47 protein-coding genes and 2 pseudogenes (1 of these 49 running past the window's edge) are annotated in these 57671 nt (G+C 71.7%); 35 read left to right on the plus strand and 14 right to left on the minus strand.

Features of this window, described 5'->3' with window-relative positions; genetic code table 11:
* The 5 genes from JYK17_RS30155 to JYK17_RS30175 all read left to right on the plus strand — a co-directional run.
* Window positions 1–1192, plus strand: a 1192-nt coding sequence (locus JYK17_RS30155; protein WP_261996306.1) for an NAD(P)H-hydrate dehydratase, incomplete at its 5' end; no start/stop codon positions are given.
* A 67-nt stretch (window positions 1193–1259) separates the two neighbouring features.
* A complete protein-coding gene (gene alr, locus JYK17_RS30160) occupies window positions 1260–2429 on the plus strand; it encodes an alanine racemase (protein WP_108013288.1) in 1170 nt (389 codons plus the stop codon).
* A 115-nt stretch (window positions 2430–2544) separates the two neighbouring features.
* A complete protein-coding gene (locus JYK17_RS30165) occupies window positions 2545–3786 on the plus strand; it encodes an alpha/beta fold hydrolase (RefSeq protein WP_108013287.1) in 1242 nt (413 codons plus the stop codon).
* The gene (tsaE, locus tag JYK17_RS30170) at window positions 3752–4264 is read left to right on the plus strand and encodes a tRNA (adenosine(37)-N6)-threonylcarbamoyltransferase complex ATPase subunit type 1 TsaE (protein ID WP_128802705.1); all 513 of its coding nucleotides are present in this window, start codon (window positions 3752–3754) and stop codon (window positions 4262–4264) included. Before JYK17_RS30165 ends, tsaE begins: the two co-directional genes overlap by 35 nt.
* 167 nt (window positions 4265–4431) lie before the next feature.
* Window positions 4432–4608 carry a hypothetical protein gene (locus JYK17_RS30175; RefSeq protein WP_164932226.1) on the plus strand — a complete coding sequence of 59 codons (177 nt, stop codon included), beginning with the start codon at window positions 4432–4434 and terminating at the stop codon, window positions 4606–4608.
* 8 nt (window positions 4609–4616) lie between these two features.
* On the opposite strand, the gene JYK17_RS30180 is transcribed toward JYK17_RS30175, so the two are convergent.
* Window positions 4617–5171, minus strand: a complete 555-nt coding sequence (locus JYK17_RS30180; protein ID WP_222811600.1) for a hypothetical protein — start codon at window positions 5169–5171, stop codon at window positions 4617–4619.
* A 113-nt stretch (window positions 5172–5284) separates the two neighbouring features.
* Here JYK17_RS30180 and tsaB point away from each other — a divergent pair, with 113 nt between their 5' ends.
* The 4 genes from tsaB to JYK17_RS30200 are packed head-to-tail and all read left to right on the plus strand — an operon-like array spanning window position 5285 to window position 7821.
* Window positions 5285–5941: a tRNA (adenosine(37)-N6)-threonylcarbamoyltransferase complex dimerization subunit type 1 TsaB gene (gene tsaB / locus JYK17_RS30185; protein WP_108013284.1), complete on the plus strand. Its 657-nt coding sequence runs from the start codon at window positions 5285–5287 to the stop codon at window positions 5939–5941.
* Complete coding sequence (rimI, locus tag JYK17_RS30190; RefSeq protein ID WP_128802707.1) at window positions 5938–6483, plus strand: ribosomal protein S18-alanine N-acetyltransferase; 546 nt, start codon at window positions 5938–5940, stop codon at window positions 6481–6483. Before tsaB ends, rimI begins: the two co-directional genes overlap by 4 nt.
* Window positions 6476–7567, plus strand: a complete 1092-nt coding sequence (gene tsaD, locus JYK17_RS30195) for a tRNA (adenosine(37)-N6)-threonylcarbamoyltransferase complex transferase subunit TsaD (RefSeq protein ID WP_108013282.1) — start codon at window positions 6476–6478, stop codon at window positions 7565–7567. The genes rimI and tsaD overlap by 8 nt, the downstream gene beginning before the upstream one ends.
* On the plus strand, window positions 7564–7821 hold the full coding sequence (locus tag JYK17_RS30200; protein WP_108013281.1) for a hypothetical protein: 258 nt from the start codon (window positions 7564–7566) through the stop codon (window positions 7819–7821). The genes tsaD and JYK17_RS30200 overlap by 4 nt, the downstream gene beginning before the upstream one ends.
* On the opposite strand, the gene JYK17_RS30205 is transcribed toward JYK17_RS30200, so the two are convergent.
* Complete coding sequence (locus JYK17_RS30205; RefSeq protein WP_108013280.1) at window positions 7772–8293, minus strand: hypothetical protein; 522 nt, start codon at window positions 8291–8293, stop codon at window positions 7772–7774. The genes JYK17_RS30200 and JYK17_RS30205 overlap by 50 nt on opposite strands.
* A 26-nt stretch (window positions 8294–8319) precedes the next feature.
* A complete protein-coding gene (locus JYK17_RS30210; RefSeq protein WP_108013279.1) occupies window positions 8320–10623 on the minus strand; it encodes a beta-xylosidase/alpha-l-arabinosidase in 2304 nt (767 codons plus the stop codon).
* A gap of 130 nt (window positions 10624–10753) precedes the next feature.
* Here JYK17_RS30210 and JYK17_RS30215 point away from each other — a divergent pair, with 130 nt between their 5' ends.
* The 4 genes from JYK17_RS30215 to JYK17_RS30230 all read left to right on the plus strand — a co-directional run bounded on the left by JYK17_RS30215 (window position 10754) and on the right by JYK17_RS30230 (window position 14860).
* Window positions 10754–11833: a LacI family DNA-binding transcriptional regulator gene (locus tag JYK17_RS30215; RefSeq protein WP_108013278.1), complete on the plus strand. Its 1080-nt coding sequence runs from the start codon at window positions 10754–10756 to the stop codon at window positions 11831–11833.
* Window positions 11834–12018: 185 nt separating this feature from the next.
* On the plus strand, window positions 12019–13011 hold the full coding sequence (locus JYK17_RS30220; protein WP_108013335.1) for an LCP family protein: 993 nt from the start codon (window positions 12019–12021) through the stop codon (window positions 13009–13011).
* Between the two features lie 179 nt (window positions 13012–13190).
* The gene (locus JYK17_RS30225; protein ID WP_108013277.1) at window positions 13191–13547 is read left to right on the plus strand and encodes a YciI family protein; all 357 of its coding nucleotides are present in this window, start codon (window positions 13191–13193) and stop codon (window positions 13545–13547) included.
* Window positions 13548–13594: 47 nt separating this feature from the next.
* Entirely contained in the window at window positions 13595–14860 is a 1266-nt protein-coding gene (locus tag JYK17_RS30230) for an RNA polymerase sigma factor (protein ID WP_372465338.1), read from the plus strand.
* Window positions 14861–15551: 691 nt separating this feature from the next.
* Here JYK17_RS30230 and JYK17_RS30235 read toward each other — a convergent pair.
* Window positions 15552–16712: a THUMP-like domain-containing protein gene (locus tag JYK17_RS30235; protein WP_234547951.1), complete on the minus strand. Its 1161-nt coding sequence runs from the start codon at window positions 16710–16712 to the stop codon at window positions 15552–15554.
* A 135-nt stretch (window positions 16713–16847) separates the two neighbouring features.
* Between JYK17_RS30235 and JYK17_RS30240 the strand changes: the two genes are divergently transcribed.
* The 4 genes from JYK17_RS30240 (at window position 16848) to groL (ending at window position 20743) form a co-directional block, all read left to right on the plus strand.
* On the plus strand, window positions 16848–17732 hold the full coding sequence (locus tag JYK17_RS30240) for a polysaccharide deacetylase family protein (RefSeq protein WP_108013275.1): 885 nt from the start codon (window positions 16848–16850) through the stop codon (window positions 17730–17732).
* A complete protein-coding gene (locus JYK17_RS30245; RefSeq protein ID WP_222811602.1) occupies window positions 17729–18463 on the plus strand; it encodes a polysaccharide deacetylase family protein in 735 nt (244 codons plus the stop codon). The genes JYK17_RS30240 and JYK17_RS30245 overlap by 4 nt, the downstream gene beginning before the upstream one ends.
* A gap of 217 nt (window positions 18464–18680) precedes the next feature.
* Window positions 18681–18989 carry a co-chaperone GroES gene (groES, locus tag JYK17_RS30250; RefSeq protein WP_108013273.1) on the plus strand — a complete coding sequence of 103 codons (309 nt, stop codon included), beginning with the start codon at window positions 18681–18683 and terminating at the stop codon, window positions 18987–18989.
* A gap of 128 nt (window positions 18990–19117) precedes the next feature.
* The gene (groL, locus tag JYK17_RS30255; RefSeq protein WP_108013272.1) at window positions 19118–20743 is read left to right on the plus strand and encodes a chaperonin GroEL; all 1626 of its coding nucleotides are present in this window, start codon (window positions 19118–19120) and stop codon (window positions 20741–20743) included.
* 90 nt (window positions 20744–20833) lie between these two features.
* Here groL and JYK17_RS30260 read toward each other — a convergent pair whose 3' ends face one another.
* Window positions 20834–21607 carry an SDR family NAD(P)-dependent oxidoreductase gene (locus JYK17_RS30260; RefSeq protein ID WP_108013271.1) on the minus strand — a complete coding sequence of 258 codons (774 nt, stop codon included), beginning with the start codon at window positions 21605–21607 and terminating at the stop codon, window positions 20834–20836.
* A 76-nt stretch (window positions 21608–21683) separates the two neighbouring features.
* Window positions 21684–22352, minus strand: a complete 669-nt coding sequence (locus JYK17_RS30265) for an MOSC domain-containing protein (protein ID WP_222811603.1) — start codon at window positions 22350–22352, stop codon at window positions 21684–21686.
* An 81-nt stretch (window positions 22353–22433) separates the two neighbouring features.
* On the opposite strand from JYK17_RS30265, the gene JYK17_RS30270 reads away from it, so the two are divergent.
* Window positions 22434–23339: a LysR family transcriptional regulator gene (locus JYK17_RS30270; protein WP_108013269.1), complete on the plus strand. Its 906-nt coding sequence runs from the start codon at window positions 22434–22436 to the stop codon at window positions 23337–23339.
* Window positions 23326–23505, plus strand: a pseudogene (locus JYK17_RS41390) (LysR family transcriptional regulator); the annotation flags it as partial. The gene JYK17_RS30270 and the pseudogene JYK17_RS41390, both read left to right, overlap by 14 nt.
* Window positions 23506–23732: 227 nt before the next feature.
* On the opposite strand, the gene JYK17_RS30275 reads toward JYK17_RS41390, so the two are convergent.
* Window positions 23733–24059, minus strand: a complete 327-nt coding sequence (locus JYK17_RS30275) for a WhiB family transcriptional regulator (RefSeq protein WP_108013268.1) — start codon at window positions 24057–24059, stop codon at window positions 23733–23735.
* Between the two features lie 379 nt (window positions 24060–24438).
* Between JYK17_RS30275 and JYK17_RS30280 the strand changes: the two genes are divergently transcribed.
* From JYK17_RS30280 to JYK17_RS30295, 4 genes are all read left to right on the plus strand, one after another.
* Window positions 24439–25050 (plus strand): response regulator transcription factor, encoded by a 612-nt coding sequence (locus JYK17_RS30280; protein ID WP_003948568.1) that lies wholly within the window; start codon window positions 24439–24441, stop codon window positions 25048–25050.
* 265 nt (window positions 25051–25315) lie between these two features.
* Window positions 25316–25903, plus strand: a complete 588-nt coding sequence (locus JYK17_RS30285) for a sigma-70 family RNA polymerase sigma factor (protein WP_108013267.1) — start codon at window positions 25316–25318, stop codon at window positions 25901–25903.
* 153 nt (window positions 25904–26056) lie between these two features.
* Window positions 26057–27559 (plus strand): IMP dehydrogenase, encoded by a 1503-nt coding sequence (guaB, locus tag JYK17_RS30290; protein ID WP_108013266.1) that lies wholly within the window; start codon window positions 26057–26059, stop codon window positions 27557–27559.
* A gap of 105 nt (window positions 27560–27664) precedes the next feature.
* Window positions 27665–28789, plus strand: a complete 1125-nt coding sequence (locus JYK17_RS30295; protein WP_108013265.1) for a GuaB3 family IMP dehydrogenase-related protein — start codon at window positions 27665–27667, stop codon at window positions 28787–28789.
* A 951-nt stretch (window positions 28790–29740) separates the two neighbouring features.
* Here JYK17_RS30295 and JYK17_RS30300 read toward each other — a convergent pair.
* Window positions 29741–30949: a nucleotide sugar dehydrogenase gene (locus tag JYK17_RS30300; protein WP_222811604.1), complete on the minus strand. Its 1209-nt coding sequence runs from the start codon at window positions 30947–30949 to the stop codon at window positions 29741–29743.
* Window positions 30950–31221: 272 nt separating this feature from the next.
* Between JYK17_RS30300 and JYK17_RS30305 the strand changes: the two genes are divergently transcribed.
* Window positions 31222–32928 (plus strand): glycerol-3-phosphate dehydrogenase/oxidase, encoded by a 1707-nt coding sequence (locus JYK17_RS30305; protein ID WP_108013263.1) that lies wholly within the window; start codon window positions 31222–31224, stop codon window positions 32926–32928.
* A gap of 125 nt (window positions 32929–33053) precedes the next feature.
* Here JYK17_RS30305 and JYK17_RS30310 read toward each other — a convergent pair whose 3' ends face one another.
* Window positions 33054–34106: a serine hydrolase domain-containing protein gene (locus JYK17_RS30310; RefSeq protein ID WP_108013262.1), complete on the minus strand. Its 1053-nt coding sequence runs from the start codon at window positions 34104–34106 to the stop codon at window positions 33054–33056.
* Between the two features lie 170 nt (window positions 34107–34276).
* On the opposite strand from JYK17_RS30310, the gene JYK17_RS30315 reads away from it, so the two are divergent.
* From JYK17_RS30315 to JYK17_RS30325, 3 genes are all read left to right on the plus strand, one after another.
* Entirely contained in the window at window positions 34277–36532 is a 2256-nt protein-coding gene (locus tag JYK17_RS30315) for a serine/threonine-protein kinase (RefSeq protein ID WP_222811611.1), read from the plus strand.
* 163 nt (window positions 36533–36695) lie between these two features.
* The gene (locus JYK17_RS30320; protein ID WP_234547950.1) at window positions 36696–39608 is read left to right on the plus strand and encodes a serine/threonine kinase C-terminal domain-containing protein; all 2913 of its coding nucleotides are present in this window, start codon (window positions 36696–36698) and stop codon (window positions 39606–39608) included.
* A 162-nt stretch (window positions 39609–39770) separates the two neighbouring features.
* Window positions 39771–41417 (plus strand): serine/threonine-protein kinase, encoded by a 1647-nt coding sequence (locus JYK17_RS30325; RefSeq protein WP_128802713.1) that lies wholly within the window; start codon window positions 39771–39773, stop codon window positions 41415–41417.
* 27 nt (window positions 41418–41444) lie between these two features.
* Here the strand turns inward: JYK17_RS30325 and JYK17_RS30330 are convergent, their stop codons facing one another.
* Window positions 41445–41861 (minus strand): hypothetical protein, encoded by a 417-nt coding sequence (locus JYK17_RS30330; protein ID WP_222811606.1) that lies wholly within the window; start codon window positions 41859–41861, stop codon window positions 41445–41447.
* A 232-nt stretch (window positions 41862–42093) separates the two neighbouring features.
* On the opposite strand from JYK17_RS30330, the gene JYK17_RS30335 reads away from it, so the two are divergent.
* The 5 genes from JYK17_RS30335 to JYK17_RS30355 all read left to right on the plus strand — a co-directional run bounded on the left by JYK17_RS30335 (window position 42094) and on the right by JYK17_RS30355 (window position 50760).
* Complete coding sequence (locus JYK17_RS30335) at window positions 42094–43749, plus strand: serine/threonine-protein kinase (protein WP_222811607.1); 1656 nt, start codon at window positions 42094–42096, stop codon at window positions 43747–43749.
* Window positions 43750–43841: 92 nt separating this feature from the next.
* Complete coding sequence (locus JYK17_RS30340) at window positions 43842–45461, plus strand: serine/threonine-protein kinase (RefSeq protein ID WP_128802715.1); 1620 nt, start codon at window positions 43842–43844, stop codon at window positions 45459–45461.
* 75 nt (window positions 45462–45536) lie between these two features.
* Window positions 45537–47219, plus strand: coding sequence for a serine/threonine-protein kinase (locus JYK17_RS30345; RefSeq protein WP_222811610.1), 1683 nt, complete (start codon window positions 45537–45539; stop codon window positions 47217–47219).
* A gap of 136 nt (window positions 47220–47355) precedes the next feature.
* On the plus strand, window positions 47356–48969 hold the full coding sequence (locus tag JYK17_RS30350) for a succinic semialdehyde dehydrogenase (protein WP_128802716.1): 1614 nt from the start codon (window positions 47356–47358) through the stop codon (window positions 48967–48969).
* Window positions 48970–48981: 12 nt separating this feature from the next.
* Window positions 48982–50760, plus strand: a complete 1779-nt coding sequence (locus JYK17_RS30355; RefSeq protein WP_108013253.1) for a GMC family oxidoreductase N-terminal domain-containing protein — start codon at window positions 48982–48984, stop codon at window positions 50758–50760.
* Between the two features lie 101 nt (window positions 50761–50861).
* On the opposite strand, the gene JYK17_RS30360 is transcribed toward JYK17_RS30355, so the two are convergent.
* Together JYK17_RS30360 and JYK17_RS30365 are read right to left on the minus strand one after the other, a co-directional pair.
* Window positions 50862–51914 (minus strand): LAETG motif-containing sortase-dependent surface protein, encoded by a 1053-nt coding sequence (locus JYK17_RS30360; protein WP_181362508.1) that lies wholly within the window; start codon window positions 51912–51914, stop codon window positions 50862–50864.
* A 730-nt stretch (window positions 51915–52644) separates the two neighbouring features.
* A pseudogene (locus tag JYK17_RS30365) lies at window positions 52645–52941 on the minus strand (chorismate mutase); the annotation flags it as partial.
* Window positions 52942–53252: 311 nt separating this feature from the next.
* Between JYK17_RS30365 and guaA the strand changes: the two are divergent.
* On the plus strand, window positions 53253–54821 hold the full coding sequence (gene guaA, locus JYK17_RS30370) for a glutamine-hydrolyzing GMP synthase (RefSeq protein ID WP_108013249.1): 1569 nt from the start codon (window positions 53253–53255) through the stop codon (window positions 54819–54821).
* A gap of 6 nt (window positions 54822–54827) precedes the next feature.
* On the opposite strand, the gene JYK17_RS30375 is transcribed toward guaA, so the two are convergent.
* Complete coding sequence (locus JYK17_RS30375; RefSeq protein WP_108013248.1) at window positions 54828–55301, minus strand: pyridoxamine 5'-phosphate oxidase family protein; 474 nt, start codon at window positions 55299–55301, stop codon at window positions 54828–54830.
* 138 nt (window positions 55302–55439) lie between these two features.
* Here JYK17_RS30375 and JYK17_RS30380 point away from each other — a divergent pair, with 138 nt between their 5' ends.
* Window positions 55440–56249 carry a class II aldolase/adducin family protein gene (locus JYK17_RS30380; RefSeq protein ID WP_108013247.1) on the plus strand — a complete coding sequence of 270 codons (810 nt, stop codon included), beginning with the start codon at window positions 55440–55442 and terminating at the stop codon, window positions 56247–56249.
* Window positions 56250–56303: 54 nt separating this feature from the next.
* Here JYK17_RS30380 and JYK17_RS30385 read toward each other — a convergent pair whose 3' ends face one another.
* Entirely contained in the window at window positions 56304–57188 is an 885-nt protein-coding gene (locus tag JYK17_RS30385) for a DUF4429 domain-containing protein (protein WP_108013246.1), read from the minus strand.
* Window positions 57189–57370: 182 nt separating this feature from the next.
* On the opposite strand from JYK17_RS30385, the gene JYK17_RS30390 reads away from it, so the two are divergent.
* Window positions 57371–57671: the 5' portion of a hypothetical protein gene (locus JYK17_RS30390; protein WP_108013333.1), read on the plus strand. 983 nt of this gene lie beyond the right edge of the window; the window shows 301 of its 1284 coding nt (coding positions 1–301); the start codon lies at window positions 57371–57373; its stop codon lies beyond the right edge, outside the window.

A 57671-nucleotide genomic window follows, 5' to 3' on the forward strand; every position in this document is an offset into this window, starting at 1 on the left:
CGGCGGGCGCGTCGTCGGCGCGGGTGCCGACACGGTGGGCGCCGCCGCCGCGGCCGGTGTCGGCGCCGTCGAGGAGGCGATCCTGCGGGCCGACCTCGTCGTCGACGGCATCGTGGGCATTGGCGGCAAGGGCGGACTGCGGCCCGACGCCGCGCAGTTGGCGGCCTGTGCCGCCGAGTCCCGCGCCGCCGTCGTCGCCGTCGACCTGCCCAGCGGGGTCGACGCCGACACCGGGGAGGTGCACGGGGACGCCGTACGGGCCGACCTGACCGTCACCTTCGGGACGCACAAGCCGGGGCTGCTGATCGATCCCGCGCGCGAGTACGCAGGGTCCGTGCGGCTCGTCGACATCGGGCTCGGCGGTGAACTGCCCGACGAGGCCGCGCTGGAGGCGCTGCAGCACGCGGACGTGGCCCGGCTGCTGCCGGTGCCGGGCGCCGAGAGCGACAAGTACCGGCGGGGGGTCGTGGGGATCGCCGCCGGGTCCGCCCGCTATCCGGGTGCCGCGGTGCTCTGCGTGTCCGGGGCGCTGCGGGGCGGGGCGGGAGCCGTGCGGTACGTGGGGCCCGCCGGGGACGCGGTGATCTCCCGGTTCCCCGAGACGCTGGTGTCGGACCGGGGGCCGAAACACGCCGGGCGGGTGCAGGCCTGGGTCGTGGGGCCCGGCGCCGGGGACGACGCGTCCACCGTGGCCGAGGTGCTCGCCTGCGACGTACCCGTTCTGGTCGACGCGGACGGGCTGCGCCTCGCCGACCGCGAGGCGGTACGCGCGCGTACCGCGCCGACGCTGATGACCCCTCATGCCGGGGAGGCCGCCGCGCTGCTGGGCGTCGCGCGGGAGACGGTCGAGGGGGCGCGGCTGACCTGGGTGCGCGAACTCGCCTCCCGGTACGGGGCGACGGTGCTTCTGAAGGGGTCCACCACGCTGATCGCCGACGCGCGCGGCGGTGCCGTACGGGTCAACGCCACCGGCACGCCCTGGCTGGCCACGGCCGGCAGCGGGGACGTGCTGTCGGGCCTGGCCGGGTCGTTGCTGGCGTCCGGTCTGTCCGCGCTGGACGCGGGCAGCGCGGCCGCCTATCTGCACGGGCTGGCGGGGCGTTACGCGGCCGACGGCGCACCGGCGGGGGCGCACGACGTGGCGGCGGCGATCCCGGCGGCGTGGCGGGACGTACGGGACACGAGGGGCTGACGGGACACACGCCCCTCGGGGCTGGTGCCTCAGGGGTGTCGGACCCCTCTGAGACACTGGGTGCGCCATGACTGAGACAGCGACTGCCCCGACCGCGCCCCTGCGCGCCCGCGCCGAGATCGACCTGGGCGCCCTGCGCGCCAATGTGCGGGCCCTGCGCGCCCTGGCGCCGGACGCTGCCCTCATGGCCGTGGTCAAGTCCGACGCGTACGGCCACGGGGCCGTGCCCTGCGCCCGCGCGGCCGTGCAGGCGGGGGCCGCCTGGCTGGGGACCGCCACGCCCGAGGAGGCCCTCGCGCTGCGGGCCGCCGGGCTGCCCGGGCGCGTCATGTGCTGGCTGTGGACGCCGGGCGGGCCCTGGCAGGAGGCCATCGAGGCCGACATCGACGTGTCGGTGAGCGGGATGTGGGCCCTGGACGAGGTCACGGACGCGGCCCGCCGCGCAGGGCGGCACGCGCGCGTGCAGCTCAAGGCCGACACGGGCCTCGGGCGCAACGGCTGCCAGCCGGGCGAGGACTGGGCCGAGCTGGTCGGGGCGGCGCTGCGCGCCGAGGCCGACGGCCTCATCCGGATCACCGGCCTGTGGTCGCACTTCGCCTGCGCCGACGAACCGGGCCACCCCTCCATCGCCCTCCAGCTCACCCGCTTCCGGGAGATGCTCGCGTACGCCGAGGGCCGGGGCGTGCGGCCGGAGGTGCGGCACATCGCCAACTCGCCCGCCACGCTCACCCTTCCCGAGGCCCACTTCGACCTCGTACGGACCGGGATCGCGCTCTACGGGATCTCGCCGAGCCCCGAGATCGGCGCCCCGGCCGACTTCGGGCTGCGCCCGGCGATGACCCTGTCCGCGGCCGTCGCGCTGGTGAAGCACGTCCCGGGGGGTCACGGCGTCAGTTACGGGCATCACTACGTCACCCCCGGCGAGACGACCCTCGGACTCGTGCCCGTCGGGTACGCCGACGGCATCCCGCGGCACGCCTCCGGCACCGGCCCGGTGCTGGTCGGCGGGAAGTGGCGGACCGTCGCGGGACGGGTCGCGATGGACCAGTTCGTCGTCGACCTCGGCGGGGACGAGCCCGCGGCCGGTACGGAGGCGGTGCTCTTCGGGCCCGGCGACCGCGGCGAGCCCACCGCCGAGGACTGGGCGCAGGCGGCGGGCACCATCGCCTACGAGATCGTCACACGCATCGGAACACGCGTTCCCCGCGTCTACGTGAACGAGGAACAAAGCGGGTAACCGGCCTGAGGGCGCGCCGGTCCGGCAGCGACGCGCCGGTCCGGCAGAAGTGCAGCATCTGCAAGTCGAGCAACACCCCCGGTGAGAGCGGCAGATCGGCGAAGAGGAGCGGTACGTGAGCGAGAGCAGTGCGGAGGCCGTCGCAGCCGTCGCCTCCGCCACGGGGGCGGCGGGCAACTGGCGCAGGGCCACCGGCCTCGCCGGTGCCGCGATAGGCGTGGTGGCCGCGGGCGCGGCGGCCGGCGTGGCCATCGAGCGGCTGACCGTCGGCCGCGGCATGCGCAAGAAGGCCCGGCTGGCCCTCGACTCGGCGGGACCGTACGGATCGCTGCGTGGCGTGCCCGGCACGGCCACGGCCGAGGACGGCACGGAGCTGTACTACGAGGTCGACGACGTCGACCCCGAGGCCGTGCCCGCGCTCGGACCGCGCCGCCGGCGGCTGTTCGGGCGCAAGGCGCCCGCTCCCGTCACCGTCGTCTTCAGCCACGGCTACTGCCTCAGCCAGGACTCCTGGCACTTCCAGCGCGCGGCCCTGCGGGGCGTCGTACGGACCGTGCACTGGGACCAGCGCAGCCACGGGCGTTCCGGGCGGGGCGTGCAGCAGGTGCGGGACGGCGTGCCGGTCAGCATCGACCAGCTGGGGCGGGACCTGAAGGCCGTCATCGACGCCGCGGTGCCGACGGGCCCGATCGTGCTCGTCGGGCACTCCATGGGCGGGATGACGGTGATGGCGCTGGCCGACCAGTATCCGGAGCTGGTCCGGGACCGGGTCGTCGCGGTCGCCCTCGTCGGTACGTCGTCCGGGCGGCTCGGCGAGGTCAACTTCGGGCTGCCCGTCGCCGGCGTCAACGCGGTGCGCCGCGTCCTGCCCGGAGTGCTGAAGGCGCTGGGACAGCAGGCGGCGCTGGTGGAGAAGGGGCGCCGGGCCACCGCCGACCTGTTCGCCGGGGTGATCAAGCGGTACTCGTTCGCCTCCCGGGACGTCGACCCGGCGGTGGCGCGGTTCGCGGAGCGGATGATCGAGGGCACGCCGATCGACGTGGTCGCCGAGTTCTACCCGGCGTTCACCGACCACGACAAGACCGGGGCCCTGGAGCACTTCGCGCAGCTGCCCGTCCTCGTGCTGGCCGGGATCGGCGATCTCGTCACGCCCAGTGAGCACAGCGAGGCCATCGCCGACCTGCTGCCGGACGCGGAGCTGGTGCTGGTGCCGGACGCCGGGCACCTGGTCATGCTGGAACACCCGGAAGTGGTCACCGACCGGCTGGCGGACCTGCTCACCCGTGCGGGTGCCGTGCCCGCAGGGGCTACCGTGGGTGGCTATGGAAGCACCAGCAGCAGCGCACAACCCGGTTGAGACCGAGCTGACCGTCACCTCCCCCGAGCAGATGCGGGACCTCGGCCGCCGCCTCGCCAAACTGCTGGGCGCCGGCGATCTCGTGATGCTCAACGGCGAGCTCGGCGCGGGCAAGACGACGCTCACGCGCGGGCTCGGCGAGGGGCTCGGCGTCCGGGGCGCGGTGACCTCGCCGACCTTCGTGATCGCCCGGGTGCATCCGTCGCTGGGTGACGGCCCGCCGCTCGTGCACGTCGACGCGTACCGCCTGTCCGGCGGGCTCGACGAGATGGAGGACCTCGACCTCGACGTCTCGCTGTCCGACTCGGTGATCGTCGTGGAGTGGGGCGAGGGGAAGGTCGAGGAGCTGACCGAGGACCGGCTGAACGTCGTCATCCACCGGGCCGTGGGGGACACCACCGACGAGGTGCGCCAGGTGACGGTGACCGGTCTCGGGGAGCGCTGGGCGGCGGTGGACCTGAGCGTGCTCACCGCCTGAGGACCGGTGCGGGTCCGGGGAGACCCGTGCGGACGGGCGAGCCCGTGAACGTTCCGACAAGACGTCGGCAAGCTGTTGCGTTCGACGTGTCGTGCGTGGTCACATGGTACCCAGCTCGTAGTTAGGTCTACCTAACTACGCCCGCCCCCGGTCCCCAGGAGGCGTCCATGCCGGCCACCGAGAGCAACGAGCAGCAGCACCAGCCCTACGCCGTCGCAGCCGGTGTGTCCATGCGCGAACTGCTGGCGTCGTGCGCCGCGGCGCACGCGATCTCCACCCCGCCACGCCTGCCCGACCCCGGCCTGTGCGGCACGTCGGCCGAGCGGCACCAAGAAGCCGCCTGAGACAGGCCCTACGGGATGACGGCGACCTGCGCGCCGATCGTCGCGAACTCCCACATCGCGTTGCCGTCCTCGCGGGACTCGCGGATGCCGCCCGTGCGCACGCCCGGGTCGGTCTCACCGGCCGAGTGGCCGACCTCCGCACTGAAGCCGATGGCCACGCCGTCGACGCTGGCGAAGCGCACCACATGCTCGATGGGTACGCCGTCGGTGCCGATCACGGAGTTGGAGCGGGACGTGACCCGGTAGACGCCGGGGGCCGGGTCGACGGTGCCGGGTGTGGCCCGGAAGCTGCGCGTGACCTCGTTGCGCGTGCCCACCAGCCAGACGCGGTCGCTGCCCACCGAGTACACGACGCGTTCCCCGACCCCGGAACCGGCGGGCGGGACGTTGGGGTCCACTTTGCCGCCGGGCGTTTTGGAGGCGACGGCGGCCGGGGAGGCGCTCGTGTGCGCCCCGGCGAGATCCGCCGGGACGGTCCCGTGGGCCTGGTAACCGAGGAAGCCGACCGCCGCGAGGGCGGCCGCGGTGAGCCCGAACACGAATCCGGAGCTGCTGCTTGGCACCGTCGCCCACCTGACCCATCACGTCGTACGTCCTATTTGCGGCGACCGTAGCAGCCTTCACCCGCCCGACCGGGGCGGCGATACCGCAGGCGCAGGAGCCGTAGGCTGTTTGCGTGCTCTTGCTCGCTCTGGATACCGCAACCCCAGCCGTCACCGTCGCCCTGCACGACGGCTCGGACGTCATCGCCTCCGCCTCACAGGTGGACGCACGCCGGCACGGAGAGCTGCTGCTGCCGGCCGTCGACCGGGTGCTCGCCGAGGCCGGGATCGGGCTCGACGCCGTCACCGCCGTCGTCGTGGGCATCGGGCCCGGCCCCTACACCGGGCTGCGCGTCGGGCTGATGACCGCGGACACCTTCGGCCTCGCGCTCGGTGTCCCCGTGCACGGCGTGTGCACGCTCGACGGCCTGGCGTACGCGTCCGACATCGCCGAAGGCCCGTTCGTCGTCGCGACCGATGCCCGGCGCAAGGAGGTCTACTGGGCGCGCTACGCCGACTCGCGCACGCGTCTGACGGACCCCGCCGTCGACCGGCCCGCCGACATCGCGGACCAGGTGGCCGGGCTGCCGGCCGTCGGCGCGGGCGCGCTGCTGTACCCGGACACCTTCCCCGAGGCGCGCGAGCCCGAGCACGTCTCGGCCGCCGCGCTCGCGGGCCTGGCCGCCGAGCGGCTGGCCGCGGGCGAGGAACTGCCCGCGCCCCGGCCGCTGTACCTGCGCCGACCGGACGCCCAGGTCCCCAAGAACTACAAGGTGGTCACCCCCAAGTGACCGCACCCGTGACCGCTCGACTGCGCGAGATGCGCTGGTGGGACATCGATCCCGTGCTCGAACTGGAGAAGGACCTCTTCCCCGAGGACGCCTGGTCCCGGGGGATGTTCTGGTCCGAGCTGGCCCATGCGCGCGGACCCGGGGCGACGCGTCGCTACGTCGTCGCCGAGAACGCCGAGAACGCCGAGAACGCCGGAAGCACCGAGAACGCCGGCGGCCGCATGGTCGGTTACGCCGGCCTCGCCGCCTCGGGGGACCTCGCCGACATCCAGACCATCGCCGTCGCCCGCGACCACTGGGGCACGGGCCTCGGAGCGACGCTGCTGACCGAGCTGCTGAAGGCCGCGACCGACTTCGAGTGCGCCGAAGTGATGCTGGAGTGCCGGATCGACAACATCCGCGCCCAGAAGCTCTACGAGCGCTTCGGCTTCGAGGCGATCGGGTTCCGGCGCGGCTACTACCAGCCCGGCAACGTGGACGCCCTGGTCATGCGACTGACCGACCCTGCCAACTCCGTACAAGGAACCGAGATCAATGGCTGACGAACCGCTCGTCCTCGGCATCGAGACCTCCTGCGACGAGACCGGCGTCGGCATCGTGCGCGGCACCACCCTGCTCGCCGACGCCATCGCGTCCAGCGTCGACGAGCACGCCCGCTTCGGCGGCGTCGTCCCGGAGGTCGCCTCGCGCGCCCATCTGGAGGCGATGGTGCCGACGATCGACCGCGCGCTGAAGGAGGCGGGGGTGAGCGCGCGCGATCTGGACGGCATCGCGGTCACCGCCGGTCCCGGCCTCGCCGGCGCCCTGCTGGTCGGCGTCTCGGCGGCGAAGGCGTACGCCTACGCGCTCGGCAAGCCGCTGTACGGCGTCAACCACCTGGCCTCCCACATCTGCGTGGACCAGCTGGAGCACGGCGCGCTGCCGGAGCCGACGATGGCGCTACTGGTGTCCGGCGGGCACAGCTCCCTGCTGATGTCGACCGACATCACCTCGGACGTACGGCCGCTGGGCGCGACCATCGACGACGCGGCCGGCGAGGCCTTCGACAAGATCGCGCGCGTGCTGGACCTCGGCTTCCCCGGCGGCCCGGTCATCGACCGGTACGCGCGCGAGGGCGACCCGCGGGCGATCGCGTTCCCGCGCGGTCTGACCGGGCCGCGGGACGCGCCGTACGACTTCTCCTTCTCCGGTCTGAAGACGGCCGTGGCCCGCTGGATCGAGGCCAAGCGGGCGGCGGGGGAGGAGGTGCCGGTGCGTGATGTCGCGGCGTCCTTCCAGGAGGCGGTCGTGGACGTGCTGACCCGCAAGGCCGTACGGGCCTGCAAGGACGAGGGCGTCGGGCATCTGATGATCGGCGGCGGAGTGGCCGCCAACTCGCGGCTGCGGGCGCTGGCGCAGCAGCGGTGCGAGGCGGCCGGTATCCAACTGCGCGTACCGCGGCCGAAGTTGTGCACCGACAACGGCGCGATGGTGGCGGCGCTCGGCGCGGAGATGGTCGCGCGCAACCGGGCGGCGTCGAGCTGGGACCTGTCGGCGGACTCCTCGCTCCCGGTGACGGACACCCATGTGCCCGGGCACGGCCACGACCATGTGCACGAGGTCAGCAAGGAGAACCTCTACTCGTGAGCGTCGCCCTGATGTGGGAGGCGCGGGCGGCCGCGGGCCGCGGCGAGGAGCTGCTGGCCTGGGCGCGGGCGCAGCGGCTCGCCGCCGAGCCGCTGCGCCGGGAGTTCCTCCGCGCCCCGCAGGACCGCGTCCTCGTCATCACCTGGTGGGACGCGCCCTACGACGCCGAGCTGCCCGAACTTCCCGAGCCGGACGGCGAGTTGGTCACTCGGGCAGTGCACCGCTGGCGGTTCGAGTCGCTGGGGACGGACTGACGGCTGTGCAGCGCAGCGCCGACGGGTCCTCGGGGTCGGCGGCCAGCCACAGGTGCCGGCCGTTCATCCGCTCCCAGCCGGCGCCCGCCACCGCCTTGCCGAGCCAGTCGAGGCCCACCGCCAGGGACACCACGACGATGGCGGTGTCCCTGATGACGAACACGCACAGAGCGGGCAGCAGCACCAGACCGAGCATGCGGGGAGTGAAGGCGGAGCGGCGACGACCCCGGTCGTCGTCCGGCAGCAGCGCCGCCGCCTCGAACTGCCGTAGCAGACCGACCCACTTGAGCCCGGACGCCCGTAGCAGCGTCGACAGCACGAGGAAGCCGAGCGCCGAGGCGACCAGCACTCCGAGGTCTCCGCTCGGCACCGGGGGGCTCTGGCCGGCGCCGACCGCCGCCGCCCAGCCGCCGGCGACGCCGGTGAGTATCAGCGCCGCCGCCCACAACTCGTGATGCGTGTGCCGGATCATCGTTCCCCCGATCCTTGGGGCCGGGGTCACCCGGCCCCCGACACCTCCGTCTCGCACCGCAGCCGACGGTCGGCGCCGAGCACCCTGACCGGACCGGTCAGCCGCAGGCGTGCCGTGTGCCGTACGTCCGCGCTGGATGCCGCCAACCGTAGTTCCAGAGCGCCCGGTTCGACCACCCTCGTACCGGTGCGGTCGGTGAAGGCGGACAGGTCGGCGTGGAAGCGGAAGGTGACCCGGGCCGCCTCGCCCGGCTCCAGCTCCAGCCGCCGGTAGCCGATCAGGCGGACGTCCGGGCGGGTCACCGAGGCCACCGGGTCGTGCAGATAGAGCTGGACGACCTCGGCGCCCGCACGGTCACCGGTGTTGCGGACCGTGACGGACAGGTCGCAGGAGCCGTCGGTGCCGATCTCGGTCTCGACCGGCCGCGCCTCCCACGCGAACGTCGTGTACGAGCGCCCGTGCCCGAAGGCGTACAGCGGTGTCGGGTCGAGATTGCTGACGTCGCCCGCGAGACCCAGCGGCGGCTGGAGATACGTCCACGGCTGGCCCCCCGGCAGCCGCGGCACGCTCACCGGCAGCCGGCCCGAGGGGTTCACCCGGCCCGACAGCACCCCCGCCACCGCGGGACCGCCCTCCTCGCCGGGGAAGAACGCCTGCACGACCGCGGCCAGCCGGCCGTGCCAGCGGCCCAGGGCGTAGGGGCGCCCGGTGAGCAGCACCAGGACGACGGGGACACCGGTGGCGACCAGGGCGTCCAGCAGATCGCCCTGCACGCCCGGGAGCCTGAGGTCCGTCACGTCGCAGCCCTCGCCGGAGGTGCCCCGCCCGAACAGGCCCGCCCGATCGCCCAGTACGGCCACGCACACATCCGCCTCGGCGGTGCGGGCCACCGCCTCCTCGAAGCCCGCCGGATCGGGGTCGGACACCCCGCAGCCCTCGGTGAACGTCACCTTGGCGTCCGGGAGTTCGGTGCGCAGGGCCTCCAGCACGGTCGGGATGTCGATGCCCATCGGCACCTCTGGGTGCCGGGGCAGGACATGGGAGGGGAAGGAGTAGCAGCCGAGCATCGCCAGCGCGTCCGCAGCCCGCGGACCGACCACCGCGACACGGGTGTCGGGGGCGAGCGGCAGCACGCCGTCCGGGTTGTCCAGGAGCACCACCGACTCCTCGGCCAGCCGCCGGGCGAGCGCGCGGTTGGCGGCCGAGTCCAGGTCGATCCGTTCGGCCGGTTCCGGGTCCCAGTCCTCGTCCAGCAGCCCCAGTTCGCACTTCTGCAGCAGCACCCGGCGGGCCGCTCGGTCGATCAGCGACTCGGGCACGGTGCCCGCCCGCACCGCTTCGAGCAGCGGTTCGCCGTAGCAGTTCAGGGTCGGCAGCTCCACGTCGATGCCGGCCGCCAGCGCCGCGTGCGCGGCCTCGGCGGGGGAGCCGGCCACCCGGTGCAACGCCTGGAGGAAGGCGACGCCGTAGTAGTCGGAGACGACCGTGCCGGTGAACCCCCACTGCTCGCGCAGCAGTTCGGTGAGCAGCGCGGGGTCCGCGGAGGCGGGGATGCCGTCGGTGTCGTTGTAGGCGGCCATCACCGAGCGGGCGCCGCCCTCGCGCAGCGCCAGCTCGAAGGGCGGCAGGGTGATGTCCGCGAACTCGCGCACCCCCGCCCGCACGGGGGCGAGATTGCGGGCCCCCGCCGAGGAGGCGTACCCGGCGAAGTGCTTGAGGGTGGCCACGATCCCGGCGGACTCCAGGCCCCGCACATAGGCCGCGCCGATGGTGCCGACCAGATACGGGTCCTCGCCGATGGTCTCCTCGACCCGGCCCCAGCGCGGATCGCGTACGACGTCCAGGACGGGGGCGAGCCCCTGGTGGACGCCCGCCGAGCGCAGATCGTCCCCAATGCGGCGGGCCATGTCCTCGACGAGGCCGGGGTCGAAGCTGGCGCCCCAGGCCAGCGGCACCGGATACGCCGTGGCACCCCAGGCGGTGAAGCCGGCCAGGCACTCCTCGTGGGCCACGGCCGGGATGCCGAAGCGGCCCGCGGCGACGATGAGGCGCTGGGCGCGGGCCAGCCCCTGCGCGCCCAGCGCCGGGTCGACGGGCGCGGTGCCGTAGGAACGGGTGAGCTGGCCGAGGCCGCGCGTGATCAGTTCGTCCCAGTCATGGTCGGCGGCCATCTCGGACTGCAGGGGCGCGACTCCGTCGCCGTCCGTGGCGGCGCCCACCCAGACGCCGTAGAGCTGGGCGGTCTTCTCCTCCAGGGTCATCCGGGAGAGGAGGTCGTCGACGCGGGTGGCGGCGGGCAGGGCGAGGTCACGCCAGGGCGCGATGGTCATGAAACTCCTGCTCTTGTCGAGTCGGGGCAAGGCCTATCCCGAATGTTTCGATAATAACCTCGAATGTTCCGGGAACCTAGGGCGGGCCGAGGGGTTCGTCAAGAGGTCGCGCAGGGATACGATCGCCGCCATGACACCTCCGGAGCCCGTTGAAACGCGGCCGACAACCCCGGCGACAGGCCGCTCGGCGCAGGCCGCGACGCTCGCCGAGATCGCGCGCGAGGCCGGCGTGTCCGCGCCGACTGTTTCGAAGGTCCTCAACGGCCGCGCGGACGTGGCCCCGGCCACCCGCCGCCGGGTCGAGGAGCTGCTGCGCGCGTACGGCTACCGGCGCCGGCGGGCGGAGGCCAGCAGATCGCCCCTGCTCGACCTGGTCTTCCACGAGCTGGAGAGCGCCTGGGCGATGGAGGTCATCCGGGGCGTGGAGAACGTGGCCCGGGACACCGGCCTGAGCGTGGTGCTCAGCGAGAGCGCCGGGCGGCTGACCCCCGGCCGCACCTGGGCCGACCAGGTCGCCGCCCGCCGCCCGCACGGCGTGATCCTCGTCCTGTCCGGCCTCGACGAGTCCCAGCGCGCCCTGCTGACCAGCCGCTCCATCCCCTTCGTGGTGATGGACCCGGCCGGCGACCCCGGTGTCGACGTCCCCTCCATCGGCGCGACCAACTGGCAGGGCGGGCTCGCCGCCACCCGGCATCTGGTCGACCTCGGCCACACCCGCATCGGCGCCATCACGGGTCCGGCCCACATGATCTGCAGCCGGGCCCGCATCGACGGCTACCGGGCCGCCCTGGAGACCGCGGGCCTGCCGGTCGACCCGTCCCTCGTGGTGACCGGCGACTTCCACCACGAGGCCGGCTACCGGCAGGGCCTGGAGCTGCTGCGCCGTCCGGACCGGCCGACCGCCGTCTTCGCCCTCAACGACCTGCAGGCGCTCGGTCTGTACGAGGCCGCGCGGGAGCTGGGGCTGCGCATCCCGGAGGATCTGAGCGTGGTCGGCTTCGACGATCTGCCCGTCGCCCGCTGGGTCGGCCCGCCGCTGACGACCGTGCGGCAGCCGCTGATGGAGATGGCCGAGGCGGCCGCCAAACTGGTGCTCGACCTGGGGCGGGAGGACCAGCCGCCGGTGGCGACACGGGTGGAGCTGGCCACGAGTCTGGTGGTGCGGGCCAGCACCGGGGCGCCCCCGCACCCCTCCGAAGTAAATCGTTAACCTCATCGAAACTTTCGAATGTGCGGCGCGACCGCAACTCCGGGCTGAACGTGAGAATTTCCGAAGAAAACCGTCTCACGTCCCCCTCGCTAACAATCCCCTAATAATTCGGACTTACGTTCCTGCCCGTGACGGGACACGACGAGAACGGCGACGCGGGCAGACCGAGGGGCCGGCGGTCGACCCTGCTGAAGGCCGCCGGCTTCACGATGGCGGGCCTGCTGGTGCTGGGCGCGGGCACCGCGGGCTGGGCGTACTGGCACCTCAACCACAACATCAAGAGCGTCGACATCGACAGCGCGCTCGGCGACAACCGCCCGCCGAAGCCGACGCCGACCCCCACCACCTCCGCCCCGGCCTCCCCGCTGCCGACCGGAGCCCTGAACATCCTGGTCCTGGGCTCGGACTCGCGCAGCGGCAAGGAGAACAAGGAGCTCGGCGGGGGCTCCAGCTCCGGCGCCCGCTCGGACACCGCGATGGTGGTGCACATCGACGCGGGCCGCACGAAGGCCACCGTCGTGAGCATCCCGCGCGACACCCTGGTCACGCGCCCCTCCTGCCCGCTGAAGTCCGGCGGCTCGACGGCGCCGGCGTACGGCGCGATGTTCAACAGCGCGTACTCCGTGGGCGGAGCGGTGTGCGCGGTCAAGACGGTCGAGTCGGTCACCGACGTCCGTATGGACCACTACATCGAGATCGACTTCTCGGGCTTCGCGCGGCTGGTGGACGCGCTCGGCGGGGTCACCGTGACCCTGGACCAGGACATCGACGACGACGACAGCCATCTGCACATCAAGGCCGGCACCCACCGGCTCGGCGGCGCGCAGGCCCTGGCGCTGGCCCGCACCCGGCACGGCATAGGCGACGGCAGCGACCTGGGCCGGATAGGGCTGCAGCAGAAGCTGGTGAAGGCCCTGCTCGAACAGATCTCCTCGGCCGGCCTGTTCAGCGACCCCGCGCGGCTCTACTCGGTCGCCGAGGCGGTGACCAGCAGTCTGACCACCGACACCGGCCTGGACTCGCTGGCCGAACTGGTGGAGCTCGGGCGCAGCCTGAAGGGTCTGTCCTCCGACGACATGAGGACGGTGATGATGCCCGTGGTCCCGGCCCCCTCGGACCCCAACCGGGTGGTGGCGAAGGAACCGGCGGCTCGGGATCTGTGGGAGTCGCTGCGCTGAGCCGGCGGGCGTGTCGCTGTGCTGAGCCGGCGTAGGTCCCGAAGAAGGCCCGAAGAAGGCCCGGAGAGCCCCGAAGAAGTTCCGAAGAAATCCGGCGCGCCTGTCGATCCGGCCGGGCTCCGTTCGACGCACCGTTGAGAGGCCGAAAGGAACCGGTCCCCGACGAACGAGGAGTCACCATGCCGCGCTACCTGTCGATCGTCCGCATCGACGAGACCACCGCGCCCCCGGAGGGCCCGAGCCCCCTGCTGATGGAGCGCATGGGCGAGCTGATCGAGGAGATCACCAAGGCCGGGGTGATGCTCGACACCGCCGGGCTGACCCCGCACAGCCAGGGCAAGCGGGTCCGCTGGGAGGGCGGCGAGCTGTCCGTCACCGACGGGCCGTTCACCGAGTCCAAGGAGGTCATCGGCGGCTACTGCATCACCCAGTGCAAGGACATGGACGAGGCGGTGGAGTGGACCAAGCGGTTCGTGAAGGTGCACGAGGAGTTCTGGACCGTGACGTGCGAGGTCCGGGAGATCGCGGAGGGCTGAGCGCCTTTCCTTGGCTGCGGGGCGGGAGCGGTGTCGAATGGGGGGCTGTGAGCACACAGCCCTCCGCCGGCGCCGACCCCCGCCACGCCATCGAGACGGTCTTCCGCATCGAGTCGCCCCGGATCATCGCGGGCCTGACCCGCCTCGTCCGTGATGTGGGCATCGCCGAGGAACTCGCTCAGGACGCGCTGGTCGCCGCCCTGGAGCAGTGGCCGCACGACGGTGTGCCGGACAACCCGGGCGCCTGGCTCATGGCCACCGCACGGCACCGCGCCGTCGACCTGATCCGGCGCCGCGAGAACTACGCCCGCAAGCTGGCGGAGATCGGCCGCAGCCTGGAGACCACGGCCCCGCCGGAGGAGATCGCCGACCCCGACGACATCGACGACGACCTGCTCCGGCTGGTCTTCACCGCCTGTCACCCGGTGCTCTCCGCCGAGGCCCGGATCGCCCTCACCCTGCGGCTGCTCGGCGGTCTGACGACGGCCGAGATCGCCCGCGCGTTCCTGGTCCCCGAGCCGACGGTCGCCCAGCGCATCGTCCGCGCGAAGAAGACCCTTGCCGCCAGGAACGTAGCCTTCGAGGTGCCCTACGGCCCCGAACGCGAGGCCCGCCTCGGCTCCGTGCTCGACGTCATCTACCTCATCTTCAACGAGGGGTACGCCGCCACGGCCGGCGACGACTGGCTGCGCCCGGCCCTGTGCGAGGACGCGCTCCGGCTGGCCCGGCTGCTCGCCGGGCTGATGCCCAAGGAGCCCGAAGTGCACGCGCTGGCCTCGCTGCTGGAGTTCCAGGCGTCCCGCACGGCCGCCCGCACCGGCCCGGACGGCGAGCCCGTACTCCTCAAGGACCAGAACCGCCGCCGCTGGAACCGCATGCTCATCGCCCGCGGCATCACCGCCCTCCACCACGCCGAGGCCACCGCGACCGGCGCCCCCGGCCCGTACGCCCTCCAGGCCGCCATCGCCGCCTGCCACGCGCACGCGTACACCTACGAGGACACCGACTGGGCAACCATCGCCACGCTCTACGGTTTGCTCGCCGCCCGCGCACCCTCCCCGGTCGTCGAACTCAACCGCGCGGTCGCCGTCTCCATGGCCCAGGGACCGGCCGAGGCCCTCGCCATCGTCGACACCCTCGCCACCGAACCCGCCCTGCGCACCTACCACTTGCTCCCCAGCGTCCGCGGCGACCTGCTCGCCCGCCTCGGCCGCACGGCGGAGGCGCACGAGGAGTTCGTACGGGCGGCGGGGCTGGCCCGCAACGACCGCGAACGGGACTTGCTGCTGCGCCGGGCCACTCAGACGGCCTGACGACCCGCGAACGGGACCGGTTGCTGCGCCGGGCCGCTCAGGCGGGGTGACCGACCGAGCATCGTCGGCGCCCGCTTCTGATCGTCGACGGTCTCGCCGCCCAACCCGCCTTGTGCACCTACCACTTGCTCCCCAGCGTCCGCGGCGATCTGCCGGCCCGCAACGACCCGGCGAACGGAACCCGCTGCCGCGCCGGGCCGCTCAGGCGGGGTGACCGACCGGGCACCGTCGGCGCCCGCCTCTGATCGTCGACGGTCTCGCCGCCCAACCCGCCTTGCGCACCTACCACTTGCTCCCCAGCGTCCGCGGCGATCTGCCGGTCCGCAACGACCCGGCGAACGGAACCCGCTGCTGCGCCGGGCCGCTCAGGCGGGGTGACCGACCGAGCACCGTCGGCGCCCGCCTCTGATCGTCGACGGTCTCGCCGCCCAACCCGCCTTGTGCACCTACCACTTGCTCCCCAGCGTCCGCGGCGATCTGCCGGCCCGCAACGCCCCGGGAACGGATCCCGTTGCTGCGCCCGGCCGCTCAGGCGGGGTGACCGACCGAGCACCGCCGGCGCCCGCCTCTGATCGTCGACGGTCTCGCCGCCCAACCCGCCCGGCGCACCCACCACTTGCTCCCCAGCGTCCGCGGCGATCTGCCGGCCCGCAACGCCCCGGGAACGGAACCCGTTGCTGCGCCCGGCCGCTCAGACGGGGTGACCGACCAGCATCGTCGGCGCTCCCGCCACCCGAGTCATGAACACCGTCGCGGAGTTGGGCCCCTGCGGCTTCACCTTCCGGCGCAGTTCCTCCGGTTCGACGGCCGACCCGCGCTTCTTCACGGTGAGCGTCCCCACCGACCGCTCCCGCAGCAGCGCCTTCAACTTCTTGACGTTGAAGGGGAGTTGGTCGGTGATCTCGTACGCCGTCGCATACGGGGTCACGCGGTGCTCGTCCGCGGTGACGTAGGCGATGGTGGGGTCGATCAGGCCGCCGTCCAGCTCCTCGGCCACCTCGGCGACCAGGTGGGCGCGGATGACGGCGCCGTCGGGCTCGTACAGGTACCGTCCGACGGACCGGGCCCCGGGATCGGGCAGACCCCGTCCGAGCAGGGTGCGCGGCCCGGGCAGCAGGGTGGCCCGTACGGCGCCCGGCCGCGTCCCGAACCACAGCACCGCTTCCTTCACGTCCCCGCCGTCCGAGATCCACTCGGCCTCGGCCTCGCCGGGCACCGCCTCGTGCGGGATCCCGGGCGCCACCTTCAGCGCCGCGTGCGGCGCGGAGCGGGCCGCCTCGACGGCCCACGACAGGGGCGGTGAATACGCCTCGGGGTCGAAGATCCGCCCACGCCCGCCCCGCCGCGCCGGGTCCACGAACACGGCGTCGTACCCGCCCGTGTCCACCTCGGTGACGTCCGCCTCCCGCACCTCGATCAGCCCGCCCAGGCCCAGCGCCTCGGAGTTGGCCCGGGCCGCCCCCGCCGTCACCGGGTCCCGGTCCACGGCGAGCACGCGGATGCCCGCCCGCGCCAGCGCGATCGCGTCCCCGCCGATCCCGCAGCACAGGTCGGCGACGGAGGTCACCCCCAGCTCCGTCAGCCGCCGCGCGCGATACGTCGCCACGCTCGCCCGCGTCGACTGCTCCACCCCGTTCGGCGTGAAGAACATCCGCCCCGCGTCCTCGGCGCCGAACTTGGCCGCCGCCCGCTGCCGCAGCCGTGCCTGGCCGATCGCCGCCGACACCAGTTCGGCGGGGTGCTCGCGGCGCAGCCGGGTGGCGACGGCCAGCTCGTCGGCGGGGGACGTGCCGCGCACCTCGTCGAGGAGGGCGCGGCCTTCGGGGGTCAGGAGGGGGGCGAGGTCGTTCACCGGGTCATTGTGGGCCAGTCGGTGGATGGTGCGCCGCGAGCCGCGGTGTCGGACCGGGATCGGGGCCCCGGCCTGCCAGGATCCGGCCCCATGCGAGCAGTCGTACAAAATGACAAAAATCGCACCCAGGGTGCGATGTGGGTCCGCAGCGGGATCGCCGCCCTCGCCGTCGCGGCCGTCGCCTCGGGCTGCGCCTCGCCCGACGGCCCGGGGGTGCGCCCGGCCGCCGGCCCGCAGCATCTTCAGGCACCCCCCGCCCGCGCCCTGGACTCGTACGCGGCCAAGCTGCGCGCGGCCCACGCCGCCCGGGCCGCCGCGGCCCGGCGCTGGAAGCTGGCGGCGGTCCCGCTCACGGCCCCGCCGCCGCCTGCGAAGAAGCCGGTGATCAAGGCCCGCAAGGGCTTCGAGGTGGACGACCAGGAGGAACTGAACCTGCCTCCGGTCTTCACGACGGTCCCCACCAAGGACAAGATCGTCTTCCTGACCATCGACGACGGCTCCGAGAAGGACCCGGAGTTCCTGCGGATGATGAGCGACCTGAAGGTCCCGTACACCGCCTTCCTCACCGACAAGGAGATCAGGGACGACTACGGGTACTTCCGGAAGATGCAGTCCGAGGGGCACACCCTCAACAACCACACCCTCACCCATCCCTATCTGCCCGGCCTGTCCTACCGGGAGCAGAAGCACGAGATCTGCGGCATGCAGGCCGTCATGAAGAAGCAGTTCGGCAGGGCGCCCACCGTCCTGCGCCCGCCGTTCGGCAACTACAACCGCGACACCCTCGTCGCCGCCAAGTCCTGCGGCATCAAGTACGCGCCGATCTGGGACGAGGAGGTCTACGTCGACCACTGGGAGTACCGCGAGGACGACCAGGACCTGCACCCCGGCGACATCGTGCTCACCCACTTCCGCGGCCGCGACGAGTGGAAGGGCACGATGGCCGACGACATGCGCCGCTTCCTGAACAAGGTCACGGCCAAGGGCTACGCGGTGGCCCGCCTGGAGGACTACCTGTGAGGCCGAGGGCGCTCGCGGCCGGCGGGCTGGCACTCGCCCTGCTCACCGGCTGCGCCCAGTCCGTCGACCCCATCCAGCGGCTGAGCGCGAAGGCGGCCCAGCGGGTGGCGCCGCACGGACCCGCCGCGGCCGAGCGGCCGTACCGCCGCTGGGGGCTCGCGACCCCGCTGCCGCCCGCCCCGAAGCCGTCCCGCGCCTCACCGGCGCGCACCACCGCCCGGGGCCTGCCCCCGGTCGTCTCCCGCGTCCGCACCCGCGACAAGGTGGTCTTCCTGACCTACGACGACGGGGCCGGGCGCAATCCGCGGTTCGCCGCCATGGTCCGCGAACTCGGCCTGCCGGTCAGCGTGTTCGCTCACCACCGCACCCTCGGCCACCCCGCCCTGCGCGGCCTGCCCTACGCGGGCCAGCGCGCCGAGATCTGCGGCCGCCACAACAGGTCCGGCGCCCGCCCGCGCCTCTTCCGCCCGCCCTACGGCACCTACGACCGCACCACCCTGCGAGCCGCCGCCGACTGCGGCATCTCGGCGCTCGTCCTGTGGCGCGCGTTGATGACGGGCAGCGGCGAACTGACGTACCGGAAGGGCGGAGCCAGGCTGCGGCCCGGCGACATCGTGGCCGTCGACCCGGACGAGGGCACCGGGCCGGGCCTGCCGCAGCGGACCGCGCGGCTGCTGCGCCGGGTGCAGGAGGCGGGGCTGACGGTGGGCCGCCTGGAGGACTACGTCTGATCCATGCCGCGGGCCCCGCCGCCGGCCCCGCCGTACGGACGCGATTAGCAGTCCGCTTGACCGAGTGCTAATCGCGGTCATAGTCTCGGGTCTGGCACTCCCCACTGGAGAGTGCCAACAACGCGACGGGCAGGTCCGGCACCCGCGACGACGGATCGACCTGGTCGCCACCTCAGACAGTTAACCCCGTGAGATCTCCGAAGGGGGAGGTCGGATCGTGACGACCGCCAGCTCCAAGGTTGCCATCAAGCCGCTCGAGGACCGCATCGTGGTCCAGCCGCTGGACGCCGAGCAGACCACGGCCTCTGGCCTGGTCATTCCGGACACCGCCAAGGAGAAGCCCCAGGAGGGCGTCGTCCTGGCCGTGGGCCCGGGCCGGTTCGAGAACGGCGAGCGTCTTCCGCTCGACGTCAACACCGGCGACATCGTGCTGTACAGCAAGTACGGCGGCACCGAGGTGAAGTACAACGGTGAGGAGTACCTCGTCCTCTCGGCTCGCGACGTGCTCGCGATCGTCGAGAAGTAGTTCACCCGCTTCCTTAAAGAAGCACACATTGCTTTGAGCTGCGCCCCTGGCCCCCGCGACCATCAATCAACCGGGCGCCCGGGGCGCAGCTTTCTTTCATCCAAGATTTCGAGAGGGCTCACGCTGTCATGGCGAAGATCCTGAAGTTCGACGAGGACGCCCGTCGCGCCCTCGAGCGCGGCGTCAACAAGCTTGCCGACACGGTCAAGGTGACGATCGGCCCCAAGGGCCGCAACGTCGTGATCGACAAGAAGTTCGGCGCGCCCACCATCACCAACGACGGCGTCACCATCGCCCGTGAGGTCGAGGTCGAGGACCCGTACGAGAACCTCGGCGCCCAGCTGGTGAAGGAGGTGGCGACCAAGACCAACGACATCGCGGGTGACGGCACCACCACCGCCACCGTGCTCGCCCAGGCGCTGGTGCGCGAGGGCCTGCGCAACGTCGCCGCGGGTGCCTCCCCGGCGCTGCTGAAGAAGGGCATCGACGCGGCCGTGGCCGCCGTCTCCGAGGAACTCCTCGCGAGCGCCCGGCCGATCGACGAGAAGTCCGACATCGCCGCCGTGGCCGCGCTGTCCGCCCAGGACCAGCAGGTCGGCGAGCTCATCGCCGAGGCGATGGACAAGGTCGGCAAGGACGGTGTCATCACCGTCGAGGAGTCCAACACCTTCGGTCTTGAGCTGGACTTCACCGAGGGCATGGCCTTCGACAAGGGCTACCTGTCGCCGTACTTCGTCACGGACCAGGAGCGCATGGAGGCCGTCCTCGAGGACCCCTACATCCTCATCAACCAGGGCAAGATCGGCTCCATCGCCGACCTGCTGCCGCTGCTGGAGAAGGTCATCCAGGCCGGCTCCTCCAAGCCGCTGCTGATCATCGCCGAGGACGTCGAGGGCGAGGCCCTCTCCACCCTGGTCGTCAACAAGATCCGCGGCACCTTCAACGCCGTCGCGGTGAAGGCCCCCGGCTTCGGCGACCGCCGCAAGGCGATGCTGCAGGACATGGCGACCCTCACCGGCGCCACGGTCATCTCCGAGGAGGTCGGCCTCAAGCTCGACCAGGTCGGCCTGGACGTGCTGGGCTCCGCCCGCCGCATCACGGTCACCAAGGACGACACGACCATCGTGGACGGCGCGGGCAACTCCGCCGACGTCCAGGGCCGTATCGCCCAGATCAAGGCCGAGATCGAGAACACCGACTCCGACTGGGACCGCGAGAAGCTCCAGGAGCGCCTCGCGAAGCTGGCCGGCGGCGTGTGCGTGATCAAGGTCGGTGCCGCCACCGAGGTGGAGCTGAAGGAGAAGAAGCACCGTCTGGAGGACGCCATCTCCGCGACCCGCGCCGCGGTCGAGGAGGGCATCGTCTCCGGTGGTGGCTCCGCTCTGGTGCACGCCGTGAAGGTGCTCGCGGACAACCTCGGCAAGACCGGCGACGAGGCCACGGGTGTCGCGGTCGTCCGCCGCGCCGCCGTCGAGCCGCTGCGCTGGATCGCCGAGAACGCCGGCCTGGAGGGCTACGTCATCACCTCCAAGGTCGCCGAGCTGGACAAGGGCCAGGGCTTCAACGCCGCCACCGGTGAGTACGGCGACCTGGTCAAGGCCGGCGTCATCGACCCGGTCAAGGTCACCCGCTCCGCCCTGGAGAACGCCGCCTCCATCGCCTCCCTCCTGCTCACGACCGAGACCCTGGTCGTCGAGAAGAAGGAAGAGGAGGAGCCGGCCGCCGCGGGCGCCGGTCACGGCCACGCCCACTGAGGCATCCGCCTGAGCGCAAAGCCGCGGAAGCCCCCGTTCCCTTCCCGGGAGCGGGGGCTTTCCCGTGTCCGGCCGCGGCCGCCCGAGCGTCTACTGCGGCCCGTACTTGCGGCCCGTCCTGGACGTGATCCCACCCAGCAGCCCCCGAGGCGTCACCTTCACGATTCCCATCAGCGCCTTGTAACGCGGGTCCGGAATCGACAGCGACTTGCCCCGCGCCAGATCGTGCAGCGCCGCCGCCACCAGCTTGTCCGCGTCCAGCCACATCCAGCGGGGAACGTTGTCCGTGCCCATCCCGGCCCGCTGATGGAACTCCGTCCGTACGAAGCCGGGGCACAGCACCATCAGCCGCACGCCGCTGCCCGCCAGATCGCGCGCCGCGCCCTGGGTGAACTGCACGACCCACGCCTTGGAGGCGCCGTAGGTGCCGCGCGGCACGAACGCGGCCGTGGACGCGACGTTGACGATCCCGCCGCGGCCCCGCTCGCGCATCGCCTCCGTAGCCGCCGCGGTGAGCCGGAGCACCGCCTCGCAGTGGACCTTGAGCATGGTCAGCTCGTCGGCCATCGGTACGTCGAGGAAGCGGCCCTTGTTGCCGAAGCCGGCGTTGTTGATCAGCAGGTCGACGGGGTTCTTCCGCTCGGCGAGACGGCTCTCCACGGTGGCGATGCCCTCGTCCGTGGCGAGGTCGGCCGTGAGGACCTCCGCCTCGATGGCGTGCCGGTCGTGCAGTTCGGTCGCCTGCTCCCGCAGCCTCTTGGTGTCGCGGGCGACGAGCACCAGATTGTGCCCGTCACCGGCCAGCCGACGTGCGAACGCGGCGCCGATGCCCGCGGTCGATCCCGTAATCAGAGCCGTTGTCATGGCCCAAGGGTAGTTACCCGGACCGCCGCCCTCCGCCGCCCGGCACGGCGTTCGACCCCGTGATTCTGACGGTACGTCAGCCTCCGTGTCGGGCCACGTACTTGCGTGCGGCCGCCATGGCCTCCGGGTGCAGGGCGGGCCCGGCGGCGAGCAGCCGCGGCAGCAGCTCGCGCTCCGTGGTGACCGCGCGGAACTGCAGCGCGGCCGTCACACCGTGGTCCGGCCGGTGCACGATCTCGACCGGATCGCCGGCCTGGATCTCACCCGCCTCGATCACCCGGAGATAGGCTCCTGTCACGCCCTTCCGGGTGAATCTCCGCACCCAGCCCCGCTCGCCCAGGTGGCCCTGGAACGTACGGCACGGGATCCGCCCCGACGTCACCTCCAGGACGACCCGCGAGCCGATCCGCCAGCGCTCGCCGATCAGCGCCTCGGACACCTCAAGGCCGTCCGTCGTGAGGTTCTCGCCGAAGAAGCCGTTGGGCAGCTGCCGGTCCAGCTCGCGCGCCCAGTCGTCGAGGTCCTCGCGCGCGTACGCGTACACGGCCTGTTCGTCACCGCCGTGATGGCGCGTGTCGCACACCGCGTCGCCGGCGACCCCGCTCGCCCCGACACCCTTGGGGCCCGGCGCCGTGATCCGCACCGGCCCGTCGACCGGCCGCTTGCCTATGCCGGTCAGGCCCTGCGGCTGGTCCGTGTACGGCACGGGTTCGGGGCGGCCGACGTTCACAGACAGAAGCTTCATGAGCGGCACGGTAGGCGTCGCGGCACCAAAGCGTCGACGCATTTTCGGGCGCCGTATCAAAGGACCCCTTATCCTTGACCTGTGATCGAAGCCCGTCATCTGCGTGTCCTGCGTGCCGTCGCCCTCACCGGCTCCTTCTCGGCGGCGGGGCGTGAACTCGGCTGCACCCAGCCCGCCGTGAGCCAGCAGATGAAGGCCCTGGAGTCGTCGGTGGGCACCCCGCTGCTGGTGCGCAGCGGCCGCGAGATGCGGCTGACGCAGGCCGGCGAGGCGCTCGTCCGGCACGCGGGCGGCATCCTCGCCGGGCTCACCGCCGCCGAGGAAGAGGTCGCCGCCATCGCGGGGCTGCGCGCGGGGCGCGTACGGCTCGTCTCCTTCCCCAGCGGCAGCTCCACTCTGGTCCCCACCGCGCTCGCCGCCCTGCGCGCCGCGCACCCCGGCACCCGCGTCTCGCTGGAGGAGGCCGAACCGCCCGCCTCCGTCGAGATGCTGCGCGAGGGCGACTGCGACGTGGCGCTGGCCTTCCGCTACGAGGGTGCGGCGGGCGCCACGGAGTGGGACGACCTCGTCGTACGGCCGCTGCTGAGCGACGGCCTCGTCGCGCTCGTACCCGAGCGGCACCGGCTCGCGGCGGCCGGATCGGTCGCCATCGAGGATCTCGCGCGCGAGCCGTGGATCGCCGGATGCCCGCGCTGCCGCGGGCAGTTGGTCGAGGTGTGCGAGAGCGCCGGTTTCACCCCGCGCATCGACTTCGCCACCGACGACTACCCGGCGGTCGTCGGCCTGGTCGGCGCCGGCCTCGGCGTCGCGGTGCTGCCCCAACTCGCCGTCGAGTCCGTACGACCACGGCACGCACGCGTACTGACACTCCGCCCGGCCGTGCACCGCCAGATCGTGGCCCTGACCCTGCCCGACCTGGCCCAGGTACCGGCCATCGCGGCCACCCTGGAACAACTGGGCCGCGCGGCGTCCCGTCAGCAAAAATGATGGGCACGTCGGACGCATCGACTTCGCCACCGACGCCTGTCCGGCGCTCGTCGGCTCGGTGGGCGCCGGCCTCGGTGTCGCGGTGCTGCCCCGGCTCGCCGTCGAGCCGGTACGGCCGCGGCACGCGCGCGTGCTGACGTTGCGGTCGGCCGCGGGGCAACCCATCAGCAAGAACGATGGACGCGTCGGGCGCGTGCTTCGCCCCGATGACCATCCGGCGGCCGTCGGCTGACCGGCGCCGACCTCGGTGTCGCGATGCTGCCCCGGCTCGCCGTCGAGCCGGTACGGCCGCGGCACGCGCGCGTGCTGACGTTGCGCCCGCCGGGTGGTGGCCGTCAGCAAAAATGATGGGCACGTTCGGCGCGCCCATCACGTAGAGGAAGAAACGTTCCTTCAGTTGTTCGAGGCGACGTCGCCGGCGGCGCTCGCCACCACGAGCCGGTTCCGTGCGCGTCCCATCAGTTCTTCGCGCTCGTCCTCGGTCAGGCCACCCCACACGCCGTACGGCTCTCGCACCGCCAGCGCGTGCGCCGCGCACTGCGCGCGCACGGGGCACCTCATGCAGACCTCTTTGGCCGAGTTCTCGCGAGCACTCCGGGCCGCACCGCGCTCACCCTCAGGGTGAAAGAAGAGCGAGCTGTCCACCCCGCGGCAGGCGGCCAGGAGCTGCCAGTCCCACAGGTCCGCGTTCGGTCCGGGAAGGCGGGAGAAATCTGCCATTGCGTGACCCCTTGCAGCCGTTCTGAGCGGATACGGTGCCAACGACCGTACATCTACGATCTAAGGAGATGAAAATATGACTCATTGCGAATCTAGTCTCAGACACCAGTAGATGGGAAGAAAAGAGGTCTAAATGGGGCATGGGTTGTGATGAAACATTGAGGGTCCGCCCCGCATGTCTCCACCGTGTCCGCACCCTCACGTAGAGTGCCGAAGATGGCACACGGCCCCGTAACTCTTTCGGGTGACCGTCGTTGAGAGAGCGGAGGCGGTTGAAACAACAAGTGCTCGGGCAGGCGTCCGAGACGGTCGACCGCACAGGTGACGATTTCGTACCAGCCTGGAGGCTCAAGGTGACGTGCATCAGCGGAGGGCGGCCATGACTTCCGTCCTCGTCTGCGACGACTCCCCGCTTGCCCGAGAGGCGCTCCGCCGCGCGGTCGCGACCGTGCCCGGCGTCGAGCGCGTGACGACCGCGGCCAACGGCGAGGAAGTCCTCCGCCGCTGGGGCGCCGACCGCTCGGACCTCATTCTGATGGACGTACGCATGCCCGGTCTCGGCGGCGTCGAGACCGTCCGCCGGCTGCTGTCCGCCGACCCCGGCGCCCGCATCATCATGCTCACCGTCGCCGAGGACCTGGACGGCGTCGCCCTCGCGGTCGCCGCGGGTGCCCGCGGCTATCTGCACAAGGACGCCTCGCGCGCGGAGTTGCGCGCGACGGTCACCCAGGCGCTCGCCGACCCGACCTGGCGGCTGGCCCCGCGCCGGCTGCGCTCCGCCGAGATGGGCGCCGCGCCCACGCTCACCGCGCGTGAGATCCAGGTGCTCGAAGGCATGAGCCACGGCCGCTCCAACGCCGAGATCGGCCGCGAGCTGTTCCTCTCCGAGGACACCGTCAAGACGCACGCGCGGCGGCTGTTCAAGAAGCTCGGCGCCTCGGACCGGGCACACGCGGTGGCGCTCGGTTTCCGCTGGGGCCTGGTCCGTTAGGGCCTTGGGTGGGTCACAGCGGGGGTCGTGAAAGTCCCCGCCTACCGCACGGTGGGCGGGGGTGGCAACACGGCCCGCCGGACGCCCGCTGCTCGTTTCGCCGCGGATGCCGCATCCTTGAGGTGTGGAGTCTCCCGGGGACGAGTCGGTCGAGCGGAAGAGGAGGGCGCAAGGGATGAGTTCCGGCGCACCTGCTCATAACGCTTCGGTGCACAACATCGGACGGGGTGCCACGGACCGCGCGGCCGCAAGGCACCATGGACCGATGCGCGAGGACGAGGCGGCCGGTGCCGCAGGGGCGATCGGAGCGCTCGTCCATCGCGCCGTCGACGGCGACGAGCAGGCGACGCACGACCTGCTCGCCCACGTCCACCCCCTGGCGCTGCGCTACTGCCGCACCCGTCTGTCCCGTCTGCCGGGCGACGCCCGGCACTTCGTGGAGGACCTCGCGCAGGAGGTCTGCGTAGCCGTCCTGCTCGCGTTGCCGCGCTACAAGGACACCGGGCGCCCCTTCGAGGCGTTCGTCTTCGCCATCGCCGCGCACAAGGTCGCGGACCTGCAGCGAGCGGCGATGCGCCACCCGGGGTCGACGGCCGTGCCCTCGGACGAGATGCCCGAGCGGCCCGACGACTCCCTCGGCCCCGAGGAGCGCGCACTGCTCAGCAGCGACGCCGAATGGGCCAAGAAACTCCTGGCCAACCTCCCCGAGAACCAGCGGGAACTGCTGCTGCTGCGCATCGCGGTGGGCCTCACCGCCGAGGAGACGGGCCAGATGTTGGGAATGTCACCCGGGGCGGTGCGCGTCGCACAGCACCGGGCGCTGAGCCGGCTCAGGGCGCTCGCGGAACAGTGACCGCTGTGCCGCGGCGCCTTGTTTGAACAGGCGCCTCGGCAATTCCGTACGAACATACGAAGCCCGGCCCTCCACGGAACTGTGGAATTTGAGAGGCGCGCTTCCCGTTAGCATGGACATCCGCACCGATCAAGGCCATTTGGGGAAGGTGTCATGACTGCGAACGTCGACGGAGTGCCCGGAAAATTCGCGACACTCGGGCTGACCTACGACGACGTGCTGCTGCTGCCGGGCGCATCCGAGGTGCTGCCCAACGCGGTCGACACCTCGTCCCGCATCTCCCGCAATGTCCGGGTCAACATCCCGCTGCTCTCCGCGGCGATGGACAAGGTGACCGAGTCCCGGATGGCGATCGCGATGGCCCGCCTCGGCGGCGTCGGCGTGCTGCACCGCAACCTCTCCGTCGAGGACCAGGTCAACCAGGTCGACCTGGTCAAGCGCTCCGAGTCCGGCATGGTCACCGACCCGATCACGGTGCACCCGGAGGCGACGCTCGCGGAGGCGGACGCCCTGTGCGCCAAGTTCCGCATCAGCGGCGTCCCCGTGACCGACCCGGTGGGCAAGCTGCTCGGCATCGTCACCAACCGCGACATGGCCTTCGAGACCGACCGCAGCCGCCAGGTGCGCGACGTCATGACGCCGATGCCGCTGGTCACCGGCAAGGTCGGCATCTCCGGCGTCGACGCCATCCAGCTGCTGCGCAAGCACAAGATCGAGAAGCTTCCGCTGGTCGACGACGCGGGCATCCTCAAGGGCCTGATCACCGTCAAGGACTTCGTCAAGGCGGAGAAGTACCCCAACGCCGCCAAGGACGCCGAGGGCCGGCTGCTCGTCGGCGCCGCGGTCGGCGCGAGCCCCGAGGCCCTGGAGCGCGCCCAGGCGCTCGCCGCCGCCGGCGTGGACTTCCTGGTCGTCGACACCTCGCACGGCCACAACAGCAACGCCCTGAGCTGGATGTCGAAGATCAAGTCGGGCGTGTCCGTCGACGTGATTGGCGGCAACGTCGCCACGCGGGACGGCGCCCAGGCGCTGATCGACGCCGGTGTCGACGGCATCAAGGTGGGTGTGGGCCCGGGCTCGATCTGCACCACGCGCGTGGTGGCCGGTATCGGCGTCCCGCAGGTCACCGCCATCTACGAGGCCTCCCTGGCCGCGCGCTCCGCGGGCATCCCGCTGATCGGCGACGGCGGTCTGCAGTACTCCGGCGACATCGGCAAGGCGCTGGCCGCCGGCGCCGACACGGTCATGCTGGGCAGCCTGCTCGCCGGCTGCGAGGAGTCGCCCGGCGAGCTGCTCTTCATCAACGGCAAGCAGTTCAAGTCGTACCGCGGCATGGGCTCGCTCGGCGCCATGCAGTCCCGTGGCCAGGCGAAGTCGTATTCCAAGGACCGCTACTTCCAGGCCGAGGTCGCCACCGACGACAAGCTCGTGCCCGAGGGCGTCGAGGGCCAGGTGCCCTACCGCGGCCCGCTGGCCAACGTCCTGCACCAGCTCGTCGGCGGACTGCGCCAGACCATGGGGTACGTGGGCGCGGCCACCATCGAGGAGATGGAGTCCAAGGGCCGCTTCGTGCGCATCACCTCCGCGGGCCTGAAGGAGAGCCACCCGCACGACATCCAGATGACGGTCGAGGCGCCGAACTACAGCAGGCAGTAGGCGCCAGGTCCTCGAGGGCGGCCCCGGGAGCATCCGGGGCCGCCCTTGTCGTACCCGTCGGCGATACTGGAGGACGCTGCAACGCATCAGGGAAAGGCCACAGACGTGACTGAGATCGAGATCGGGCGCGGCAAGCGCGGCCGCCGGGCGTACGCCTTCGACGACATCGCCGTCGTCCCCAGCCGCCGTACGCGAGACCCGAAGGAGGTCTCGATCGCCTGGCAGATCGACGCCTACCGCTTCGAGCTGCCGTTCCTGGCCGCCCCCATGGACTCGGTCGTCTCGCCGGCCACCGCGATCCGCATCGGCGAGCTCGGCGGCCTCGGCGTGCTCAACCTCGAAGGTCTGTGGACGAGGTACGAGGACCCGCAGCCGCTGCTCGACGAGATCGCCCAGCTGCCCGCCGAGTCCGCGAACCGGCGGCTGCAGGAGATCTACACGGCTCCCATCAAGGAGGAGCTGATCGGCCGGCGCATCAAGGAGGTCCGCGACTCCGGCGTGGTCACGGCGGCCGCGCTCTCCCCGCAGCGCACGGCGCAGTTCTCCAAGGCGGTCGTGGACGCGGGCGTGGACATCTTCGTCATCCGCGGCACGACGGTCTCCGCGGAGCACGTCTCGGGCTCGCACGAGCCGCTGAACCTCAAGCAGTTCATCTACGAGCTCGACGTCCCGGTCATCGTCGGCGGCTGCGCCACGTACACGGCGGCCCTCCACCTGATGCGCACGGGCGCCGCGGGCGTGCTCGTCGGCTTCGGCGGCGGCGCCGCGCACACCACGCGCAACGTCCTGGGCATCCAGGTCCCGATGGCGACGGCGGTCGCGGACGTGGCCGCGGCCCGCCGGGACTACATGGACGAGTCCGGCGGCCGCTATGTGCACGTGATCGCCGACGGCGGTGTGGGCTGGTCCGGCGACCTGCCGAAGGCGATCGCCTGCGGCGCGGACGCCGTGATGATGGGCTCGCCGCTGGCCCGCGCGACGGACGCGCCCGGGCGCGGCCACCACTGGGGCATGGAGGCCGTCAACGAGGAGCTGCCGCGCGGCAAGAAGGTCGACCTGGGCACGGTCGGCACGATCGAGGAGGTCCTCACCGGCCCCTCGCACATCCCCGACGGCTCCATGAACTTCTTCGGCGCCCTGCGCCGCGCGATGGCCACGACCGGCTACAGCGAGCTGAAGGAGTTCCAGCGGGTCGAGGTGACGGTGGCGGACTCACAGCACAAGCGGTAGGGCGTACGGCGTGAAGGGGGCCGGTCACCTGGTGGGGTGACCGGCCCCCTTCGTGTGTCTGGGGCGTGCGCGGGGCGCGTGGGGCGGCATGGGGGCGTGCAGTTGCGTTCACGGCGAATATCGGCTGGTCAGCCGGTGCGCGGGCGATAACGTCCGTGTCGGCGCCCCAGGTTGCTGGAGCGCCCCCTTCCAAGGACTTGTTCCGGACCCCGCTCCTCGGGGCCCGGCCCGATTCCGACGGACCGTCCACCGGGCATTGGGCGGCCTCGTGGAAGGGGGCGCCCATGGGACGTCACCGCAAGCCCACTCGCTGGGACGGGATCCGTCTTCGGATGGTGAAGTGCCGGAGGAGGTGGATCTTGCGGATTTTCGGATGGTGAGCGGCCGCCCCCACACAGCCTAGGGGCGGACACTCCGTGCACCATCCTGGAGCCTGCCGCAGTGCCATCTGCGGTGGGCTCCACTTTCTTTGTGGGCCGGTGAGCGGCCGCCCCCAAACAACCTAGGGGCGGACACTCCGTGCACCATCCTGGAGCCTGCCGCAGTGCCATCTGCGGTGGGCTCCACTTTCTTTGTGGGCCGGTGAGCGGCCGCCCCCAAACAACCTAGGGGCGGACACTCCGTGCACCATCCTGGAGCCTGCCGCAGTGCCACCTGCGGTGGGCTCCACTTTCATTGTGGGGCCGGTGAGCGGCCGCCCCTATAGACAGTAGGGGCGGACACCCGTGAACCGACCGGGAACTCATCGCAGTGCCCTCTGCGGTGGGTTTCACCCTTTGTGTGGGTTGGTGAGCGGCCGCCCCCAAACAACCTAGGGGCGGACACTCCGTGCACCATCCTGGAGCCTGCCGCAGTCCCACCTGCGGTGGGCTCCACCTGTGTCTGTAAGGTACCCGCGGCCCGTTACGCATGCCACCGGCGTCCGGGGCTTGTCCGTTCGCGCGCCCCCCTTCACAACCGATGCGCCGCCCCCGTGGGCGTGGCGCCGCGGGTGTCCAGCAGGAGCTGGGCCTTCACCGACAGGCCCTGCAGGTCGTACGTGCGGTGCTGCTGGAGCAGGATCGTGAGGTCGGCGTCGGCCGCGGCCTCGTAGAGGGAGTCGGCGCGGGGGACCGGGCGGTCGAGGACGTTCCAGGACGGGACGTGCGGGTCGTGGTAGCTGACGGAGGCACCGAGTTCCATCAGGCGGACGGCGATCTCCCGTGCTGGCGTGCCCTGTTGGTCGGCGAGGTCGGGCTTGTACGTGACGCCGAGGAGAAGGACACGGGCCGCCCGCGCCGACTTGCCGTGCTCGTTGAGCAGGGTGGCCGCGCGCCGGACGACGTAGCCGGGCATCTGGCTGTTGACCTGCTGTGCCAGCTCGACCATGCGCAGGGTGCGCCCGCCGTGCCCGGTCAGGTCCTGGGGGACGCCGTGGCCGCCGACGCCGGGTCCGGGGCGGAAGGCCTCGAAGCCGAACGGCTTGGTCTCGGCGCACCGGATGACGTCCCACAGGTCGACGCCCAGATCGTGGCAGAGGACGGCCATCTCGTTGACGAGCGCGATGTTGACGTGCCGGAAGTTGGTCTCCAGCAGTTGCACGGTCTCCGCCTCGCGCAGTCCACGCGCGCGTACCACCTTGTCCGTCAGGCGCCCGTAGAACGCCGCCGCCGACTCGGTGCAGGCGGAGGTGAGACCGCCGATCACCTTGGGGGTGTTGGCCGGGGTGAAGACGCGGTTGCCCGGATCGACCCGGCTGGGGGAGTACGCCAGGTGGAAATCGCGTCCCGCGCGCAGACCGGAGCCCTCTTCGAGCAGGGGGCGCAGGAACTCCTCCGTGGTGCCCGCGGGGACGGACGACTCCAGGATGACCGTGGTGTGCGGGCGCAGATGTGCGCCCAGGGTCCGGGCGGCGGCCGCCACCTGGGAGAGGTCGAGGCCGCCGTCCGCGCCGCGGTGGGTCGGCGCGCAGATGACCGCGGTGCGGACCCGGCCGAGCTCGGCGGGCGTGGTGGCGTGCCGGAAGCCCCCCGAGAGCATCCGGCGCAGTTCGGCGGGGCTGAGATCACCGGGTTCGGGACCGGTCCGGTAGCCGAGCGTGGAGATGCCGGCAGCGACGGCTGCCTGGGCCAGGGGCAGGCCGAACGGGCCGAGTCCGATGACGGCGAGATCTGCGGGCATGTCGTGGGCCGTCCTTCCCAGTAGCCGAAGCGGGACAGGTGCGCAAGCCCTGTGGACAGGACAGGTGAAGCGCAATGTCACACTAGGAGTAAATATGACCGTTCTGCGGTATTGGGCGGCCGTGTTTTCCGCCGGTCCTGGGAATGTTGTCCACAGGCTGGGGGCGAGTGGTGGCTGAAGCTGGGCAACCCGGTCAGAATTTGGGCATGGGGGATGGGAGACGGGCTTCGCCCGACGGGTGCGGCCGGCGCTATCTATAGCGGGAGGCAGCGGTGAGGACAGCGACACTGGGGCCGGCGCAGCGCGCCGAGGCACTGGCGGGAATGGCCGAGCGCGAGCTGGACGTGCTGGTCGTGGGCGGTGGAGTGGTCGGCGCGGGCACCGCCCTCGACGCCGTGACGCGCGGGTTGTCCACCGGCCTGGTCGAAGCACGGGACTGGGCCTCGGGCACCTCCAGCAGGTCCAGCAAACTGGTCCACGGCGGACTGCGCTATCTGGAGATGCTCGACTTCGCGCTCGTCAGGGAGGCGCTGAAGGAGCGCGGCCTGCTCCTGGAGCGGCTCGCCCCGCACCTGGTGAAGCCGGTGCCGTTCCTGTACCCGCTGCAGCACCAGGGCTGGGAGCGGCTGTACGCCGGATCGGGCGTCGCGCTCTACGACGCCATGTCGATGGCGCGCGGACACGGCCGCGGCCTGCCGATGCACCGTCACCTGACCCGCCGCCACGCCCTGCGCGTGGCACCGGCGTTGAGGAAGGACGCCCTGGTCGGGGCGCTGCAGTACTACGACGCCCAGATGGACGACGCCCGCTATGTGGCCACACTGGTGCGCACGGCCGCGTCCTACGGTGCGAAGGCCGCCAACCGCGCCCGCGTGGCCGGCTTCCTGCGCGAGGGCGAGCGAGTCGTCGGCGCACGCGTGCAGGACGTCGAGGCGGGCGGGGAGTACGAGATCCACGCGAAGCAGATCGTCAACGCGACGGGTGTGTGGACCGACGACACCCAGGCCATGGTGGGCGAGCGCGGGCAGTTCCACGTCCGCGCCTCCAAGGGCATCCATCTGGTCGTGCCGAAGGACCGCATCAACTCCTCGTCCGGGCTGATTTTGCGCACGGAGAAGTCCGTGCTGTTCGTCATCCCCTGGGGGCGGCACTGGATCGTCGGCACCACCGACACCGACTGGGACCTCGACAAGGCGCATCCCGCCGCCTCCAGCGCGGACATCGACTATCTGCTGGAGCATGTGAACTCCGTGCTCGCGGTGCCGCTGACCCGGGACGACGTACAGGGCGTGTACGCAGGGCTCCGCCCGCTGCTGGCCGGCGAGTCGGACGCCACCAGCAAGCTGTCGCGCGAGCACACCGTGGCGCATCCTGCGCCCGGTCTGGTGGTCGTCGCGGGCGGCAAGTACACGACGTACCGGGTGATGGCCAAGGACGCGGTGGACGAGGCGGTGCACGGGCTCGACATGCGGGTCGCCGAGTGCGTCACGGAGGACGTGCCGCTGCTGGGCGCGGAGGGCTATCGCGCGCTGTGGAACGCGCGAGCACGGATCGCGGCACGCACCGGCCTGCACGTGGTGCGCGTCGAACATCTGCTGAATCGCTACGGCGCGATGGCGGAGGAGGTGCTCGACCTGGTGGCGGCCGACCAGTCCCTCGGCGAGCCGCTGCAGGCCGCCGACGACTATCTGCGCGCCGAGGTGGTGTACGCCGCCTCGCACGAGGGCGCCCGGCACCTGGACGACGTGCTGACCCGGCGCACCCGCATCTCCATCGAGACCTTCGACCGCGGCACGCGCAGCGCCCGGGAGGCGGCCGAGCTGATGGCGCCGGTGCTCGGCTGGGACAAGGACCAGATCGAGCGCGAGGTCGAGCACTACGAGAAGCGGGTGGAGGCCGAGCGGGAGTCGCAGCGGCAGCCCGACGACCTGACGGCGGACGCGGCGCGGCTGGGGGCGCCGGACATCGTGCCGCTGTAGGGGCTGCAGGGGCTCCATGGGACCTCGGTGAGCGGAATCCGGGGCTGGGGACGCCGGTCGGTGCTGACGGCACATCACTCGAACGAGTGTCGTGAACCGGGATCTTCGTTCGGGACCGGGTCGTTCTACAGGATGCGAGGGCAGAACTCGGCGTCGAGCAGCCGTGGTTCGAGGCTGGGATCTGCGATCGCGTCCGTGTTCACCCGGAAGGTGAGGACACGCCGGCCGTCCATGGTGGCTGCGGTGCGCACGTAGCTGCCGGTGATGCGCCCGTTGTGTCCCCACACCGTGACGCCGCACGGCAGCCTCACGGGAAACAGGCCCATGCCGTACGAGCCGTGTGCGGTGCGGGTGTCGAGCATCTCGCGCAGCCAGCGCGGGGGCAGCAGTTCGCCGTCGAGCAGGGCCGCGTAGAAGCGGTCCAGGTCGGCGAGCGTGGTCACCAGCTCACCCGCGGCGCCGGCCACCCGCGGGTCGAGCCGGGTGACGTCGGTCCCGTTCGCCGTGTAGGCGCGGCCGTGCGGGGAGGGCAGAGCGGTGCGGGAGCCAGGGAAGGAGGTGCCCGTCAGACCCAGTGGAGCGATGATGCGGTCTTCGGCCTCGGTGGCGTAGGAGTGCCCGGTGACCTGTCGGACGACCAGGCCGAGCAGGACGTAGTTGGTGTTCGAGTAGGAGTAGCGGCCGCGCAGGGCCGGGGGGTGGGTGAGTGCGATGTGTACGGCCTGAAGGGGGGTGAGAGGGACGGCGCCCTTGGTGTCCGCGGTGAAGTCGTACAGACCGCTGGTGTGGGTGAGCAGGGAGCGCAGAGTCAGTGCACGGCCGTCGTTGCCCGCCCCGCGCACCAGGCCGGGCAGGTGCTGCTCGACGGTGTCGGACAGGGACAGCCGTTGCTGCGCGGCGAGTTGAAGGATCACCGTGGCGACGAACGTCTTGGTGATGCTGCCGGCACGGAAGTGGTCGGCGCGGGCGATGCCACGGCCCGCCCGGGCGTAGTGGCTGCCGTACCGCCCGCTCGCCAGGAGCGCCGCGGCGGGGGCTCCCCCCTGGGTGACCAGCAGCGGGAGGATCGCGTCCGTCGCCGGTGCCGTACCCGGACGGGGTGCCGGGGAGGCGCTCGGGGCCAGGGCGAGCAGCGCGAGGGACACAGGTACGGCGAGTAGTGTCCGAAGCGGTGCCATCGCGGGCCTCCCTTGTCACGGCCCATCATGCCGGGCGGCGAATTGCCCGGTTCAGGGGGGCCTCGGGGGCGCAAATACCCCGTACGGCACCAGGCGCACCCTGGGCGTCGGGCACTTGTCGAGTGAGAGACAATGGAGGCTCTGTCAGGGCGGGTTGTATGAGGGGACGCATGTCGGAGGCGGAGCGGGCGGGGACATCCCGTCAGGACACTCGTCAGGACAACCGGGAGCGTCTACTCGCCGGGCGGTACCGGCTGGGGAAGGTGCTCGGCCGCGGCGGCATGGGCACGGTGTGGCGGGCCGAGGACGAAACCCTGGGCCGGACGGTCGCGGTCAAGGAACTGCGGTTCCCGTCGAACATCGACGAGGACGAGAAGCGGCGGCTGATCACACGGACGCTGCGCGAGGCCAAGGCGATCGCGCGGATCCGCAACAACAGCGCGGTGACGGTCTTCGACGTGGTCGAGGAGGACGACCGGCCGTGGATCGTGATGGAGCTCGTCGAGGGCAAGTCGCTCGCCGAGGTCATCCGGGAGGACGGTCTGCTGGAGCCGAAGCGGGCCGCCGAGGTCGGCCTCGCGATCCTCGACGTGCTGCGCTCGGCGCATCGCGAGGGCATCCTGCACCGTGATGTGAAGCCCTCCAACGTCCTGCTGGAGTCGGAGACCGACCGGGTCGTGCTGACCGACTTCGGTATCGCCCAGGTCGAGGGCGACCCGTCCATCACCTCGACCGGCATGCTCGTCGGCGCCCCCTCCTACATCTCGCCCGAGCGGGCCCGCGGGCACAAGCCCGGCCCGGCGGCCGACCTGTGGTCGCTCGGCGGACTGCTGTACGCGGCGGTCGAGGGCGCCCCGCCCTACGACAAGGGCTCCGCCATAGCGACGCTGACCGCGGTGATGACCGAGCCGCTGGAGGAGCCGAAGAACGCGGGCCCGCTCAAGGACGTCATCTACGGCCTGCTGACCAAGGATCCGGCCAACCGGCTGGACGACGCGGGTGCGCGGGCCATGCTCAACGCGGTGATCCACGCGCCCGAGCCGAAGGCGGCCGAACCGGAGCCGCCGCTCGACGCGACCAGGGTCGTGCCGCTGCCGGGGCAGCCCGAAGGACCAGGGGGCAGGCGGAGCCCCGGCGGTTCGGGTGGCTCGGGCGGTTCGGGTGGCAAGCGGGGCGAGGAAGCGGCGGAGAAGCTGCGCGGGGCGCTGCGTTCCATGCGCAAGGCTGCCGCGGCGGCGGGAGCGGCGGCCGGTACGGCGGCTGCGACGCGCGCCAAGTCCCTTGGTGGTGGGGCGGGTTCGGGAGCCGACGGCACCAAGTCCGCCCGGACGAGCGGGACGCCTGGTACGACCGGGGCGGCTGGTCCGGCCGGGGTGCCGGGTGCGGTTGGAGCTGCCGGAGCCGAGGCTCCCTCGGCCCCGGCGTCCCCCTCCAGGACGCCGTCGGTGCCGGCGCAGTCCGGCAAGGGAGCTGGCAAGGGCGCGGGCAAGGGCGCTTCGGGTGCCGCAGCCTCGACCGGGGCCTCGGCCTCGGCCGCTTCCGGCACGGCGGGAGGGGCGGGCTCGGCGGGTCCGGAGCGCGGGGCGTCGGGGGCCAACGCGCAGTCCGGCGGGCGGAGTTCGGGGTGGCCGGTCGTGCCGCCGCCGGATCTGCCGCCGCGGCCGGTGCCCAGGGCGCCGCTCACCGACGTGGTGCCGAAGCGGACGCTGGTGATCATCGCGGTGGTGGTCGTGCTCGCCGTGCTCGGAACCGTGCTGGCACTGACGCTCGGCGGTGACGACGACAAGGGCTCCGACGGCGCGAAGAGCGGCGGCGGGAAGGTCGCCGCGAGCGCGTCCGCCAGTGCCGACACCAAGGAGGACACGGGCGGCGGGACCCGTAAGGGCGGGGACGCCTCGCAGTCCGACGAGGCATCGACGTCGAACAACACGCCCAGCAACGGGCCGACGGCGACCGGCGGGAGCGGGGCGGGCGACTCGTCCGGCGGCGGCAGCGCCGTGGCGTCGACGCACAAGGGGAGCCAGGGCTACTCGATCGGGCTGCCCAAGGGGTGGAAGTACCAGTCGACGGGCGCCGCGGGGGACCGGTTCACCGGACCCGACGGGCAGAAGCTGCTGATCGCCTGGACGTCCACGCCCAAGAGCGACCCGGTGGCGGACTGGAAGAACCAGGAGCGCTACATGGTGCGCTCGCAGTACCAGAAGATCCGCATAGAGAAGGTGGGCTTCCGCGGCTGGAACGCGGCCGACTGGGAATTCACCTACAGCGACGGCGGGACGAAGTACCGGACGATAGACCGGGGATTCGTTGTCAACGGGCATCTTGGATATGCGCTGATGTACACGGCGAAAGCCGCGAATTGGGACAGCGATCTGCGTAGGGACACCTGGAAAACGCTCGCGAGGACGTTCGAACCCAAGTCGTGATGTGACTGGTCCCGGGTTTCGGCCGTGAGATCCGGCATCCCGCTTTGCGGGTTGCCTCCGGCACGTATCGTGAGTGCTTGCGGACCGTACGCATCCGGGTATGTGTTCGGAACGGAGCACAGGGCGAGCGGAATTGACCAGCCGGGCGGCCGGGGGAGGCAACGTGGACGACTATGCGGGCCGGGTGCTTGCCGACCGCTACCGCCTGCCGCTGCCGCCCGCCGACGAGTACGAACTGACCGACACCCGGGCCTTCGACACCTACAGCGGGCAGGAAGTCCTGGTCAGGCAGGTGCCGTTGCCCGAAGTCGTCGAGGCCGAGGTGCTCGACGCGGAGGGGCTGCCCGACGGTTTCACGGCGCGTGACCGGGGAGCCAGGTCCGGCACGCGCGCCGGGGCGCGAAGGCCCACCGATCCCGCCGTACTGCGCGCGGTGGAGGCCGCGCAGGCCGCGGCGCGCATCCCCGACCACCCACGGCTCGACCAGGTCTTCGACGTGTTCGCCGAGGGCGGTTCGCTGTGGATCGTGAGCGAACTGGTGGAGGCACGGCCGCTGGCGGCGCTGCTCGCCGAGAAGCCGCTGACGCCGTACCGCGCCGCCGAGGTGGCCTCCGACGTCCTCATGGCCCTGCGCGTGCTGCACGCCCACGGCTGGGTGCACCGGAACATCACGGCCCGCACGGTGCTCGTCTGCGACGACGGACGGGTGATGCTGACCGGCCTCGCGGTCGGCGCGGCGGAGGAGGCGCTGTGCGGTTACGACCCGGTGCCGGCTCCGGAGAGTGATGACGAGTACGGCCGGGACGGTGGGGGCGGTTTAGGAGCTGCAGGCGGGTCGCTCGACGGCGCGGGGTTGCCCGAGGGCCCTGGGCTGCCCGGTGCGCGGTCTGCTCAGAGCGCGCAGGGTTCGCAGAGTCCTCAGGGTGTTCACGGGGCTCACGTTGCTAAGAGCGGTCTTCTTGACGTCGACGTCGATCCCGAGGCCGCTCGGCGGGCCGCCATCGGGGCTCGGGCCGCCGGAGGACTGCTGCCTGCCGGGACGGACGCGGCCCACGGCTCTGGGGCGTCAAGTGCCCGTGCGCCCAAGGCACTTGAGAGCGGCGGGGACATCCGGGCCGCGCGGGCGGGGGCGATCGCCGCGTACCGGGCGGGCGCGCGGGCCGCCGCCAGGGTGCAGGAGGCGCAGCAGAACGGGCGGGCGGCACTGCCCGGAGCGCTTCCCGGCGCCCGTTCCGCACCCGAGGACGGTTCCGGGGCGCAGCCCAACGGCGGGGCGCAGACGCAGACTTCGGGCGACGGTACGCAGCACGCCTCCACGACGCCCGGTCAGATAGCCGACCCGTACGGCGTGAATGCCACCCCTTGGCACGGCGCCGCACCTCGGACCGGGGCCGGCGGGCCCCCGTCGACCGGCGCCAACGGAGCGTCCGGCCTCGCGGGAGGTCAGGGCGACCAGGGCGGTGAGGGCAGTCAGGCCGGTCAGGGCAGTCAGGGCGGGCGCACGGCGCTGCCTCCTGGCGGCACGGGCAACGGCGGCGGTGGCTACGGCGCCCCCTCGGCGCCCGGCGCCCCGGCCCCCGGCCTGAACACGGCGCCCCCCGCGGGAGTTCCGGCGCCCTCCCCCGGCAACCACACTCACGGCGGCCCCGCCCTGCCCGGGCCCGGCCCCGGTTCCGCCCCCGCACCCCTCCCGCCGGGCGCGACACCGCCCAGTCGCTGGGACGACCTCGTCGCCGGAACCCCCGGGACACCCGGAATTCCAGTCACCCCCGGCACCCCCGGCGTTCCCGGCGCCCCCACCCGCGGCCCCGCCACGCCGCTCGCCGCCGAGCGGGCGCGGCAGGCGCGGATGGCCGTCGTGGGGCCCGTGACGGAGCGGTGGGCGCCGGAGCAGGCCGGACCGGTGCACGAGAACTGGCAGTTGGCGCCGCCGATCGGACCTGCGACCGACCTGTGGGCGCTCGGCGCCCTGCTCTTCAGGGCCGTACAGGGACATGCGCCCTACCCGGAGGAGTCGACGGCCGAGCTGGTGCAGATGGTGTGTGCCGAGCCACCCGCCTTCGCCGAGGAGTGCGGGCCGCTGCGGCCGGTCGTGGAGTCCCTGCTGCGTCAGGACCCCACCGAGCGGCTGGACTTCGAGGAGCTGCGCGGCTGGCTGCGTTCGCTCGTGCGGTCCGCGCCCGAGCCCGATGCCGGTGCGCATGTCATAGCGGCACCGCCGGCCGACACCAGCCGGCTGCCGGTGGTGCGGCGGCGCGGCGAGCTGGTGCGCAGGCGGCGCGCCGGACTCCCCGCGACCAGCCCGCACGGACGGCACAAGCGGGCCAAGAAGGAGGCGAAGTCACCGCACAGACTCGGCCGCACCCTGCTGTTGCTGGTGCTGCTCCTGCTGGCCGCCGCGATCGCCTACGCCGTGCTCTTCATGCCGAAGTCCGGTGAGGACGGGGCGGCGGGCAGCGACCGTACCGGCAGCGCGGGCCAGGCGGGGCCGGTCCCCACGCAGTCGCACCGGGACGCGAGCAGCGCGCCGCGCCCCGACCAGACCTCGCCGAAGTCCGAGGACAGCCCGAGTTCCTCCAAGTCGGCCGGGGCGACGCAGAGTCAGACCACCGGGCCCGACGTCGCCGCCGGCTTCACCCTGCGCAAGGACCCGGAGGGCTTCGAGATCGCCGTGGCCAAGGGCTGGTCGCGTGCGGGCAAGAACGCGTGGAACCAAGTGGTCTACTCGCACGGCGACTTCGAGCTCGTCGTCGTGAAGGGACGCGACGGCGCGGTCACCTACGGCAGCGATCCGATGGCGTACCAGCGGGACACGGAGCACGAGTTGCAGCCGTACCGCAGCTCCAGCTGGGCCACGGCGACCGGGCTGCGCACCGTCACCGTGGGCACCCGAACCATGGCCGAGGGGCAGTTCACCTGGACCGACGACGGCGGACACGACCTGTATGTGCGCAACTTGGCGATGCTCATCGACGGGCGGTACCACATCGTGCAGGTGCGCGGGCCGGAGTCGCAGCGCGACGAGGTGACGAAACTGTACGAGCAGGCGTCCAAGACGTATCAAGTGACCGGCTGAAGCCATTTGTGACGGCTCGGTGAACGGCACAGATGGTTGCGCCATACGCAAAGAAGCGACAACCGTCACAGTGCGGTCTCCATGGCACCCCGCCGGTTCCCTGTTCGCGGGCTGGTCCTTAGTCTGACCCTGTCAAGAGCATTGCGGGGCAACGTGAATCAGATGCAGGGCCAGCTTGTCGCGGGCCGCTACCGGCTCGCCGACTCGATCGGCAGCGGCGGCATGGGCCGCGTGTGGCGGGCGCACGACGAGGTGCTGCACCGGGCCGTCGCGATCAAGGAGTTGACCGCCGCGCTCTATGTGTCCGAGAGCGACCAGGAGCGGTTGCTGGCGCGCACTCGGGCGGAGGCGCGCGCCGCCGCGCGCATCAACCACTCCGCGGTCGTCACCGTCCACGACGTGCTGGAGCACGACGGCCGTCCGTGGATCGTGATGGAGTTGGTCGAGGGGTTCTCCCTGGCCGACGCGGTCAAGGAGCGCGGGCGGGTCGAGACGGCCGAGGCCGCGCGCATCGGACTGTGGGTGCTGCGGGCGCTGCGCGCCGCGCACGCCGCCGGTGTACTGCACCGCGATGTGAAGCCCGGCAACGTGCTCATCGGCCATGACGGGCGCGTGCTGCTCACCGACTTCGGCATCGCCCAGATCGAGGGCGACACGACCATCACCCGCACCGGCGAGGTGGTCGGCTCGGTCGACTATCTCGCCCCCGAGCGCGTGCGCGGCCACGACCCGGGCCCCGCCTCCGACCTGTGGGCGCTCGGCGCCACGCTCTACACCGCGGTGGAGGGCAGGTCGCCGTTCCGCCGCACCTCGCCCCTGTCGACGATGCAGGCGGTCGTCGAGGAGAACGCGGCCGAGCCGCAGTACGCGGGACCGCTCGGGCCCGTCATGGCCGCGCTGCTGCACAAGGATCCCGCGGCACGGCCGAGCGCGGTCGACGCCGAGCAGATGCTCGCCGAGGTGGCGGAGGGGCGGCGGGCGAACGCCGCGCAGGCGTATGTGCCCACGCAGCATGTGGCCGCCCCGTACGAGACGACCGCCCACACCGGGTTGCAGCAGGGCTCCTCGACGCCGTATCCACCGGTGACGGCGCCCACGCCGGTCGGACCGGCCGGGCTGCCCACAGGGCCCACGGGCCCCACGGGCCCCATGCCCGTGCCCAAGCGCCGCAGGCTGCGCACCGTCGCGCTCACGCTCGTCCTGGCCGCGATCGTCGGCGCGGGCGCCGTGGTGGCGTGGCAGCAGTACGACAAGGGGCGACAGGGCGGCGACTCCTCCGCCTCACAGAGCCCGGGGCCGACGAGCACACCGACCAAAGGTTCCGACGGCACTGTTCCCGCCAACTGGGAGCGGCGCAACGACCCCGTGGGCTTCAGCATCTCCCTGCCCAAGGGGTGGAAGCGGTCCGTCTCCATCGACCAGGACGGCCTCAGGCAGGTCGACTACTCGCCCGACCACGGCAAGCATCTCGTGCGGGTCGCTGTCGACACCGCACCTGACTTCAGCACCTCGTACGAACACATGAGCGACCTGGAGCAACGGATCTCAGCGCGGCTTCAGGACTACAAGCGGTTGAGCCTCAAGGAGGAGCTTTTCCGCGACCTGCCGGGCTCCCGTTGGCAGTACACGTGGAACGCCCTGGCAAAGGACGGGCCGCACTACTTCCCGGGCCCCTACCGTGCGATCGACGTCGGATACGTGAACAGCGCCGGCACCGAGTACGCCATCTACGAGGCCTCGCCGAACGACGACTGGGCTGCCACCAGAAAGCAGTTCGACGTGATCCTGCGGGGCTTCCAGGAGGGCTGACCCGAGTCGGGTTGCCGTGCGGGGGGCTCAGGCGGCGTAGTCGGTGCAGTCACGGACTATCTTGCTCCCTTCGATAACGGCCACCTGTGCGCCGATGTAGTCGAGACGATCGCCCGAGGGCGACGCGTAAGTGCTGAAGCTGTTGGTGGCCCCGAGTCCGTCGTACTCGGAATGCCAGGGCCACTCCGTTACCCATCCGGTGGTGTCGTCTATGGAAACGAGGCGAATGGCCACGTGGTGACCATCGGCAGCGTTGTCCTTTACCCAACCGCTGATGTCCACATGGTGGCTCGACCAGTTGGTGAACGTGAGACTGCCGGAGGCGCCGGTCACCGAGCACGCGGCAGCGCCACTCGCCGCGCTGGCATCGGTCAAGGTGGTCGTGGCGAATATCGCCGCCGCCGCGAAGCTTGTGACGCAAAGGCGCTTCAATGTGTTTCCCATAAGAGAAAAGTAAGGTTTTCATGATCCATGCAACAGCATGATTTTCGGCCGAACCGTTTAGTTTCTACATGGTGTATATATCTCGATTATTCATCCTGCTTTGCATCTACTTGAAACCGGTCGTGGCCGAAAATGATCGCCGAGAGTCCACCTTCGGTACTCCCGAGGCGGCCGGATACTTGGCCGGTCGGTGCTCCGGAGGGCGTCCGTCCGGTGGTGCATGATGGGGCGCATGGGGACCGAGGGGGAGAACGTCCGTGTCATTGCGGGCCGTTACCGGCTCGAGGCGCGGGTCGGCCGCGGCGGTATGGGTGTGGTCTGGCGGGCGACCGACCAACTGCTCGGCCGGCAGGTGGCGGTCAAGGAGATACCCCTCGACCTCGACGAGACGCTCTCCCCGCAGGAGGCCGAACGGCAGCGCGACCGCACGCTGCGCGAGGCCCGTGCCGTGGCCCAGTTGCGCCACCCGCACATCATCGTCGTCCACGACGTGGTGGAGCACGACGAACGCCCCTATCTGGTCATGGAGTTGATCGACGGCGGCTCCCTAGCCGAACGGGTCGCCACCCGGGGACCGGTGGACGCCGCCGAGGCCACCCGGATCGGCATCGACCTGCTGAGCGCGCTGCGCACGGCGCACGCGGCCGGAGTCCTGCACCGCGACATCAAACCCGCCAACGTCCTGCTGGAGTCCGGCTCGAACCGGGTCGTGCTCACCGACTTCGGCATCGCCCAGGTCGCGGGCGCCACCACGCTCACCGAGACCGGCTCCTTCGTCGGCTCGCCCGAGTACACCGCGCCCGAGCGGATGTCCGGGGCCCGGACCGGCCCGGAGTCCGACCTGTGGTCGGTGGGCGCGCTGTTGTGCACCGTGCTGAGCGGTGAATCGCCCTTTCGGCGCGACTCGTTGGGCGGCATCCTGCACGCGGTCGTCTTCGACGAGATACGGCCGCCCCCGCAGGCCGAGCCCCTGCTGCCCGTCGTGCGGGGCCTGCTGGAGCGCGACCCGGACCGGCGGCTGGACGCGGACCAGGCGGAGCGGATGCTGCGCGCGTACCGCAGCACGGGCCGTATGCCGGAGCCCGTGCGCACCCCGACCCAGCTGGACGTGCCCCGTCCGCCCGCACCCGCTCCGGCACCCTCGCCCGCACCGCCGCCCGGCGCCGAGCCCCGGCGCTCCACCCGCGGCATGCTGGTGGCCGCACTGCTGGTGGCCGCGATGGCCGGCGCGGGCATCTCGGCGGCGGCGCTGCTGATGCACGGGGGCGGCGACGGCGGCGGCACACCGTCGAGTTCGGGACCCGGTACGTCGGTGAGCGCGTCCCCCTCACCCAGCGCCTCCGACCGCTCGCCCGGCAGCTCCCCGAGCGCTGCAAGTGCAACCCCGTCTCCCGGCTCCGTAGGCGCGACCCCGTCCCCCGGCGCCACCGATCCCCGGCTCCCCTCCGCCCCGTCCGGCTACCGCGTCGCCGACGACCCGGCCGGGTTCTCCCTCGCCGTCCCCGAGGGCTTCGACCGCAGGCCCCAGGGGGTGCGGATCTTCTACGAGTCGCCGGGCCAGACCTTCCGCCTGGGCATCAAGGCCGCCGATCCCGAGGCCGGCGGCCCGCTCGCGGTGATGCGGAGGTCGGCCGCCAAAGGCCCCGACACGAACCCCGGCTACCGCGACGGCCGGGTCACCTCGACCACGCGGCACGGCCACCCCGCCGCCCTGTGGGAGTTCACCTGGAACGGCTTCACCGCCGCGGAGGGCCCCCGGCACACCTACGACCTGTGCTGGGAGGAGGGCGGGCGGATGTACGACGTGTGGGTGTCGGCGCCCGTGGGGAAGGTGCGGGAGGCCAAGGAGTACTTCGACGTCGCGATCGACACCTTCGTACGGGCATAAAAGGGAGATAAGTGGCAGTCTGCGTCACGGGTCTGTGACCGGAAAGCATTCCCGGTGGATACGGGAGCGCCCGACGCGATATGGATGGATCCATGAGCAACAACGGGGGCACCGGTCGCGAGGCCGACGAGACGACGAGTTTTGTTCTGCAACCGCCGAACCGCGCCGACGCGCACCCGGCGCCCACGCAGGTCGTCCCGTCGCAGACGCAGCCCGCGCAGGAGCCGGGCGCCGGACGGCTCATCGCCGGACGGTACCGGCTGCTCGCCAAGCTCGGGCACGGCGGCATGGGCACCGTGTGGCGGGCCAAGGACGAGACCGTCGATCGCGAAGTCGCCGTCAAGGAGCCGCGCGTCCCGGACCACCTTCCCGATCGCGAACGCGCCAACGCCTTCGAGCGGATGCGCCGCGAGGCACGTGCCGCGGCCCGTCTCGACCACCCGGCCGTGGTCAACGTCCATGACGTGGCGGTCGTCGACGGCCAGCCGTGGATCGTCATGGAGCTGGTGCACGGCCGTTCGCTCGGCAGCGCCCTGCAGGAGGGCACGCTGGACGCGCGCGAGGCCGCCAGGATCGGCCTTGAGGTGCTCGGTGCGCTGGAGGCCGCGCACGCGGCAGGCATCCTGCACCGTGACGTCAAGCCGGACAATGTGCTCCTCGGCCGCCATGACCGCGTCGTCCTCACCGACTTCGGCATCGCCCAGATCGAGGGCGAGACCAATCTGACGGACACGGGCGGCTTCGTCGGTTCGCCCGAGTACATCGCCCCGGAGCGGGTGCTGGGCCAGCGCCCCGGCCCGGCCTCCGACCTGTGGTCCCTGGGCGTGGTCCTCTACGCCGCCACCGAGGGCGTCTCGCCGTTCCGCCGCAGCAACACGCCGGCCACGCTCCAGTCGGTCCTCAACGCCACGCCCGCACCGCCCGCTTCGGCGTCGGGACCGCTGGCCCAGCTGATCACGGGGCTGCTGGACAAGGACCCGCTCAGGCGCCCGACCGCCGCCCAGACCCGTGCGCTGCTGTTTCAGGCCGCGAACCCGCCGGCCCCCGTGGCCACCGCGCCGACGCAGCAGGTGCAGATCGTCACCCGGGGGATCCGGCTCGGGCGCAAGACGCTGCTCGGCATCGGCGCGGGTGTCGTCGCCGCGGCGGTGGCGGCGTACCTGGTCCTCGCGGATCCGTTCGCGGGGCCGCTCCCGGACGGCTGGAAGAAGCAGGCCAGCCCTCGGCTGGGTGTGACGCTCGGGGTGCCCGCGGCGTACGTGGCGAACCATCCGGGCAAGGACGACACCGACAAGAACTGGGTGACGTACATCGACCCGAGCGGCGCCATCTGGGTCGGCGTGAACCTCTCCAGGAAGTCCGACGACTCCCTCAACGACATCAAGAACTCCGCGGCCTCCCAGATGTACGCCGACAACGAGCGTTTCAAGAGCGACGGCGACTACGACCTCGACATGCCCGAGCGGCCCACAACGAAGACGAACGGCAACCTCACCTACAAGGGCAAGCCCGCGGCCGAGAACACCGTCGTCTACACAACCGACGACAGCCAGAACCCGCGCCCCCGCGAGTTGCAGATCTGGTACTACCGGACCAAGGCCGGCGACATGTACAAGGTGACCGTCAGCTACCCGGGCAAGGGCGACTTCACGGCCCGCGGGCGCGACGTGGCGAAGACGGCGCTCGCCAACATCGACATCACCAAGCCCTGAGGCATCACCAAGCGCTGACCGCGTCGCCGCGTCGCCGCGTCGACAACTCGCCGTTGTGCACGGTACTGATGAGGCATGAGCGAAGGCGGCGAACGTGTGCGCGACGGCCGGCTGGTCGGTGGGCGCTACCGGCTGACCGGGCGCATCGGCTCCGGCGGCATGGGCACGGTCTGGCAGGCGTACGACGAACTCGTGCAGCGCGACGTCGCCGTCAAGCAGCCCCGGCTGCCGGGTGATCCGGAGGACGAGCACCACCGGCGGGCGGCCCACCGCCTCTACCGCGAGGCCCGCGCCGCCGCCCGCGTCGACCATCCGGCCGCCGTCTCCATCCATGACGTCGTGGAGGAGGACGGACTGCCCTGGATCGTGATGGAGTTGATCCGCGGCGAGTCCCTGCACGAGCTGTTGCGGCGCGGGCCGGTCGACGCCGTCGAGGCCGCCCGTATCAGTCTCGCCGTGCTCGGCGCCCTGCGCGCCGCGCACTCCGTCGGGATCGTCCACCGGGACGTCAAACCCGCCAACGTCCTGCTCGGCGCCCACGGCCGCGTCGTCCTCACCGACTTCGGCATCGCCCACGTCCAGGGCGAGGAATCCCTCACCATGAGCGGGGAGTTCGTCGGCTCGCTGGAGTTCGTCGCGCCCGAGCGCATGTCCGGCCGCGGCGCCGGCCCCGCCTCCGACCTGTGGTCGCTCGGCGTCCTGCTGTACGCGACCGTGGAGGGCGCGTCCCCGTTCCGGCGTACGACGCTGGAGTCCACGCTCGCAGCGGTCATCGCCTCCGATCCGCCCGAGCCCAAACAGGCCGGACCACTCGGTCCGTTGATCGCGCGCCTGCTGGCGAAGGACCCCGAACAGCGGCCCGGCGCCGAGGAGACCGCGGCGGTCCTGGAAGCGGTCGCCGAGGGGTGGCCGGTGCCCACGGTCGACGCGGGGTCGGCGCAGGCCCAGGACACCACGGGGTTACGGGAGTTCGCGGACGACGTGGGGACCGTACGACTGAAGTCGCAGCCGGACCCTGCCGGCACCGATGGAGGCGAGCCCATACCCGAACCGCCCGCCGACCCCACCACCAAACCCACCCCGGAACTTGCCCCCACCCCCGCCCCGAAGCGCCACCCGCTCCTCCGCCCCTTGTCGCGCCGCCCCGTCCTCCTCGCCGCACTCGGTGGGCTCGTCGTCGGCGGTTCCTGGCTGGGCGCGTCCTACGCCACAAGGCCCGGCGGCGACGACACCACCGAGCACACCGCCACGCTCAGCGAGGCACCGGCACGTGCCGAGAGCCCGACCCCCGGTGCCGACGAGTGGACGGGGCGCCGCGAGAAGGCGTTGCGGGCCGTGCTCTTTGTGCCGGGCCGGTACCGGGTCTCCGCCAGGGAGGGCAGCGCCGGGCACCCGCCCCGGCTCGTGGAGTACGACGAGGCCGACAGCGACGTCCGTCTCCGGCTCACGGAGTGGGACAAGGCGCCCCGCGCCCCGATGGCCGAGGCGCACAAGGCCCACGCCACCTGGAACGGCTACAACGGCGACGCGCGCACCCAGTACACCCGCACCACCTTCCACGGCAACGAAGCCGTCCTCGCCGACACCGCCTACAGCACGGACGACGCCCCGACGCGGGTCATGCAGCTGCTGATCCGCACCGCCGGCGGCCGCCTGTACGAACTGCGCGTCGACATGCCCAAGGGCACCCCGGACGAGAAGAAGGGCACGGCGCTCTTCAAGGGCGCACGTGACCGTCTTGTCATCGAAAAGGGCTGAACCGGATCCGGGCACCCCCGCACAAGCGCTGATCAGCGGGTTCGTTGCCAGTGAGCACTGGCATCGTGTGAGCAGTCGGTGAAGCCGCGTTACCGACGGGTACCCAAAGGCTGCGCACCGGCATACCCTCCCCCTCATGACGGACGCGCAAGCCCCGGCCAAGACCGGCACGAATCCCCTCGCCCCCGCTCCGCAGGGCGCCCGTACGGCTGCCGACGTGGTGACGCCCGAGCTGGTGGCCCAGCTGACCAAGGGCGTGGCCGGCTCCGGCCGTACCGCCAACCACACACCGTTCACCGGCGACAAGCTGGCCGACCTGCCCGAGTCCACGCCCGAGGACGTGGCCAAGGCCTTCGCGGCGGCCCGCGCCGCCCAGGCCGTGTGGGCGCGGACGCCGGTGCGGCAGCGCGCGGCCGTTCTGCTCCGCTTCCACGATCTGGTGCTGGCGCGCCAGGCCGAGGTCCTCGACCTCATCCAGCTGGAGACCGGAAAGGCCCGGCTGCACGCCCACGAGGAGGTCCAGGCCGTCGCCGTGGCCTCCCGTCACTACGGCCGCCGGGCCCCCGCCTACCTGAAGCCGAAGCGGCACACGGGCGCCATCCCGACGCTGACCAAGGTCACCGAGCTGCGCCACCCGCGCGGCGTCGTCGGCCAGATCGCCCCCTGGAACTACCCCCTGGAGCTGTCGGTCGGCGACGCGCTCCCGGCCTTCGTGGCGGGCAACGCGGTGGTGATGAAGCCCGACACGGAGACCTGCCTGACCGCCCTGTGGGCCCGTGACCTGCTGATCGAGGCCGGTCTGCCCGCCGACGTCTTCCAGGTCGTCCTCGGTGACGGCCCGGTCGTCGGGCCCGAGATCGTCAAGCACGCCGACTACGTCTCCTTCACCGGCTCCACCCGCACCGGCCGCGAGGTCGCCCAGGGCGCCGCCGCCCGCCTGGTCGGCGTCTCCCTCGAACTCGGCGGCAAGAACGCCATGCTGGTCCTGGAGGACGCCGACATCGAGAAGGCGGCCGCGGGCGCCATCCGCGCCTGCTTCTCCTCCGCGGGCCAACTCTGCATCTCCATCGAGCGGTTGTACGTCCACGAGTCGATCGCCGACGCCTTCCTGGAGCGCTTCGCCGCCCGCACGAAGGCCATGCGGCTCGGCAAGTCGCTGGCCTACGGCGCCGACATGGGCTCGCTGGTGGGAGAGCGGCAGCTGGAGACGGTCACCCGTCATGTCGAGGAGGCCGTCGCCAAGGGCGCGAAGGTCGTCGCCGGCGGCGTCGCCCGCCCGGACATCGGCCCCTACTTCTTCGAGCCGACCATCCTCGACGGCGTGACCGAGCCGATGTCGGTGTGCACGGAGGAGACCTTCGGCCCGGTCGTCTCGATCTACCGCTTCAAGACCGACGACGAGGCGATCGAGCACGCCAACTCCACGCCGTACGGCCTGAATTCGTCGGTCTGGACGAAGGACGGGAGCCGCGGCCGCGCGGTCGGCGCCCGGCTGCGCACGGGAACCGTGAACGTCAACGAGGGCTACGCCCCCGCCTACGGCAGCGTCCAGTCGCCCATGGGCGGCATGAAGGACTCCGGCCTCGGCCGCCGCCACGGCTCCGAGGGCATCCTCAAGTACACGGAGGCCCAGACGGTCGCCACGCAGCGCCTGCTGCCGATGGCGCCGTCGCTGGGAATGGACGACGAGAAGTACGCCCAGTTCATGAGCCGGAGCCTCAGGCTCATGAAGGCGTTCCGGTTCCGCTAGAGGAGAGTGCGCGTGAGCTTCGACGCTTACGACTACGACGTCATCGTTGTCGGATCCGGCTTCGGCGGTTCCGTCACCGCCCTGCGCCTCACCGAGAAGGGCTACCGCGTAGGGGTCCTCGAGGCGGGCCGCCGCTTCACCCGTGAGTCGCTGCCCAAGAACTCCTGGGACCTCAAGAACTACCTCTGGGCGCCGAAGCTCGGCATGTTCGGCATCCAGCGCATCCATCTGCTCGGCAACGTCATGGTCCTGGCCGGCGCCGGAGTGGGCGGCGGGTCCCTCAACTACGCCAACACCCTCTACGTACCGCCGAAACCGTTCTTCGACGACCCGCAGTGGCGTGACATCACCGACTGGCAGGAGGAGTTGAAGCCGTACTACGACCAGGCGCAGCGCATGCTCGGCGTACGGCTCAACCCGACGATGACCCCGTCCGACGTGCATCTGAAGGCGGCCGCCGAGCGGATGGGCGTGGGGGACACCTTCCACATGGCGCCGGTCGGCGTCTTCTTCGGGGACGGCAAGGACGCCGAGGGCAGGGCGCGGGCCGCGGCGGGCGAGCAGGTCGCCGACCCCTACTTCGGCGGCGCGGGCCCCTCCCGCAAGGCCTGCATCGAGTGCGGCGAGTGCATGACGGGCTGCCGGCACGGCGCGAAGAACACCCTCAACGAGAACTACTTGTATCTCGCCGAGAAGGCGGGCGCCGTCGTGCATCCGATGACCACGGTCGTCTCGGTCACGGACGACTCGCAGGGCGGGTACGCGGTCGCGACGCTCCCCACGGACAACAGGAAGAAGGCGGCGGGCCGCACCTTCAAGGCCCGGCGGGTGGTGCTGGCCGCCGGTACCTACGGCACCCAGACGCTGCTGCACCGGATGAAGACGGGCGGTCAACTGCCGTACGTCTCCGACAAGTTGGGCGAGCTGACCCGCACCAACTCCGAGGCGCTGGTCGGCGCGCAGACGAACAACCGCCGCTACCGCAAGGTGACGGGCGAGCCGAAGGTCGACTTCACCCGCGGCGTCGCCATCACCTCGTCCATCCACCCGGACGAGAACACCCATATCGAGCCGGTCCGCTACGGCAAGGGCTCCAACTCGATGGGCGGCCTGTCCATCCTCCAAGTGCCCTACGCCGAGGGCTCGTCCAGGGTGCTGGCCTGGCTGCGCAACGCCGCCCGCCACCCCGTGCTCGTCCTGCGCTCGCTGTCCAACCACCGCTGGTCGGAGCGGTCCATCATCGGTCTGGTGATGCAGTCCCTGGACAACTCCCTGACGACGTTCCTCAAACCGGACGGCGTGGGCAAGGGGCTGCTCACCGCACGCCAGGGCCACGGCGCCCCCAACCCCAAGCAGATCAGGGCCGCTTCGGAGAGCGCCTCGGTCATCGCCGCCGACATCAACGGCTTCGCGGGCTCCAACATCGGCGAGCTGATGGGCACCCCCCTCACCGCCCACTTCCTCGGCGGCTGCCCGATCGGCTCCTCGCGCGAGACCGGCGTGATCGACCCGTACCACCGCCTCTACGGCCACCCCGGCATCTCGGTCGTCGACGGCGCCGCGGTCTCGGCCAACCTGGGCGTGAACCCCTCGCTCACCATCACCGCCCAGGCCGAGCGCGCGATGTCGTACTGGCCCAACAAGGGCGAGGAGGACCCGCGTCCGGCCCAGGGAGCGGCGTACGAGCGCCTCAAGCCGGTGGAGCCGATGAACCCCGCGGTCCCGGCGGACGCCTTCGGCGCACTGAAACTGCCGTTCCTGGGGATGCCGACGGTGCCGCCGAAGAAGTGACCGTCCGCGGAAGCGACTTCCGGTGGACATGAGAGAAGGACCCGCACCCCCTCCGAGTGCGGGTCCTTCTCATGCGCCGGAGCAGGCTCCGGGGTTGCGCGTTACGCCGTCGGCGTCCCGCCCTTGCGGCGGCGCACCACGAAGACCGCGCCGGCGCCCAGCGCGACGGCGAGGCCGCCGGTGAGGCCGATCATCGGCAACGCGGAGCTGGAGCCGGTCTCGGCGAGGCTGCCGGTGGCGTCGACGTCGTTCACGTTCTTGATCGGCTTCATGCCACCGGTCTGCGGCTTGGCGTCGCCCGGCTTCCCGGGGTCGGAGCCGGCGCCCAGGATGTCGAAGAAGTAGACCCAGCCGTTCGGGTCGTCGGCGAGCCAGCAGCCCTGCTCGTCCGCGTACTCGGCGAGACCGCCGGTCAGGCCGAGCGAGTCCGGCACCTTACCGCTGACGCTGAGGCGCAGCTTGTAGGAGACCGACTGGCCCGCGCCGAGCGAGAACGCGGTGAAGGTGCCGCCCTCGCCCGCCGTGTCCGCGATGGTCTGCCAGGACTTGGTGGCCTTGTCGAAGACCTGGACCTTGATCTGGCCCGAGTAGTCCTTCGCGTCGTCCCAGCCGATCGCGGCGACGCCGATCAGCGGCTTGATGTCCGTGATCTTCTGGTCACCGTGGTTGGTCACGTTGAAGGAGAACGCGGTCCAGCCGCTGCCCGCGACGATCGTGTCGGGCAGGCCCGACAGACCGCTCTTGAGGCTCTCGCTGAGCTCGGCGGTGCTGTCGCCGTTCTCGTCGACGCACAGCTCGCCGCCCTCGGGGACGCTCGCGCTGGGGCTCGGCGACACGGACGCGGACGCGCTCGGGCTGCTGCTCCCGCTCGGGGAGGGGGAGTTGGTGGCGCCGGCGGCGGGGCCGGTGGTGTCGTTGCCCGCCGGAGCGGTGGTGGCCTGGGACGGCGAGGTCGCGCCGCCCGCGGGGGTGGTGCTGACCTGGGCGGCCGGGGTGCTCTCGGTCGCGGAGGGAGAGGTGTTGGAATCGGTGGTGGCACTGCTCGTCGAGGCGGCAGGGTCCCCGTCGGCGAACGCGGCCGGGGCGGAGAGCAGGGCGAGGGGCGCTATCACAGCCGTCGCGGCCGCAGTGGCCATGGCACGACGCAGCTTCATGAAAACCTCATGGGAGTCCAGTGGGAGGGCTCCGCGTGTGGGGCGCGGGTGTGGGCCCTGATTCGCCAGGTTGGATCAGTGAGGCCGGTGAATGGTTGTGCCCGTATTGACAGCATCCTTATGTGGCCCGGGTCACAACCGGTGCAGATGCAGGGAGGGATGCGGGCACTGGACGTGGAGTCTCGGGGCAAGCGAAGGGCCCCGCGGCGCTCGGTGCTCGAACCGCGGGGCCCTTCTTTCGTCAGCACCGACGTCAGGGCAGCGCCGGTGCCTGGGAGCGGCGCCGGGGGGTTGCGCCGCTGGTCCCGTGCGCCCTGGTCGCCGCCCCGGCGCAGGTGGGGCGCACGGGTGGTCTCGACCTCTGGCGATACGGAAGTGCAAGCAATGCAGTTGTCTGCGACGGGACTTGGGGCTGTGTACGCATCGTGCTGGATGGGCGGGGCCTACGCAACCGTTTCACCCAGGGTTGTGCATTTTTGCATTTTCCGCCGGTCGGCCCCGGGCGTCCCCGGAGCCGACCGTTCTCTTGGGTGACCGGGCTGCTGTCCCCTGCTGTCCGGCCACATCCCTGGAACGAGGTCCCACGACATACGGCACGACCCGTACGTCTCATCGCTCCAGCAAGCCACGCGTGGTTCTTTCGGGCCCGCCCCTGGCTGGCACGGACACCTCCACCAACGAAGCGTCCGCGCGACGGTCACGCGCCGTACGGGTGAGAGGGGCCCCGAACTCAGATGCGACCGCGGCACAGTTCGAGCAGCGTCATGGCAAGGGCCGTACCGGGCTTGCCGAGGGCCTCGCTGTAGTGGCCGAGGATCTCCATCTCGCGGGAGAGGTTCACCCGCCGCCCGCCGGAGGTGATGCGGGCCTCCTGGATGACGGCCGAGACGGCCATCCGTTCCTGGATCAGCCCGATGATCCGGTCGTCGAGCGCGTCGATGCGCTCACGGGCGCCGGTGATCACGTCGGCGGCCTCGGGGGTGCGGGCGCCGGTCACGTCGGTGGCGGTCATGGGGGCTCCTCGTGGTGTGGGTGACTCGTGGTGTGGGTGAGGTGCCCCGGCCCCGGCAGGATCCGGAGAAACGCCAGGCGCCCCGGACCTTGTCGGCCCGGGGCGCCTGGGAAGTCGCTTGTCAGTTGCTCAAGCAGCACGACCATGGCAGCCGGCGGGCCGGTTGCCATAGGTAAAGCGGAAGGTCGGGTGCGTGAGCATGGGAGCAGTATGCCGCGCCGCCCGGGAGCCTCCAACCCGGTTCGCATCCTGAGACGGGAAAGGGCCGATCCGGGCCCCGTTAGAATCGGTGGTACCGACCCCGCCCGACCACCAGAAGGCACCCCGTGTCACAAGCATCCGCCCCCGACACCGTCCTGGTCGTCGACTTCGGCGCGCAGTACGCCCAGCTCATCGCCCGTCGAGTCCGCGAGGCCCGGGTCTACAGCGAGATCGTGCCCAGCACCATGCCGGTCGACGAGATGCTCGCCAAGAACCCGGCGGCGATCATCCTCTCCGGCGGCCCCTCGTCCGTGTACGAGGAGGGCGCCCCGGGCCTCGACCGCGCGATCTTCGAGGCCGGCGTCCCCGTCTTCGGCATGTGCTACGGCTTCCAGTTGATGGCGCGCTCCCTCGGCGGCACGGTCGACAACACCGGCGCCCGCGAGTACGGCCGTACGGATCTGCACGTCTCGAAGGCGTCCTCCACCCTCTTCGAGGGCACCCCGGCCGAGCAGCTCGTGTGGATGTCGCACGGCGACGCCTGCTCCGCCGCCCCCGAGGGCTTCACCGTCACCGCCTCCACCGAGGTCGTCCCGGTCGCCGCCTTCGAGAACGACGAGAAGAAGCTCTACGGCGTCCAGTACCACCCGGAGGTCATGCACTCCACGCACGGCCAGCAGGTGCTCGAGCACTTCCTGTACCGGGGTGCGGGCCTGAGCCCCGACTGGACCACGGGCAGTGTCATCGACGAGCAGGTCGCGGCCATCCGCGAGCAGGTCGGCGACAAGCGCGCCATCTGCGGGCTGTCCGGCGGCGTCGACTCCGCCGTGGCCGCCGCCCTCGTCCAGAAGGCCATCGGCTCCCAGCTGACCTGCGTGTACGTCGACCACGGCCTGATGCGCAAGGGCGAGACCGAGCAGGTCGAGAAGGACTTCGTGGCCGCCACCGGCGTCCAGCTGAAGGTCGTCGACGCGGAGGAGCGCTTCCTGACCGCCCTCAAGGGCGTGTCGGACCCCGAGGAGAAGCGGAAGATCATCGGCCGCGAGTTCATCCGCGTCTTCGAGCAGGCGCAGGCCGAGATCATCGCGGACGCGGGCCCGGCGGTGGAGTTCCTGGTGCAGGGCACGCTCTACCCGGACGTCGTCGAGTCCGGCGGCGGCACCGGCACGGCCAACATCAAGTCCCACCACAACGTGGGCGGCCTGCCCGAGGACCTCGAGTTCCAGCTGATCGAGCCGCTGCGCAAGCTTTTCAAGGACGAGGTCCGCATGGTCGGCCAGGAGCTCGGCCTGCCGGAGGAGATCGTCCAGCGCCAGCCCTTCCCCGGCCCCGGCCTCGGCATCCGTATCGTCGGCGAGGTCACCAAGGAGCGCCTGGACCTGCTGCGCGAGGCCGACGCGATCGCCCGCGAGGAACTGACCGCGGCCGGGCTCGACCGGGACATCTGGCAGTGCCCGGTGGTGCTGCTCGCGGACGTCCGCAGCGTCGGCGTCCAGGGCGACGGGCGCACCTACGGCCACCCGATCGTGCTGCGCCCGGTCTCCAGCGAGGACGCCATGACGGCCGACTGGTCGCGGCTGCCGTACGACGTCCTCGCGAAGATCTCCACCCGGATCACCAACGAGGTCCGTGACGTCAACCGCGTCGTCCTCGACGTCACCTCCAAGCCGCCGGGCACCATCGAGTGGGAGTAGGGGGCTTCAGGTCCGCTTGAGCGTGCGCACCGGCTCGGCGGGCCGCCACACCTGGGTGACCAGGTAGGTCTCGTCCTCGACGTAGGTCCGTACGACCTCCGTCAGCTCGGTGCGGAAGAGGTGGAACGGCTCCGGCGGTTCCACCTCTTCGACGTAGGCGCTCTTCGCCTCCAGGTCCTCGACCTCGAACGCCCGTCCGCCGACCCGGATGTCGCCGGGGCCCGGGTCCTTGCCCGGACCCGGATTCGCCTGCAGCGCGAAGCGCGGGTCGCGGCGCAGGTCGAGGGCCTTGAGCGAGTCCGGCATCATGCCGAGCCACAGCTCGCCGTGGAGAAAACGGACCTCGAGGCCGCTGGTGCGCGGGGAGCCGTCCTTGCGGAGGGTCGCGAGGATGTGGTGGGTGAAGGATCCGAAGCGTTCTTCGGCGAGCTTCGCCAGTTCGGGTTCCGCGGCTGTGAAGGCCGCCCAGTTCCATGCCATACGCAGAGTCTCGCGAGGAAACCGGACATCTTCTGTCGTGTTTCGGCTGCGTGCGTCATCTTTACAGAACAGCTCTGTTCTCCTTCGGCGACCGACGGTAACTTCCGCCCCGTACAGCAATCCAGTCCTGGAGGACATATGCACGGCACCCCCGGGGCCGGGCCCACTCCGCCCCCCGCCCTGCCGACCGACCGGCTGCAGTTCGCCATGCCGCCGATGCACGACTCGGTCGACGACGAGCGACGCCACCGCAAGGAACGGCTCGCGGGCGCGCTGCGGATCTTCGGGCGGCTCGGCTTCGAGGACGGGGTCTCGGGGCACATCAGCGCGCGCGACCCCGAGTACAGCGACTGCTTCTGGGTCAACCCGTTCGGGATGTCCTTCAAGCACGTCACCGTCAGCGACCTGGTGCTCGTCAACGCCGACGGGCAGGTCATCGAGGGCCGCTACCACGTCAACCAGGCCGCCTTCATCGTGCATGTCCAGGTCCACGCGGCCCGCCCCGACGTCGTGGCCGTCGCCCACTGCCACTCGGTGCACGGCCGGGCCATGTCCGCACTGGGCGATCTGCTCGACCCGATCACCCAGGAGAGCTGCGCCTTCTACGAGGACCACGCCCTCTACGACGCCTACACCGGCGTCGCCGTCGATGCCGAGGAGGGCCGCCGCATCGCCGCCGCGCTCGGCTCCCGCAAGGCGCTCGTGCTGCGCAACCACGGCCTGCTGACGGTCGGCAATTCGGTGGACGCGGCGGCCTGGTGGTTCGTGTCCATGGAGCGCTCCGCACAGGTGCAGCTGACCGCGAAGGCCGCCGGACGCCCCCTGCTCATCGACCACAAACTGGCGGTGGCCACCCGCGAACAGCTCGGCGGCGACCTGGTCGCATGGATCAACTACCAGCCCATGTGGCAGGACATCAGCCGCAGCGAACCCGATCTGCTGAGTTGACAGGGGCGTTGCCCGCCAGCGGTGGCGGGCCTGGAAATTTCGTACGGCGGAGCGTCAGAAACCTCGCAGCACCGCCGCCTTGGTCATCGCGAACTCCTCGTCCGTGAGCACCCCGTCGCGGTGCAGTTCGCCCAACTCCCGCAGCCGGCGCAGCAGTACGTCGTGATGGTCGGCCGGTGGCGGCACCGCGGCGGACGGCTGCCACCGGTCCGTGAACTCACCGCCACCCCGGGTCGACGGATGCGGCAGCCGCGCCGTGATCGCGGTGGCGACGAGCGCGGTGAGCAGATCGCGGCGTGCGCTGCCCCACAGATCCAGGGCGTACGGGTCCTTCTCCGGCGGCAGCTTGGAGAACGCCGTCTCACGCGTCACGAAGCGCAGGAAACCGTCCTCGTAACCGGAGTTGGGCAGCCACTCGACCTGCACCAGATCACCGATCGCGATGATCCGCGGCCCGGTCGCGCGCTTGACCCGGTCGGAGGTGTCGGCCCAGTCGATGCGCACCTGGTTGCCGTCGAAGGAGACGGTGCCGTCCGAGGAGCGCACGGAGACCGGAACGGGCGGCCCGGGCAGCAGATACGCCTTCGTCGGCTCCTTGGGGATCTGGTCCAGCATCAGCGCCCGGCGGATCTCCTCGGCGACGTACTCGGCGACCCCGGCCCGGTCCACGTCCACCACCAGCCGGTACGGATCGGCCGGCTCCGGCAGCCGCCCGCCGGTCGCCTGGAGCAGCGGGTCGGCCCCCTCGCGCAGCCGCATCCGCAGCCGCCCGCGTTTGCGTTCGGGCTCGAAGACCACGCCGGCGACGGCTTCGAGGGGCACCGCGACCTCCCCGTACGTCTGCCGGAACAGGGGCACGGAGCGGTGGAGACCGGGCGTGATCCTGACCGTGGTGCCGTCGAAGGCCCAGGCCCCGTCCCGCTGGATGATCTCGGCCATAAGGAAATTCTCGCAGCCGGGTCAACACAGCGGTTCCCGCTTCACCCGCGTCGAGCGGCCCTGCCGGACGCGGAGGGAGTGGCGTAGGGCACAATTCGCTGTCATCACAAGGGAGTTGCCGAACGCGGCCGACGGATTCGAGGCGCTCGGCGGCAGAGCAGCGGGGAAGGCGGGCGTCGGGCGTGGCGGTGCAGGAGGCGAGAGGGGGCGCGGACGTGCCGGGAGGTGTCCATGGGGGCGGCTGCACCTGCGGGGACTGCCCGCACGGGGCGCGCGAGGGACACCGGCGTGCGGTCGCCGAGTTCCTGCTGATGCGCGACGGGTTCGCGGCCGGAGAAGGGCTGCCCGCCGCGGTGGCCCACTCGGCCTCAGCCTCCCGCCAGTGGGTCTCCGAGGAGCTGCGTCAGTCCGCGGAACTCGTCGCCGAACGCGGCCGCGCCGAGGGCGAGGCCTGGCTGGCCCGGCTGTGGCGGGGCACGGTGA

Origin of the sequence: Streptomyces plumbidurans (genome assembly GCF_019857225.1) — a bacterium.
Taxonomy (GTDB): Bacteria; Actinomycetota; Actinomycetes; order Streptomycetales; family Streptomycetaceae; genus Streptomyces; species Streptomyces plumbidurans.

Excerpts from the sequence above, each read along its gene's own strand:
- JYK17_RS30225 (WP_108013277.1), top strand. The coding sequence starts at position 13,191 with ATGCCGCGCTACCTGTCGATCGTCCGCATCGACGAGACCACCGCGCCC.
- JYK17_RS30340 (WP_128802715.1), top strand. The coding sequence starts at position 43,842 with ATGAGCAACAACGGGGGCACCGGTCGCGAGGCCGACGAGACGACGAGT.
- JYK17_RS30175 (WP_164932226.1), top strand. The coding sequence starts at position 4,432 with ATGCCGGCCACCGAGAGCAACGAGCAGCAGCACCAGCCCTACGCCGTC.
- JYK17_RS30280 (WP_003948568.1), top strand. The coding sequence starts at position 24,439 with ATGACTTCCGTCCTCGTCTGCGACGACTCCCCGCTTGCCCGAGAGGCG.
- JYK17_RS30265 (WP_222811603.1), bottom strand. The coding sequence starts at position 22,352 with ATGAAGCTTCTGTCTGTGAACGTCGGCCGCCCCGAACCCGTGCCGTAC.
- JYK17_RS30300 (WP_222811604.1), bottom strand. The coding sequence starts at position 30,949 with ATGCCCGCAGATCTCGCCGTCATCGGACTCGGCCCGTTCGGCCTGCCC.
- JYK17_RS30215 (WP_108013278.1), top strand. The coding sequence starts at position 10,754 with ATGACACCTCCGGAGCCCGTTGAAACGCGGCCGACAACCCCGGCGACA.
- JYK17_RS30285 (WP_108013267.1), top strand. The coding sequence starts at position 25,316 with ATGCGCGAGGACGAGGCGGCCGGTGCCGCAGGGGCGATCGGAGCGCTC.
- JYK17_RS30385 (WP_108013246.1), bottom strand. The coding sequence starts at position 57,188 with ATGGCCGAGATCATCCAGCGGGACGGGGCCTGGGCCTTCGACGGCACC.
- JYK17_RS30350 (WP_128802716.1), top strand. The coding sequence starts at position 47,356 with ATGACGGACGCGCAAGCCCCGGCCAAGACCGGCACGAATCCCCTCGCC.
- JYK17_RS30315 (WP_222811611.1), top strand. The coding sequence starts at position 34,277 with ATGTCGGAGGCGGAGCGGGCGGGGACATCCCGTCAGGACACTCGTCAG.
- JYK17_RS30310 (WP_108013262.1), bottom strand. The coding sequence starts at position 34,106 with ATGGCACCGCTTCGGACACTACTCGCCGTACCTGTGTCCCTCGCGCTG.
- JYK17_RS30205 (WP_108013280.1), bottom strand. The coding sequence starts at position 8,293 with ATGATCCGGCACACGCATCACGAGTTGTGGGCGGCGGCGCTGATACTC.
- alr (WP_108013288.1), top strand. The coding sequence starts at position 1,260 with ATGACTGAGACAGCGACTGCCCCGACCGCGCCCCTGCGCGCCCGCGCC.
- JYK17_RS30260 (WP_108013271.1), bottom strand. The coding sequence starts at position 21,607 with ATGACAACGGCTCTGATTACGGGATCGACCGCGGGCATCGGCGCCGCG.
- JYK17_RS30210 (WP_108013279.1), bottom strand. The coding sequence starts at position 10,623 with ATGACCATCGCGCCCTGGCGTGACCTCGCCCTGCCCGCCGCCACCCGC.
- guaB (WP_108013266.1), top strand. The coding sequence starts at position 26,057 with ATGACTGCGAACGTCGACGGAGTGCCCGGAAAATTCGCGACACTCGGG.
- tsaE (WP_128802705.1), top strand. The coding sequence starts at position 3,752 with ATGGAAGCACCAGCAGCAGCGCACAACCCGGTTGAGACCGAGCTGACC.
- JYK17_RS30380 (WP_108013247.1), top strand. The coding sequence starts at position 55,440 with ATGCACGGCACCCCCGGGGCCGGGCCCACTCCGCCCCCCGCCCTGCCG.
- JYK17_RS30330 (WP_222811606.1), bottom strand. The coding sequence starts at position 41,861 with ATGGGAAACACATTGAAGCGCCTTTGCGTCACAAGCTTCGCGGCGGCG.
- JYK17_RS30325 (WP_128802713.1), top strand. The coding sequence starts at position 39,771 with ATGCAGGGCCAGCTTGTCGCGGGCCGCTACCGGCTCGCCGACTCGATC.
- JYK17_RS30240 (WP_108013275.1), top strand. The coding sequence starts at position 16,848 with ATGTGGGTCCGCAGCGGGATCGCCGCCCTCGCCGTCGCGGCCGTCGCC.
- JYK17_RS30345 (WP_222811610.1), top strand. The coding sequence starts at position 45,537 with ATGAGCGAAGGCGGCGAACGTGTGCGCGACGGCCGGCTGGTCGGTGGG.
- JYK17_RS30335 (WP_222811607.1), top strand. The coding sequence starts at position 42,094 with ATGGGGACCGAGGGGGAGAACGTCCGTGTCATTGCGGGCCGTTACCGG.
- JYK17_RS30275 (WP_108013268.1), bottom strand. The coding sequence starts at position 24,059 with ATGGCAGATTTCTCCCGCCTTCCCGGACCGAACGCGGACCTGTGGGAC.
- tsaD (WP_108013282.1), top strand. The coding sequence starts at position 6,476 with ATGGCTGACGAACCGCTCGTCCTCGGCATCGAGACCTCCTGCGACGAG.
- groL (WP_108013272.1), top strand. The coding sequence starts at position 19,118 with ATGGCGAAGATCCTGAAGTTCGACGAGGACGCCCGTCGCGCCCTCGAG.
- JYK17_RS30360 (WP_181362508.1), bottom strand. The coding sequence starts at position 51,914 with ATGAAGCTGCGTCGTGCCATGGCCACTGCGGCCGCGACGGCTGTGATA.
- JYK17_RS30375 (WP_108013248.1), bottom strand. The coding sequence starts at position 55,301 with ATGGCATGGAACTGGGCGGCCTTCACAGCCGCGGAACCCGAACTGGCG.